Genomic DNA, 47,063 nt, shown 5'->3' on the forward strand with positions numbered 1-47,063 from the left:
CTCTGTTCCACCTCCACCTTGCGTTAATTCCTATTTGCCGCTACGATAAACAATAGGATTACGTAGGAGTGAGAACATGTCATATACTGACGCTTTAAAAGCAATCAAGAAAAAGGATTTTTCACCTATATACTTACTATATGGCACCGAGTCCTATTTCATGCAGGATATAAAGGAAAAAATAGAGAAACAATTCGCCCTTTCCGATGGAACGAATGTTTCCGTCTACGATTTGGAGGAAACCCCAATCCAGGAAGTTATTGCGGATGCAGAGGAATACCCTTTTTTCAGCGAACAAAAATTAATTCTCGCTTACAACCCTTTCTTCCTGAAAGCGAAGTCGGATAAGTCGGCAGTGGATCATCGTTTGGAAAGCCTGGAACAGTATGTAGAGAATCCAGCAGCTTGGACGACACTCGTTTTATTAGCTCCATATGAGAAGGTGGATGAGCGGAAGAAAATCATCAAGAGCATCAAAAAGACAGGGCAAGCTGTGGCTTGTCTGCCGGTCAAAGAGTGGGATTTGTCGGATTGGATTGTCACGTTAAGCAAAGAGCATCAAATTGTACTGGAGGATGCAGTTGCTGATTTGCTCATCCAGGAGGCTGGAACAGATCTATCTATGCTGCGCGGAGAGATCGAAAAGCTCGCACTTTATGCAGGTGAGGGAAGTACGGTAACCTTGGAGATGGCAGAATCACTTGTTTCCCATCAGCAGACAAGCTCTGGATTAAAGCTGGTTGACAGCTTGATGGCAGGTGACTTAGCAAAGGCGGTTTACATCTTTCATGATCTGATCAAGCTTAAGGAAGAGCCGATTGCATTGATAGCGTTGCTTGCATCCCAATTCCGGACAATTTTACATGTCAAGCTTCTCAAGCATAAAGGATACAACCAAGCAAAGATGGCAGAAGTAACGAAGGTTCATCCATTCGTGATCAAGCTTGCACTGAAGCGGGAAGCAAACTTCTCGGAAGAAGAATTGAAACATATTCTGTTCTTAGCCGCTGAAACGGATGCAGATTTGAAGCAGGGACGTATGGAGAAGAACCTTGCCTTTGAACTGCTGCTTCAGCAGATAGTAACAATACGAAAAAAAGCCCGGATGGTTTAATAAACCGCCGGGCTTTTTTCTATTAAAAAACGATTCCCTTAAGGAATCGTTCTTCTAAAGCATATTATGCGCCAAGAGCGTTAACTTTTTTAGTCAAGTTAGACTTCTGACGGTTAGCTTTGTTGCGGTGGATGACACCACTTTGTGCAGCTTTATCAATTTTGCTTGAAGCTGTTAGAAGAGCTGTTTTAGCAGTAGCAGCATCGTTGTTGGAAACAGCAGTTTCCACGTGTTTCACTGCAGTACGCAAATCGCTTTTCAAAGCTTGGTTTCTTAGACGAGCATCGTTGTTTACACGAACGCGTTTAATCGCTGATTTAATATTTGCCATGTTTGATTCACCTCCGGCACATTTCATCTTACAACAAAAGCCATTGTACCAAAGCAGAGCGATGTTTTCAACAATTCTTTTCACTGATGGTGTCACTTTTCGTATGATTTGCTGTTAATCTGCTTATGCTAATGCTGACATTTGTGAAAAGTGGAGGGATGATTTTGATCAAGCAGCTGCAAGTACGGACGGATTTGGCTATCGAAGCAAAGGATCTTTATACATCGAGTGAACAGAAGCAGGGGACAGCAGCGGGTATTTCGGTAACAGAGAAAAAGACAGAAGGTATCACCGTCAATTATGTACAAGTAAATGAAGAAGGCGCAAAGCAGATCGGAAAGAAACCAGGCATCTATATTACGATTCATACCGAGGCAGTAAAGAATCAGGATACGAAACAGGAAGAGGAGACAGCACTTGTACTTGCGAAAGAACTGGAACAAATGCTGACTGAAAACAATATTCCTACCAATGCGACAGGTTTAATTGTCGGACTTGGAAACTGGAATGTGACACCGGATGCTTTGGGACCTGAAGTGATTGAGAAAATCATGGTCACCAACCATTTATTCAAGCTGCAGCCTGAATCAGTGGAGGAAGGCTATCGGCCGGTCAGTGCGGTATCACCTGGTGTGATGGGAACTACTGGTATTGAGACTAGCACCCTTATCCACGGAATAATTGAAAAAACGAAGCCGGACTTCGTCATAGCAGTAGATGCTTTGGCGGCTCGTTCGGTCAGTCGTGTGAATAGCACAATCCAATTATCCGACACAGGTATCCATCCAGGCTCAGGTGTTGGGAACAAAAGGAAAGAACTGAGCAAAGATACGCTTGGTATTCCTGTTTTCAGTATTGGCGTTCCAACCGTCGTCGATGCGGTCACCATTACGAGTGACACAATCGATTATCTCTTCAAGCATTTTGGGAGAGAATGGAAGGAAAAAGACAAGCCGTCAAAAGCACTTGTGCCGGCAGGAATGCGTTTTGGAAAAAAGGAACTTACAGAAGAAGATTTACCAAGTGAGGAACAGCGTCAGGCAGTCTTCGGTATGGTTGGCGGTCTCAGTGAAGGGGAGAAGCGTCAGTTGATCCATGAAGTGCTGACTCCTCTTGGGCATAATCTTATGGTAACACCAAAGGAAGTCGATGGGTTTATTGCCGATATGGCCCATGTCATAGCAGCTGGCATTAATGGCGCCCTGCACGAAAAGGTCAATCCGGCGAATCTCTCGGATTACACACGCTGATTTCTTTCAGAGGTTCTACTTCGAGCTTCTCTCTCATAGATTCTAGTAGAGTTCAACTAGATTCAAAAAGAGAGGAGCTTCTTTCTTGGGAAAAAAGAAGAACAGCTTTAAGCGAAAGCGTTCAGGCGTACTGTTCATATATAAGCGGACACTTATCCTTGTCGGCTCCATCCTTTTTCTATTGACCGGTATAGCGGCGCTTACTTCTGCTGGGCCGGCGTACCGGCTGTCCTCACAAGCCATTACAGATTGGACAAGACAGCTAGACAGCAGCATATATTTGCATATACTCGGAAACGAAAATAAGGTTTTCGAAAGTGTTAGACCAGAAGAAGCTCCATCTATACAGATATCCGCCATTCTTATGCAAATGCTGACAACCATTAAACCGGATGATCCGAGGACTCTGCTCGGCTCCGAAATACCAGGGTTCTCATTATATGAAAACCAGATTGTCATTGCTGGTGAAGGGACAAACTATACGAACCTTCCGATTGAGTCGGCGCAGCCGGATCATATTATCGAAGAAGAGCCAGCACAAGAGAAGGAAGAAGAGGTGCCGCCAGAGAAAGAGGAGCAAAACCCGACGGAAGATAGTCAGGAACAAAAAGACGAGGAACCTGCACCTTCCACAGGGGAAAAAGATGTTGTTTATATCTATCATACACATAATCAGGAGTCCTATCTGCCTTCTTTGGATGCACAGCAGGAAGATAACGCTTATAACAAAAATTCTAACGTTACCGATGCTGGAGAGGCAATGGCAAAACGGCTGGAAGAGCTGGGTATCGGGGCAATAGCTGACCAGACAGATATAGGAGCTATTTTGAATGAAAATGGCATGGCTTATCATCAATCCTACGAAGCCTCAAGAGGAGTGGTGGAAGCTGCTGTAGCAGAAAACAAGGATGTTTCTTTCGTTTTCGATATTCATCGGGACAGCTTGAAACGGAAAGACACGACCAAGGAAATCGAAGGTAAAACATATGCAAAAGTCGTCTTCGTCGTCGGCGCAGAGAATAAGGAATTTGAAAAGAACTTGAAGCTGGCAACGGATCTGCACAAGAAGATTGAAGCCGAATACCCAGGCTTGAGTCGTGGTGTCATCACGAAACAAGGCGCTGGAGTCGACGGTGTTTATAATCAGGATGTATCTGACAAAGCAGCTCTCCTGGAAATAGGGGGGGCGGAGAATACACTGGAGGAAGCGACGCGGACGGCGGAACTTTTTGCCGAGATATTTGCGGATTATTACTGGGAAGCGGAAAAAGTTCAAGGAGGCCAAGCAGGATGAAATATGTAGTAATTGTTCTCACGATGCTGACGTTGTTTTTTGGCGGTATATTGATAGGAATGGAAAAAGAGGATGTACAGCAAATAGAACAGCCCCCTGCTGCAGAACTGCAGGAGGGAAAGCTGACTGCATCTGCTTCATTTGAGGGTACGAAAGAAGAGCCTGTGTACGAAAATACTGCACCAGTTTCAGATGAAGGGGCAGACAGCTCCATCGTACAGCAGCTGGCAAGCGGTCTTGGAAGTCTGTTCACAGGTATCTGTTCGGTTATCATCACAGCGATCGAACAGCTTTCCAACGCTTTGTTCGGCTGAAGCAAAAGCGCTTAAAAACATTGAATAAACAGGGCGCAATTGCTATAATCAATGCTAGTTATTGTTACGGCTGCTTCTTGTGGAGGCAGCTTCGGACAATTTAGGAGTGATTTTGATTGGTAGAGACAAACAGACGAAATCAGCAGCATGTGCGGAATTTCTCGATCATTGCCCACATCGATCACGGGAAGTCTACACTGGCTGACCGTATTCTCGAGAAGACGAAGGCTCTTACTGCGCGTGAAATGAAGGCGCAGTATTTGGATGCAATGGATCTGGAAAGGGAGCGCGGCATCACTATCAAGCTGAATGCAGTGCAACTTGAATACGAACGGGAAAATGGCGAGAAATATATTTTCCATTTGATAGATACACCGGGACATGTCGATTTTACATATGAGGTATCCCGGAGTTTGGCAGCCTGTGAAGGTGCCATCCTCGTAGTGGATGCAGCTCAGGGTATCGAAGCCCAAACATTGGCCAATGTATACTTGGCTATGGATAATGACTTGGAAATCATTCCGGTTATCAATAAAATCGATCTACCGAGTGCCGACCCGGAAAGGGTTAAACAGGAAATCGAGGATGTCATTGGCATTGATGCGAGTGATGCTATTCTGGCATCCGCTAAAGCAGGAATTGGTATAGAAGAGATTTTAGAAGCGATTGTAGACCGGATCCCGCCGCCGAAAGGGAATGAGGATGCGCCGTTAAAAGGTCTGATCTTTGACTCTTTGTATGATTCCTATCGCGGTGTTGTCGCGTATACGTGTATCAAAGAGGGTTCTGTAAAAGTAGGCGACAAAATCCATATGATGGCTACAGGCAAGGAATTTGAAGTCAATGAGGTCGGTGTTTTTAATCCGGCGCCAGTTAAAAAGGACGAGCTAGTCGTTGGTGACGTTGGTTATTTAACTGCCTCTATTAAAAATGTAAGTGATACGCGAGTAGGGGATACCATTACATTAGCCAATAATCCAGCCAGTGAGGCACTGCCCGGCTATCGCCGCTTGAATCCGATGGTTTATTGCGGATTGTTCCCGGTTGATGCGAGCAACTACAATGATTTGCGTGAAGCACTGGAAAGACTGGAGCTGAACGATAGTTCCCTGCAATATGAAGCGGAGACTTCCCAGGCGCTAGGTTTCGGATTCCGTTGTGGCTTCCTTGGTCTATTGCACATGGAGATCATCCAGGAACGTATCGAACGAGAGTTCAATATTGATTTGATCACGACAGCACCAAGTGTTATCTACAATGTCGTCATGAATGATGGCAGCGAAGTGCGTGTCGACAACCCGGCTGCTTTGCCAGATGCACAATCACGTACGGAAGTGCAAGAGCCATACGTAAAAGCGACAATCATGGTACCGAATGATTACGTTGGTACAGTCATGGAGCTATGCCAGAAAAAACGCGGTGATTTCCAGGACATGCAATACTTGGACGATGTCCGTGTAAATGTAGTTTATGAAATCCCGCTTTCTGAAATCGTGTATGACTTCTTCGATCAGCTGAAATCCCAAACAAAAGGGTATGCAAGCTTCGATTATGAACTCGTAGGTTACAAGGCATCCGATCTGCAGAAGATGGATATTCTTTTGAATGGCGATACGATAGATGCTCTATCCTTCATCGTACACCGTGATTTTGCCTTCGACCGTGGTAAAGCAATAGTAGAAAAGCTGAAGGCGTTAATCCCGCGTCAGCAGTTCGAGGTACCAGTCCAGGCTGCAATCGGGAACAAGATTGTTGCCCGTTCCAATATTAAAGCGATGCGTAAGAATGTCTTGTCCAAGTGTTATGGAGGAGATATATCACGTAAACGTAAATTACTTGAAAAGCAAAAAGAAGGTAAGAAACGGATGAAGATGGTCGGTTCCGTGGAGGTTCCTCAGGAAGCGTTCATGGCCATCCTGCAGATGGAAGACGAATAAAAAACAGACAACCCTTGTCCTTATCAGACAAGGGTTTGTCATTGCGGAAGGAGGCAGCATGATGAACGAAGTGAAATCCGCTTATATCCATATACCTTTCTGTGAACAGCTTTGTCATTACTGCGACTTCACGAAGTTTTTCTATCGGGAAGATAGTGCAGATGAATATGTAGAAGCATTACGGAAGGAAATGGAGCATTACATTCCGAACAGACAGCAGATGAACACGATCTTTGTAGGTGGCGGAACACCAACCGCTTTGAATATGCAGCAGCTGGAGCATGTGCTGAAGAGTGTTGACAGCGCATTTGATGTTCACGCAGCCAGAGAATATACATTTGAAGCAAATCCCGGGGATCTATCCTTAGAGAAGGCAAAGCTGCTTAAGCATTACGGTGTAGATCGAATCTCCCTTGGCGTTCAAGTGTTTGATGATAAACTTCTCGAAGCGATCGGTCGTGTTCACCGCGTCAAGCATGTATATGAAAGTCTTGATCTATTGAAACAGGCTGGCTTCGACAATATCAGCATCGACTTGATTTATGCGCTGCCGGGACAAACATTGGAGCAGTTTGGGCATACTGTGGAAGAAGCCTTGCAGTTCGATCTGCCGCATTATTCTTCTTATTCGCTTCAGATTGAGCCTAAGACGGTCTTTTATCAGCGGTATAAAAAGGGTACATTGAAAAAGGCGCCGGAAGAATTGGAAGCTAATATGTACAATCTGCTGCGCGATCAAATGAAGGCACATGGCAGAGAACAATATGAAGTGAGCAATTTTGCCCTTCCGGGTAAGGAAAGCCAGCATAATCTTGCATACTGGAATAATGATTTCTACTATGGACTTGGTGCAGGGGCACATGGGTACTTGCCAGGGCGCCGCGTAATCAATATCCGTCCGCTTCCTGCTTATCTGAAGCAAGCGAATGAAAATGGTATACCGGTTCTGCATGAGGAGCCGATTGGCCGTAAAGAGCGTATCGAGGAAGAGCTTTTCCTTGGTCTTCGCAAGAAATCAGGAGTGAACAAAGCGAGCTTCCGTGACAAATTCGGTATCGAGCTTACTGAGGTTTACCGTAAGCCTCTGGATCTGCTGATCAGTAAAGGATGGCTCATTGAAGATGCTGAACACGTTGCTATGACTGAAGATGGATTTTTGTTCGGAAACGATGTATTCCAAGAGTTCCTTTTAGAAGAAGAACCGACAAGAGTTTCGAATTGACAATTTTTCTAGGCTTTGTTACCTTATATGTATATTTAGCACTCCCTGTTAACGAGTGCTAATCGAGGTGATGATCATGCTGACAGAAAGACAGCTGCGTATCCTTCAGGTCATAGTCGATGATTTCATTGAAACGGCGCAGCCGATTGGTTCGCGTGCTATCTCCAATAAGCAGGACGTTGCCTATAGTGCCGCAACGATTCGCAATGATATGGCTGAGTTGGAGCAGCTTGGCTTGATCGAGAAGACGCATACCTCATCCGGAAGAATACCTTCCGAAAGGGGCTATCGCTTCTACGTGGATCATCTACTGACACCGTTTCATTTGACGCGGCAGGATACGTCAGCAATCAAACAGACATTTTCGACGAACATACGTCAGATGGAAGAAGTCGTACAGCAATCCGCAGCACTGCTTTCAGAGCTTACCAACTACACAAGTATCATATTGGGACCGGAAATGCTGGAGACGAAGCTCAAGCATATTCAGATTCTTACTTTGTCCGATTTTAGTGCTGTCATGATTCTGGTGACAGACACAGGGCATGTAGAGCATAAATCTTTCCGGATACCAGATGGGATGGATCATGCTGAGATGGAAAAGGTAGTGAATATCCTGAATGACCGTTTAGCTGGTGTACCGCTTATGATGGTGCCTGGCAGACTGAAGTCTGAAGTGCAGGAGCTGCTCAAGCAGCATACCGTCCATTTTGATACGATGTTCGCTTATCTGCGCTCCTTCATGGAAACGGAACAGCCGCTCAAGCTCTATTTCGGCGGTAAGACAAACATATTGATGCAGCCCGATTTTCAGGACTTGAATAAGCTGCGAAGCCTTTATACGATGATTGAAGAAGAAGGCGAGACGATTGCGCGTCTTCTCAAAGGAGAGCAAAATGGTCTGCATGTATCCATCGGCACAGAGAACAAGCTGGATGCGATGCAGGATTGCAGCTTTGTCACTGCGAGTTACACAGCGGATGGCTTACACATGGGAACCGTCGCCTTGCTGGGTCCGACCAGAATGGAGTATTCCCGGGTAATGTCGTTGATGAATGTTTTATCTAGCAAACTGACCAGCGCCTATCAGGACTGGCAGAAATGAGTTGAATATGGCTTGCTATACAGCAAGCCTTTCATATAAGCAATGCTTTTCAGGAGGTGACCATCATGGCAAATGAAAAAGAAATAGTGAATGAAACCGAAGAGCAGGAAGCTGTTGAAACAGAAGTGGTTGATGCAGCCCCAGCTGAGGAATCCGAAACTAACGATGAAGGCAGCGAGCAACTAGCACAGCTCGAACAAGAAAAAAACGAGATGTACGACCGTCTGCTGCGCTTGCAGGCTGAGTATGACAATTTCCGCAAGCGTACACAGAAGGAAAAGGAAGCTGCCAGCAAATATAGATCTCAGGATTTGGCGGAAGCCTTGCTCCCTGTCGTCGACAACCTGGATCGCGCCCTTCAGACTGTTCAGGACGAAGAAGCGAACAAAGGTTTTGTCGATGGTATCCGCATGGTGCATCGTCAATTATTAGATGCATTCGACAAGCAAGGTATCGAGACGATTGAAACTGTAGGACAGCCATTCGATCCTCATCTGCACCAAGCCGTCATGCAGGTGGAAAATGATGAATACGAACCAAATACTGTCGTACAGGAATTGCAAAAGGGCTATAAGCTGAAAGACCGTGTCATTCGACCGGCTATGGTCCAAGTGAATCAATAAAGCACTACATATGCTGTAGAGGAGGAAAAATACAAAATGGGTAAAATCATTGGTATTGACTTAGGTACAACAAACTCTTGTGTGTCCGTAATGGAAGGTGGAGAAGCTCGCGTTATCCCGAACCCGGAAGGTAACCGCACAACTCCATCCGTTGTAGCATTCAAAAATGGAGAAAGACAAATCGGTGAAGTGGCGAAGCGTCAAGCGATCACGAACCCGAATACAATCCAATCCATCAAACGTCATATGGGTACGGATTACAAAGTGGAAATCGAAGGTAAGTCTTACACGCCTCAAGAAATTTCTGCTATCATCCTGCAGTACATTAAATCTTTCGCTGAAGATTATCTAGGTGAAACGGTGGATAAAGCTGTTATCACAGTTCCAGCATACTTCAACGATGCAGAACGCCAAGCAACGAAAGATGCTGGTAAAATTGCAGGTCTTGAAGTCGAGCGTATCATCAACGAACCGACAGCAGCTGCGCTTGCTTATGGTATCAATACAGAAGAAGATCAAACAATCCTTGTTTATGACCTTGGCGGCGGTACATTCGACGTTTCCATCCTTGATATCGGCGATGGCACATTCGAAGTAGTTTCCACTGCGGGTGATAACCGTCTTGGCGGTGACGATTTCGACCAAGTGATCATCGATCATCTTGTAGCGGAATTCAAAAAAGAGAACGGCATCGATCTTTCCAAAGATAAAATGGCAATGCAGCGTTTGAAAGATGCAGCTGAAAAAGCGAAAAAAGATCTTTCAGGTGTTACACAAACACAAATCTCACTTCCATTCATCACGGCTGGTGCAGAAGGTCCGCTTCACTTGGAGCTTTCTCTATCACGTGCGAAATTCGATGAGCTTTCTGCTGATCTGGTTGAGCGAACAATGGGACCTACTCGTCAAGCTCTTCGCGATGCTGATCTTTCTGCAAGCGAAATTGATAAAGTTATCCTAGTCGGTGGTTCTACACGTATTCCGGCTGTAGTGGAAGCAATCAAAAAGGAAACTGGCAAAGATCCTTCCAAAGGCGTTAACCCGGATGAAGTAGTTGCACTCGGTGCAGCAATCCAGGGTGGTGTCCTTCAAGGTGATGTGAAAGACGTCGTACTTCTTGACGTTACTCCACTTTCCCTTGGTATTGAAACAATGGGCGGCGTGTTCACCAAATTGATCGAGCGCAATACGACAATTCCGACAAGCGCATCCCAAACATTCTCTACAGCAGCGGACAACCAGCCTTCTGTAGATATACATGTACTTCAAGGTGAACGTGAGATGGCAGCTTACAACAAGACGCTTGGTCGTTTCCAACTGTCGGATATCCCGCCAGCACCACGCGGTGTGCCGCAAATCGAAGTTACCTTTGATATCGACTCAAATGGTATCGTTAATGTTCGTGCGAAAGATCTTGGCACAAACAAAGAACAATCCATTACAATCAAATCTTCTTCAGGTCTTTCTGATGAAGAAGTAGAAAAAATGGTGAAAGAAGCGGAAGAGAACGCGGAGGAAGATAAAAAACGCCGTGAAGAAGTAGATCTTCGAAATGAAGCGGATCAGCTAGTCTTCCAAACGGACAAAACGTTGAAAGATCTTGCTGAAAATGTTTCTGAAGAAGATAAACAAAAAGCAGAAGCAGCGAAAGAAGAACTGAAGAAAGCATTGGAAGGTACTGATATTGAAGATATCAGAACTAAAAAAGATGCGCTTTCCGAGCAGGTTCAAGCATTGTCTGTCAAATTGTATGAGCAAGCAGCACAGGCTCAGCAAGCGCAAGGCGGAGAAAAAGCAGACGATGATGTCGTAGATGCTGATTTCGAAGAAGTAAACGACGACAAAGACAATAAGTAAAAACTAGTATCACCCGACAAGTCAAAGCCGCTTTCCGAGCAGCTTTGACTTGTTACATGTTTACAGTGTTTGCTGCCTATAGGGCTTAATGGTATGATAAAATTTATGTATAAGAGAGAGTCGGGAGAGTGATTGTCAGTGAGTAAGCGGGATTACTACGATGTGCTTGGCGTCGGGAAAGATGCCTCGAAGGAAGAAATTAAAAAAGCATATCGCAAACTTGCGCGCCAATACCACCCAGATGTGAATAAGGCGGAAGATGCAGCCGATAAGTTCAAAGAGGCAAAAGAAGCCTATGAAGTACTCGGCAATGAACAAAAGCGTACCCAGTATGATCAATTTGGCCACGCAGGCCCGCAGAGCCAAGGCTTCGGGGGAGCTGGAGCCCAAGATTTTGGCGGTTTTGGCGACATTTTCGATATGTTCTTTGGCGGCGGCGGACGCCGCAGTGATCCGAACGCACCACGTCAAGGCGCAGATTTGCAATACAGTATGACGCTCAGCTTCGAGGAAGCTATTTTTGGTAAGGAAACAGATATTGAGATACCGAAAGAAGAGGAATGTGATACTTGTCACGGTTCAGGAGCCAAACCAGGCACCAAGCCGAAGACTTGTACGCATTGTAACGGAAGCGGACAGCTTAATGTCGAACAAAATACACCATTTGGCCGTGTTGTGAACCGTCGCGTATGTAATACATGTAATGGAACAGGTAAGATCATTCCAGATAAATGTAAGACTTGCAGTGGTTCCGGCCGTGTGCGTAAACGCAACAAAATCCATATCAAAGTCCCTGCGGGAATTGACGATGGCCAGCAAATCCGTGTATCCGGTAAAGGAGAAGCAGGTGTCAATGGAGGACCTCCAGGAGATCTTTATGTTGTCATTCAAGTACGCAGCCATGAGTTCTTTGACCGTGAAGGCGATAATATTTATTGTGAAATGCCGATTACATTTGCTCAAGCAGCACTTGGTGATGAAATTGAAGTGCCGACGGTTCATGGCGCAGTGAATCTTAAAGTTCCAGCAGGTACGCAAACAGGACGTACATTCCGTTTGAAAGGCAAAGGATCACCGAATGTGCGCGGGTATGGTCAAGGGGACCAACATGTGAAAATTCGTGTTGTAACACCTACGAATTTATCGGATCGTCAGAAGGAGCTATTGCGTGAGCTCAACGATATAAGCGGTAATGACCCAACCGACGAACAGCATGACAATATTTTCACACGTATGAGACGTGCGTTCAAAGGTGAGTCTTAATAAAAGGAGTGACGTGTACGTGAAATGGGCGGAGCTGTGTATCCATACTACGAATGAAGCGATTGAGCCAATTTCGAATATCCTGCATGAAGCAGGTGCCAGTGGTGTTGTAATCCAGGACCCAGAGGACTTGGTCAAAGATCATAAAACGACGTTCGGTGAAATCTATGCGTTGGATCCAAAAGATTATCCAGCAGAAGGCATCTTTGTGAAAGCATATTTGCCTCTTAACAGCTTTTTGAATGAATCGGTGAATGAGATCAAAGCAGCGATCACAAATCTGAAAGAATATCAGATTGATATTGGTGCAAATGATGTGACAGTCAGTGAAGTAGATGAAGAGGATTGGTCTACCGCTTGGAAGAAATATTACAAACCGGTGAAGATCTCCGAAAAGTTCACCATCATACCTACATGGGAAGAGTACACACCGGTAGCAAGTGATGAAGTGATCATGGAACTTGATCCTGGCATGGCTTTTGGTACAGGAACTCACCCGACGACGGTACTTAGTGTACAGGCAATCGAACGTTATATAACGAAAGGCGACATTGTCATTGATGTTGGTTCTGGTTCTGGTGTACTGAGCATCGCTGCCGTACTGCTCGGTGCTGAGCATGTACATGCATTCGACCTCGATGATGTGGCGGTAAACAGTACCAAGGTCAATGCAGAGCTGAATCAAGCAGCTGACCGCATTACGGCCAGTGCGAATAATTTGCTCGAAGGCGTTGAGGTGGAAGCGGACGTTATTGTATCGAATATCCTTGCTGAAATCATTTTGAAATTCACAGATGACGCGTATAAATTGATCAAACCAGGTGGTCTGTTCATTACGAGCGGCATTATCAGCCAGAAGAAAGGCGACGTAAAAGAAGCCTTGATAAAAACTGGTTTCGATATTGTTGAAGTCAATGAAATGGAAGATTGGGTTGCCATCATTGCAAAGAAGAATTAAGGCAGAGGTGAGCATATGCAGCGCTATTTCGTAGAAGCTGCCAATTGGCAGGATAACCGGATTACGTTGAATGGACAGGACGCTCATCATATCAATCGGGTGATGCGGATGAAAACAGGCGATAATATCATCTGTGTCCATCCGGATGGGCATGCCGCAAAATGTGAGATTGACGAATTGGTGTCAGATCATGTTACTGTCTCCGTAGTTGAAAAAGTCGATATGAATACTGAAATGCCAGTATCAGTAACGATTGCCCAAGGGCTTCCCAAGGGTGACAAACTGGAATGGATCGTGCAGAAAGGAACGGAATTGGGTGCAGCTGCATTTGCTCCTTTCCAAGCTGCTCGTTCCGTTGTAAAATGGGACGAGAAAAAGAAGGACAAAAAACGGCAGCGCCTTGAAAAGATTGCCAAAGAAGCTGCCGAGCAGTCCAGCCGTTTGATAATACCGGCAATAAAGGATGTGCAAACCTTCCAAATGCTGCTTGATAGCAGCGATACATACAAGCACAAATTGTTCGCTTATGAAGAAGCGGCAAAAGGATTGAAGGCAGAACCGCTTCGATCTGTTTTCCAGCACATTTCCCCATCAGACAATGTGCTTGTCGTAATCGGACCAGAGGGCGGCTTCAGTGAATCAGAAGCTGATGCGCTTCAAAATGCGGGTTTTGCACCTATCAGGCTCGGACCTCGAATTTTGCGCACAGAGACCGCTCCACTGTATATGTTGGCTAGTCTATCGTACCATTTTGAAGAATGAGGTGTTTTACCATGCCTACAGTGGCATTCCACACATTAGGTTGTAAAGTGAACCATTATGAGACAGAAGGTATTTGGCAGAAGTTCAAAGCCCAAGGCTATGAAAGGGTGGATTTTGATCACCAGTCAGACGTGTACGTTATCAACACTTGCACGGTTACGAATACTGGAGATAAAAAAAGCCGCCAAGTCATTCGCCGGGCAGTACGTAAAAATCCTGAGGGCGTCATTTGTGTAACCGGATGTTATGCGCAAACGTCCCCTGGTGAAATCATGGAGATTCCGGGAGTGGACATCGTAGTTGGCACGCAGGGCCGGGACAAGATGATTGAGCATATCGAGGAATTCAAGGTGAAGAAGGAACCGATCAACGGCGTTTCGAACATCATGAAAAACCGTGTCTTCGAGGAAATGGATGTACCAGCCTTCACCGACCGTACGCGTGCATCGCTGAAAATCCAGGAAGGCTGCAATAACTTCTGCACTTTCTGTATCATTCCTTGGTCCCGCGGATTGCTGCGTTCCCGTAACCCTGAGGACGTCATGAAGCAGGCTCAGCAGCTTGTGGACGCTGGCTACAAGGAAATCGTCCTTACAGGGATTCATACAGCAGGATACGGCGAGGATATGCAGGATTACAATTTTGCTAAATTGCTGCGGGAATTGGAGGCGAATGTACGTGGATTGAAACGAATCCGTATTTCCTCCATTGAGGCAAGCCAGATTACGGATGAGGTCATTCAGGTACTGGATGAGTCTGAGAAAATCGTGCGTCATTTGCATATCCCGCTTCAATCTGGATCTGATTCCGTTTTAAAACGCATGCGCCGCAAGTATTCTTCAGACTTTTACCGCAGTAAAATCGATAAAGTGAAGAAAGCTTTGCCTAACCTTGCCATTACGAGTGATGTGATTGTCGGCTTCCCAGGTGAGACAGAAGAGGAATTCATGGAAACATATCGTTTCATTCAAGAAATCGGTTATAGCGAGCTCCATGTGTTCCCTTATTCCAAGCGTACAGGAACACCTGCTGCACGTATGGCAGACCAAGTGGACGACGAGACAAAGAATGAGCGTGTCCACCGTCTGATTACACTTTCGGATCAGCAAGCGAAAGAATATGCTTCTCAATTCGAAAATGAAGTATTGGAAGTCATTCCAGAAGAGCTTTTTGACGAAAACGAATCCGACACATTATATGTCGGCTATACAGATAACTATTTGAAAGTGAAATTCGAGGCAACACCGGACATGATCGGTAAGATTGTCCGTGTTAAGCTGACTAAGGCTGGCTATCCGTATAATGAAGGCCAATTCGTCCGGGTAATGGATGATGAGGAAGCAAGTGTAACTATCTAACTTGACTATAAAAGGAGTTATTTCTCTTGGAAAATATCGCTGGATATATTGATCACACACTTTTAAAGCCTGATGCTACAAAGGAACAAATCGATGTAATTGTTGAGGAAGCGGCAACCCATAAATTCGCTTCTGTTTGTGTAAATCCGTATTGGGTTTCTCATTGTGCAGATCAGCTTAAAGGTACAGATGTGAAAGTATGTACTGTTATCGGATTCCCTCTTGGCGCTTCGACTAGCGCGGTAAAAGCTTTGGAAACTAAGGACGCTATTGAAAAAGGTGCTGGTGAGATCGATATGGTCATCAATGTCGGTGCTTTGAAATCAGGCGATTTAGAGACTGTTGAGTCTGACATTCGTGCAGTTGTGGAAGCAGCAGCAGGTGTACTGACGAAAGTGATTATCGAGACTTCATTATTGACTGATGAAGAAAAAGTAACAGCTTGTGAGCTTGCTGTAAAAGCTGGAGCTGATTTCGTCAAAACTTCCACTGGTTTTTCCGGCGGTGGTGCAACAGTGGAAGATATCAAATTGATGCGTAAGACAGTCGGTCCGGACATCGGTGTAAAGGCCTCCGGCGGTGTGCGTGACCGCGAAGCTACACTGGCTATGATCGAAGCAGGTGCTACTCGCATCGGTGCCAGCGCAGGTGTTCAGATCATCGCAGGCGTTGCTGGAAGCAGCGATTATTAAGAAGTAATTATGAAATGTGCGTGATTATGCACCTTTCTATTGACCAGGATTTAGCATTATATTATAATGAGCAAAGACATATGCAGCAGTGCATATGAGTTAGCACATTGTTGTATGCTTCGGAGGGAGGGAAATTAGCATGTCAAACACTACTCGCGTTCGCAAAAACGAGTCTCTTGAAGATGCTCTTCGTCGCTTTAAGCGCACTGTTTCTAAAAGCGGTACTCTATCTGAATACCGTAAGCGTGAATTTTACGAAAAACCTAGTGTACGTCGCAAGAAAAAATCTGAGGCGGCTAGAAAGCGTAAGTAAGCAAAGAGGGTGCAAAGAGATATGTCATTAACAGAACGTCTGAACCAGGATATGAAGACTGCCATGAAAGCAAGGGATAAAGAAACGCTCAGCGTAATCCGTATGGTGAAAGCTGCCCTGCAGAATGAAGCAATTCGTACTGGAAATGACACGCTGTCAGAAGATGAAGAACTTACCGTTTTATCTCGTGAGGTAAAACAACGAAAAGATTCCCTCCAAGAATTCCAAGAAGCTGGACGCGATGATCTTGCCCAGAAGCTTGAAGCGGAGCTTCAAGTCTTGAAAGATTATATGCCCGAACAGCTTTCGGAAGAAGAACTTGAAGACATTATTAAACAGACCATCACGGAGGTAGGAGCTACTTCCAAGAAAGACATGGGCTCAGTCATGAGCGCTGTTATGCCGAAAGTTAAAGGCAAAACCGATGGTTCTTTAGTTAATAAAATCGTGAATAAGCACTTGTCTTAACTGATAGTTATATGAATATCTAAAAGGAAAACCCAATCATGAATGATTGGGTTTTCTGCTTTTTTACGAAAGTTTATCTACATATGAAACCTTTTCTTTATCCAAGCGTATAAGTTAACGTACATAACAACTGTAAACGAAACCAGTCGGGGTCAGGAGGATTTCTATGCTGCAATATATCACACTTCCAAGTCTTCAAACAGCGATGCACAGCTTCGGCGAAACAATGCAGACGTGGATCACTTCTCCGGTTCTTGTGACAATCCTGCTTTCCATAGCTTTTGCTGGATTGGCTGTCGAGATGTTCACACCCGGCTTTGGAGCGGGTGGGATACTTGGAATCATTGCTGGAGGAATGTTTCTTTACGGTCACATTGCGGCAGGACTAGCAACCAATACGGATATTCTGCTTTTGACTGCAGCCATCATTTTACTTGTCTTGGAATTATTCGTACCTGGAGGCATAATGGGCATACTTGGTATGATCGGGTTACTATGGGCGCTTTTTTCTATGGCGGCAGATAGAACCGATATGATGATGAGTGTAAGTATTGCATTCGTGGTCACCGTTTTGGCTGTTGTATATGTCATTCGCATTGTCGGATTTGAAAAAGGGATGTTCAAGCCGATGATACTCCAGGAAACACTCAAGCCGGATACGCTTCCTAGCTTGACAGTCCTGATTGGTAAACGTGGTGTAGCGAAAACACCCTTGCGCCCGTCAGGTACAGCCGATATTGATGGCAGGGTAATGGATGTCATCACTGAAGGCAGGTATGTTGCCAAAGGATCGGGAATAGTTGTTATCCGTACAGAAGGCACGAAAATCATCGTCAGTCCTCTGACGAACAAGGAGGAAACAGAATGAATCAAGATATACTAGTACCGATCATTATTGCTGCAGTCATTTTGATTGCATTGATTATTTTATTCACTTTCGTACCAGTTGCATTATGGATCAGTGCCCTGGCAGCAGGTGTCCGTATCAGCATCTTCACATTGGTAGGGATGCGTTTAAGACGTGTTATCCCATCACGTGTCATCAATCCATTGATTAAAGCCCATAAAGCAGGCTTGAAGGTTGATACAAACCAGCTGGAGAGTCATTATCTGGCAGGAGGTAATGTCGACCGCGTCGTCAATGCACTTATTGCAGCTCACCGTGCGAATATCGAATTACCATTTGAACGCTCAGCAGCAATTGATCTAGCTGGTCGTGATGTATTGGAAGCTGTGCAAATGAGTGTCAATCCGAAAGTGATTGAAACACCGTTCATTTCAGGTGTGGCGATTGATGGTATCGAAGTGAAGGCGAAAGCTCGTATCACAGTGCGTGCCAATATTGACCGACTTGTGGGTGGTGCCGGAGAGGATACCATCATCGCGCGTGTAGGGGAAGGAATTGTCAGTACCATCGGTAGCTCGACCAACCATAAGAATGTATTGGAAAACCCGGATAAAATCTCACACAATGTGTTAGAGCGCGGTTTGGATTCCGGTACGGCATTTGAAATTCTGTCCATTGATATCGCAGACATTGATATCGGTAAAAACATTGGAGCGATGCTTCAAACGGATCAGGCAGAGGCAGATAAGAATATCGCCCAAGCCAAAGCTGAAGAACGTCGTGCGATGGCTGTAGCACAGGAGCAGGAAAACTTAGCCCGCGTACAAGAAATGCGTGCCAAGGTAGTAGAAGCAGAAGCGGATGTTCCGCTTGCTCTTGCTGAAGCACTGCGTTCAGGTAACATGGGCGTGATGGATTATATGAACTACCAGAACATCAATGCAGATACAACAATGCGAGACAGCATTGGTGACTTGTCAAATAATGACGAGGAAGAACGTTAAGTTTTAGAAAGGTGGCAGGTGCATGTTTGACATTTTGCAATTTCTCGTGCCGTTAGCAATTGCTGCCATTGCTTTCTTTTTTAACTCCGCAGGTAAAAAAGGAGATCATGATAACGATCCCCGACGCACGCAGCCTCCGGTCAAGAACTGGCAGGAGAAGCAGCCTCATGCAAGCAGAGAAGATCGTCAGCAGAAACAGAGGCCAGTTAAAGCACCAGAACTGATTCAAGCCGAGCAGAAAGCAGAGGAATATAGAAAACAGACGACAGAGGCAATTCAGCAAGCTTTGGAAGTGCGCAGTGCCTCCTCTGTCCGTCGTCAGGATGATAAAGACCAACCTCTAGCTAAGCCAATCAAGCTGAAACGTCCTACTAGCAGACAATTAGCAGAACAGGTTCTCTGGTCTGAGATACTCGGAGAACCACGTGCGAAAAAACCGCATCGCGCTTTCAACAAGCGAGTCCAATAATGGGCTCGCTTTTTTCGTGCATCAGACTGTTCTCACTTGCCTCTTAGCAACATAGAATGTGCAGAGGGGAGCTGATGGAAATGAAAAAATGGCAGCAGCGGATCGGAAATTGGTTCACCGAGCATTTGGATATGCCTGCTGATGTGGTGCTTGAACTCCCTCGCATTACGACAATCGGCCATTTTCATGCATATATCGAAAATCACAGAGGGCTTGTGCTTTTTTCTGATAACGAACTTAGGCTGCGTCTCAACACAGGTTTCCTCCGGATAACAGGGGAATCATTCGTACTGAAAGTCATGCTTCCAGAGGAAATCCTGCTCGAAGGCAAAATGAAGGAATTCAAATTCATTGAATCATAAGGCAAGCGGATCGGGGAGGTACGTATGAAGAAGCACACACAGGATATTTATTTTACTGGATATGTGACCGTACTGATAAAAGGGGACAGACCGGAGCTATTTTTTAATCAGCTTGTACAGGAGAAGGTTCTTGTCTGGGATATCATCAAAACAGACAGTCAGACATGTGAAGCGAAGATAAGGAAACAGGATATAAGCAAGCTTCGCATGCAGCGAAGAGGGACAGGCTACAAAATTCAGTTCCGCAGCAAGCATGGGTTTCCTTTCCTCTTCACTGCATTGCTGCATAAGAAACCGTTGCTGCTCGGTATAGCCATCAGCATCCTGTCTATTTTCTTTCTCTCAAATACAGTCTGGAAAATTGAAGTGAAAGGCGTAAGCCCGGAGTTAGAGCATCAAATCGAAACACAGCTGGATGAGTACGGCGTGCGTTTAGGTGCCTTCAAGCTGACGCTTGGCGCCCCAGTTGATATCCAGCAGCGTTTGTTACAAGATATTCCGGATCTTCTGTGGATAGGAGTGCAAGAGAAAGGGACAACCTATGCATTGGAAGGTGTACCGAAAACAATCGTTAAAGAAGAAGCACAACCAGGACCTCGGCACCTTGTGGCAAAGAAAAAAGGTGTTATCGTCGACATGTTTGTATCAGAAGGAGTGCCGCAAGTGGGGGTGCATGATTACGTAGAGCCTGGAGATGTGCTCGTTTCCGGTTTGATCGGGAATGAACCTCCTCCTATTGACAAGGATCAAAAGGATAAGACAAAGCAGAAAGATACACGTAAGCATGTTGCAGCGACTGGTAAAGTCATCGCACGGACGTGGTATAATGTGTCTGCAGCAGTTCCGCTAGAAGAAACATATACTGTTCTTAGCGGTAAACAGGAAAATAAATATGCAATTCGGATTGGAGACAATTTCCAGTTTCCGGTTTGGGGGTTCGGGGAAACTGAGTTCAAGGATTCCCAGGAACAGACTGCTGTACGCCATCTCCGGTTCCTCCGCTGGGAGCTGCCGATCGGGATGAGTAAAACGACGGAATACGAACGGGTCACGAAACAAGTGAACCGGACAAAAGAGGAAGCGAGTAAACAGGCTGAAAAATTAGCCAAACAGAATTTACAGCTCCAAGTTGGTGCTGATGCTGACATTATTTCTCAAAAAATTTTACATGAGACTGTCGAGAATGGTAAAGTTAGATTAATCTTATACTTTCAAGTAAATGAAGATATTGCAACATCTCAACCTATATCTCAAGGAGATTGATTATGCCCGAAGACGTAAAACGTGTGAATTTGCAATTAAAAGATACTAATGAAACATTAGCTCTGTTCGGCACGGAGGATCGCCATCTGAAGCAGATCGAAGAACATTTCCGTGTTTCCATTGTCACGCGTGGGGAAGAAGTTCGCGTAACTGGACCAGAAGAAGAAGTCCGCACGACAGAGGAGCTGCTGCAAGCGTTGGCTGCTGTCATTAGGCGCGGCATTCCAATTGGAGAACGCGATGTGGTGTACGCTATTGAGTTAGCCAAAAAAGATAAACTGGATCAATTCGAAACATTATTTGATGATGAAATAACGAAAAATGCAAAAGGCAAGTCAATTCGTGTCAAAACACTCGGCCAGCGGAATTATATCAATGGTATCAAGTCCAATGACTTGGTCTTTGGTATTGGACCTGCCGGTACTGGTAAAACCTATTTGGCAGTTGTAATGGCCGTCAATGCTTTGAAAAAAGGTATCGTAAAGCGTATCATTTTGACACGGCCGGCAGTGGAAGCAGGCGAAAGCTTAGGATTCCTTCCAGGTGACTTGAAGGAAAAGGTAGATCCGTATTTGCGCCCGTTGTACGATGCCTTGCATGATGTACTCGGCTTAGAACAGACGACTCGTCTGATTGAGCGTGGAACGATCGAAATTGCTCCGCTTGCTTATATGCGCGGACGTACACTGGATGATGCTTTCGTTATCCTGGATGAAGCCCAAAACACAACAAACGCTCAGATGAAGATGTTCCTCACAAGACTCGGTTTCGGGTCCAAGATGGTCATCACAGGCGATTTGACTCAGATCGACTTGCCGAAAGGTGCTCTATCTGGTCTGCGTTCTATCGAGACAAAGCTCAGTAATGTAAAAGGTATCTATTTTACCTACTTAAAGCAGACAGACGTAGTGCGTCACCCGCTTGTGCAACGAATTATCGAAGCTTACGAATCAGAATAAAAAGGAAAGAGGCCCGGCTTCGGGTCTTTTTCGGTTTAAGCGGATAGGAGGGCAGAGTGTGGCTAGAAAGAGGTTCAGGGAACTGTTTAGAAGGAAATCACAAGCTGGTGAACGTGCATTCATTTTGATTGGAGCAATATTGCTCGGATGCTTCTTCTTTGTTACGACAGCTTCCAATGTGACAACGAAGAATTATGACGTCCAGATTTATGATGCAGCAAAAGAAACGATACGTTCACCGATTACCATCGAGAATGAAGCCGAGACGGAAAGACAAAGACAGGAAGCGAGCCAGCAAATAGATGACCGCTATACTGTATCCTCTGAAATAACAGAAGCGAAAACAGATGCGGTTGAAGAGATTTTCTCTGCAATCGGTCAAGCAGATGAAGCCGACCAGCCTATCGACCAAAGAGTCGAGTCAGTCAAGGATCTGCTTTCCGAATCTGTTAAGGAAGATTTGACGGACAGACAGCTGGAACAGCTGCTCCAAATACCGTCAGACGAAAGAGAAATCAGTGAAAAAGTATTCGTCGACACGATGACTGGATATCTTGAAGATGGGGTAAAACGCGATGAAGTACAGCAGACGAAGGAAGAGATGGGAGAAAGAATCGGTTATGCAGATGTGTCTTCTGGCGCTAAGCAAGCACTCCGTTCGCTGACTAGCTTTGCTATTGTACAGAATGCATCCTTTGACGCACAGGATACAGCCTCAGCAAGAGCAGAAGCCCAGCAGAGCGTAGCTCCTGTCATGATTCGTGCAGGCCAGATCATCGTCCAGGAAGGACAGACGATCACGAACGATGTTTATGAAGAACTGAAGCTCGTAGGTCTATTGAACAATACTAGGAATGTCCTGCCGCTTGTCGGTCTGGTACTATTCGTGGCTCTTTTAACCGGTGTTCTGGCATATGAAACAATACATACATTAAAAAAACGGACTAGACCGAGTAAGTCTGTCCTTTTGTTTTCGTTTTTGCTTATTTGTATGTCTGCCCTACTGTTGAAGTTGGTCAGTGCTCTTGGAACAACTGATCAGCATTATTATTTACTGCTTCCTGCAGCGTTTGCGGCAGTTTTGTTCAGGCACTTACTGAGCGAACGGTTCGCTATCGGATATGCCATCGTGTACAGTATATTGGCTGGAATCATCTTGAACGATGAAATACCTGGATCCTTAAACATGGAGGCGACACTTTACTTCCTGTTCGCCCAGCTGGCAGCCGTTTATTCCATTCGAAATGTAAAGGATAAAGCAGCGATGGCAAAAGCACTTCTTTTGCTGGCAAGTGTGCAAGTGATTAGTGTATTGTTATTCTTATTCTTCGCATTTGAAAAATATGCTTGGGATGCGGTGCTGCTTTATGTTGGTTTTGCTGTTTTGTCAGCTATATTGACAGTCGTACTTGTAGCTGGTATTCTGCCGTTCGTCGAAGCCGGATTCGGTGTCCTTTCCGAAACGAAGCTTTTAGCATTATCGAAACCGAATCACCCATTACTGAAAAAGATCCTTACTGATGCTCCTGGGACATATCATCACAGCATCATGGTAGCCAATTTGTGTGAAGCTGCATGTGAAGCTATCGGAGCAGATGGCCTGCTAGCCCGAGTCGGTGCGTATTACCATGATCTTGGCAAAACACGACAGCCGCAGCTTTTCATTGAAAACCAAATGGGCCGAAAGAATCCACATGACAAGCTATCACCGCGGCAAAGTGCTGAAATTATCATTCGCCATCCACTTGATGGGGCACAAATGCTGCAAAACAACCATTTCCCAAAGGAAATTGTTGATATGGCCAAACAGCATCATGGGACATCGCTTTTGAAGTTTTTTTACTACAAGGAAAAGGAATATAATAAAGACGTAAAGGAAGAAACGTATCGCTATCCAGGTCCAAAGCCATCGACGAAAGAGACAGCGGTCCTATCGATTTGTGATTCTGTCGAAGCAGCAGTTCGATCCATGAAAGAGCCGACTCAGGAAAAAATCGGTACCTTAGTAGATAATATCATCAAGGATAAGCTAATGGATGGCCAACTGGATTGTGCGCCGTTGACTTTACAGGATTTGCAAGTAATCAAAGAAGCTATTTGTCAGGCGCTTACGGGAATATTTCATTCCCGGATCGAATACCCGGATGAAGAAAAAGTGAAGGAGGCAAACTAATGCATATTGATTTCCATGATAAAACGAATAGCGTGACAGCAGATTATGTAGATCTGATTGATCGGCTTATCCAATACGCAGCAGATGCAGAGAAAATAACAGAAGAAGCCGAGATGTCCATCACATTTGTGGACAATGCTGAAATACAGGTGATCAATCGAAATTATCGTCAAAAGGATGTACCGACAGACGTCATATCCTTTGCCATGCAAGAAGAAGGGGAAGGCGAACAGCAAATAATCGGAGAAGAAATCCCGATTGTTTACGGTGATATCATCATCTCTGTTGACAAAGCGAAAGAACAGGCAGAAGAGTATCAGCATAGTGTGGAGAGGGAACTTGGTTTTCTCGCTTTGCATGGCTTCCTGCATCTTTTAGGATATGATCATATGAATGAGGCAGATGAGAAGAAGATGTTCGGCCGACAAGAGGAGATTTTGAATGGCTTCGGACTCAAACGGGAAGAAAACTAAGTCTGGCATCGGATTCCGCTATGCGTGGAATGGGATACGCTGGACTTTCCTCGAGGAGAGGAATTTCCGTATTCATACAATCGCAGCAATCATCGCCCTGATAACAGGCATGATTCTCCGGATCGACCCAGCGGAATGGGCGGCTATCCTTTTAAGTATCGGTTTCGTCATTGTGACGGAAATGATTAATACAGTCGTCGAACTTATGATGGATCACCTATCGCCCGAACAAAGCAAGGCAGCAGGCCTCATCAAGGATATTGCAGCAGGTGCCGTCCTCATTGCGGCAATCACTGCCATTTGTGTCGGTCTTGTCGTTTTCGTTCCGGAAATCATTTCTGTATTGTGAGGAAAACCGTCCATGTAGATGGACGGTTTTTTACTCGCATTGGAGCGTCGTCTAGCTGCGAAGACCAGAAACTGCGTTGTAAGCGATAAGTCCCTGCGGAAGGACAGTTCACTCCCTCCGGGCCTTCTCACTTACCACTTCGTTTCTAACCGGTCTTCTCCGCTTTTGGTTTTTTTTAACCCCTTTTGTCGAATGGGTGAAGTGGCGGGGGATTTGTAGTAAGATAGAGATACAACATTTTTATAGTACTCGAGGTTTTTGTCGTACTAGTACTTGGAGGAATATAACAGCATGGAGAAAGAATTTCGCTCAGGTTTCATTTCCATCATCGGGAGACCCAATGTTGGGAAATCAACTTTATTGAATCGTTTTGTCGGTCAGAAGATCTCTATTATGAGTGATAAGCCGCAGACGACGCGCAACCGGATTCAAGGGGTGCTCACGCAGGATGATGCACAATTCATCTTTATTGATACGCCTGGTATCCACAAACCGAAGCATAAGCTCGGAGATTTTATGGTGAAGACAGCAGAGAACACAATGAATGAAGTGGACGCTGTCATGTTCATGGTCAATGCCGAGGAAGGCTATGGCAGAGGGGATCAATTCATCCTTGAACGACTGCAGAAAGTCAACAACCCAGTTTTCCTGGTACTGAATAAAATTGATAAGGTCCATCCGGATAAGCTGCTCGAACTTATCGAGCTGTATAAGGACAAGTTGGACTTCACAGAAATTGTCCCAATCAGTGCGCTGGAAGGCAATAATACGGCGCATTTACTTGAAACGTTAAAAGGTTATCTGCCAGAGGGGCCGCAGTATTACCCGGAAGACCAAGTGACGGATCACCCGGAGCGCTTCGTTATAAGTGAGCTCATTCGTGAGAAGGTACTGCATTTGACACGGGAGGAGATACCGCATTCGATCGCTGTTGTCATTGAAGCAATCGAGAATCGCCACAGCACGAAGGAGAAGGTATTTATCCAAGCTACGATCATCACGGAACGAAAATCCCAAAAAGGTATCATCATCGGAAAGCAGGGCAGTATGCTCAAACAAGTCGGTAAGCTGGCGCGTAGAGATATAGAGATGCTGCTTGGCAGTAAGGTATTTCTCGAGCTTTGGGTTAAAGTGCAGCCTGATTGGCGGAATAAGCAAGCGCAGCTCAATGATTACGGTTTCAGCCGTGAAGAATATTGATAGCTGGTAATATTTGAAGCACATGGATTGAGGAGAAGGTGTCATCCTAACTAGGAGAATGTTTTGTATATTCATTTCTTAAAAAAAGCATAGAAAGGTGGACTTCCTGTGATTGATTTCCATTGGCAAATCTTTAGCAAGACCGGGAGTATCGAAACCTACTTATTGATGAAAGAAATCGAAACAATGTACAATTCACTATTACCTCCGGAGCAAAATAACATCATTGAGCTCCCGACTTATAATCGGCTTCAATCTAAAATGTAAGCAATGGACTGGGGAGAGAGCGTTGCTCCAAAACGTAGAAGGAATCATCCTGCGCACACAGGATTATGGGGAAACACATAAAATCATTACCATATTCACAGAAGATCGCGGCAAGATCGCTGTGATGGCAAGAGGTGCAAAGAAACCGAAAAGCAGGATGGCTGCCATTGCGCAGCCATTCATCTTCGGGTCATTTCTAGTACAGCTTGGCTCGGGCATGGGAGCCATGCAGCAGGGAGAGCCTCTGCAAAGCTTCCGGGCGATCCGTGAAGATATCGTCAAAACAGCATATGCGTCTTATATAGCGGAAATGACAGACAAGCTGACAGATAATAATAAGCCTGATCCTGATTTATTCCGCCAGCTGCTGCAGGTGATGGAGTGGATCAATGACGGCAAGGATGCAGATGTTTTGCGAATCATCTATGAATTGAAGATGTTCCGCCGCGGTGGTTTTGCGCCGACAGTGCATCAATGCGTTAATTGCGGAAATACGGAGCTGCCTTTCCGGTTTTCCGTACCGGAAGGCGGTATGCTTTGCAGGCGCTGTATGCATCTTGACCCGGATGCATATGTATTATCAGAAAAAGTAACGAAGCTTCTGCAGCTATTTTCGAGTATCGATATTTCCAGGATTGGCAATATATCGGTGAAGCCAGAAACTAAACGGCTTTTAAACGAGCTGCTTGATACTTATTATGATCGGTACGGTGGTTATTTCCTGAAAAGCAAGAAGTTCCTTGCACAATTAGATAAACTTCAATAATGGTTTGTTGACAATTAGTGCTGCCTTTTAGTATGATAGTAACAAAATCGACGGCTTGCGTTGAAGAAGAGTAGTATCCGTCCGGTTCTTTGCATAGCGAATCTGGGATAGTGGGAGCCAGAACAAAGACAGACGGAGAAGGCGCTTTGGAGCAAAAGGAAAAAAGAGTGGCTTCCATTTGGGAGCAATTAGGGTGGAACCGCGGTAATCCCGTCCCTATGCTGTTTATGCAGCATAAGGACGGGATTTTTCTTTGTCCATCCAGACGTTGATGAAAAGAAGATGGAGGGAATCCGATGAATATCCAAAATATGATTTTGACGTTACAAAAGCATTGGTCAGACCAGGGCTGTCTATTGATGCAGGCGTATGATGTAGAAAAAGGGGCAGGTACAATGAGCCCTATGACTTTATTGCGCAGCCTTGGACCTGAGCCGTGGAACGTAGCTTATGTGGAGCCTTCCCGACGCCCAGCTGATGGCCGATACGGGGAAAACCCGAACCGTTTATACCAGCATCATCAATTCCAGGTGATCATGAAGCCTTCACCAGACAATATCCAGGAACTATACTTGGACTCTCTTCGCAAGTTGGGCATCGATCCATTGAAGCATGACATCCGTTTTGTTGAGGATAACTGGGAGAACCCGACACTTGGTGCCGCTGGACTTGGCTGGGAGGTTTGGCTTGATGGTATGGAAATCACGCAGTTCACGTATTTCCAGCAAATCGGCGGCTTGGAAGCAAAACCCGTTTCCGTTGAGATTACATATGGTCTGGAACGACTTGCTTCTTACATTCAAGATAAAGAGAATGTTTTCGAGCTCGACTGGACAGATGGCGTTACAGTAGCTGATATCTTCAAGCAGCCGGAGTTTGAGCATAGCACATATACTTTTAAAGAATCTGATACAGACATGCTGTTCCAGCTGTTTGATATGTACGAAAAAGAAGCGAAGCGGATCATGGATCAAGGGCTTGTCTTCCCTGCGTATGATTACGTGTTGAAATGTTCCCACACATTCAACTTGCTCGATGCCAAAGGCGCCATCTCAGTGACAGAGCGAACTGGATATATCGGCAGAGTACGTAACTTGGCCAGATCCATTGCGAAGAGCTATGTAGCAGAACGGGAACGACTTGGCTTCCCAATGCTGAAAGAAGGAGCGGATGAGCATGCAAAGTAAGGATGTACTTTTCGAAATTGGCTTAGAGGAAATGCCAGCACGGTTTTTGCCTGGCACGATTGAGCAGTTAGAAAGCAAGACGACAGCATGGCTGAATGAGCTGGGTCTCTCCTTTGAAAAGGTACTTGTACAAGCAACACCGAGACGTGTGGCTGTTTCAATCCTAGCACTTTCCGATAAGCAGCCTGACATCGAAGAAGAAGTGAAAGGACCTGCACTTCGAATCGCAAAAGATGAAGCAGGACAATGGTCGAAGGCAGCACAAGGTTTCACGCGCGGTCAAGGCGCTTCGGTTGATGATATCTATACGAAAGACGTGGATGGAACAGAATATATCTTTGTGAAGAAGTTTGTCAAAGGTCAGCATGCTACAGACTTGCTGCCGGCTTTCAAAGATGTGCTGCTAAGTCTGCATTTCCCTAAGAATATGCGCTGGGGATCCGGCAGCTTGCGTTATGCACGACCAATTCGCTGGATCGTAGCACTGTATGGTGAAACGGTCATTCCAATGGAGATAGCGGGAACAGCATCATCAAATCTTACTTACGGTCATCGATTCCTTGGAAAAACAGCTACAATTGATAATCCTTCTGTTTATGCATCTGTACTGGAAGAGCAATTTGTTATTGTAGATCAGAAGAAGCGTCAACAGATGATCATCGATGGTATTCGTCAATTGGAAACTGCAAACGGCTGGCAAATTCCAATTGATGAAGATCTTTTGGAGGAAGTGCTGTATTTGGTGGAATACCCGACTGTATTCCATGGCGATTTTGCTGCCAGCTTCCTGGATTTGCCGCAAGAGGTGCTGATAACAAGCATGAAGGAACATCAGCGTTACTTCCCAGTTACAGACACGTCTGGGCAGCTGTTACCGCATTTCATCGGTGTACGTAACGGAAACAGCGATCATTTGGAGAACGTAGCACGCGGAAACGAAAAGGTGCTTCGTGCCAGACTTCAGGATGCCGAATTCTTCTATGCGGAGGATAAAGCGCAGCCGATTGAGAAAGCGCAAGAAAAGCTGTCTAAAATGGTGTATCAAGTGGAACTCGGTACCTTGCAGGATAAAGTGGACCGAGTGACGAAGATTGCGAAGATGATTAGTGAAGCTGCAGCTATCGATTCGGAAACGTCAGCTCGGGCAGAGCGCGCTGCAAGCATCGCCAAATTTGATCTTGTGACGAATATGGTGAACGAATTCACTGAACTTCAAGGTATCATGGGTGAGAAATATGCACGCCACTTCGGCGAAGCTGAAGAAGTGGCCCAAGCAATTCGCGAACAGTATATGCCGCTTTCCTCTCATGGAGAGCTTCCTGAGTCTGTGGAAGGTACGATTGTCAGCATTGCCGATAAATTGGACACAATCGTTGGAAGCATGGTAATCGGCAATGTTCCGACTGGTTCACAGGATCCTTATGGTTTACGCCGTCAAGCAATTGGTATCATCCAAATGCTGTTGAAGACAGACTGGCAGATCACAGTAGAAGCAATAGTCGATCGCACAGTGGAATTGTTTGAGCAGCAAGCTTTGCCGACTGTTGAAAAGGATACCTATACAGAAGATATTCGCAATTTCTTCTACCAGCGTGCTTCTCAATTGCTGAAAGAGGAAGGTATCTCTCATGATGTTGTGGAAGCCGTTCTTTCTGTACAAATCGGTAACTATCCGTACACACTTGCTAAAGCGAAAACATTGCAAGTATTGCGTCAGGATGAGAGCTTCAAACCAATTCAGGAAGCATTGGGACGCGTCATAAACCTTGCTAAAAAAGGTGCTGATCACGGGGTAGAGGAAGCGTTATTCGAAAATGAATACGAGAAGCAGCTCTACAGCAAGCTCGATGAGAACAAAAAAGCTTATATGGAAGCTGCAAGCAACCGTCAAGCGAAAGAAGCACTGGATACGCTGGCAGCGTTCGCTGACACTATCCATGCATTCTTCGACCATACCATGGTCATGGCAGAGGATGAAAAATTAAAAACGAACCGCTTATCATTATTGAACCAATTGGCTGCACTGATTCTCAGCTACGCAGATGTAACAAAAGTACAGTGGAAACAGGTCCAATGAGGGCAGTTCTTGGATAGAGGTGATGAACATGGATTTGTCTAAAAGACAGCAGCAGATTATCGCGATTGTGAAAGAAGCGGGTCCGATTACAGGGGAACAGATCGCGGAGCGGCTTAATCTGACACGGGCGACTTTGCGTCCAGATTTGGCGATCCTGACAATGGTAGGTTTCCTGGATGCAAGACCGCGTGTTGGTTACTTCTATACGGGTAAAACAGGTTCAGAAATCATCACAGAAAAACTGATGAAATACAAAGTAGAGACCTTCCAATCGATGCCGATTGTCGTCAAAGAGGATGATTCAGCTTATGACGCGATCAGTGCAATGTTCCTGAGTGATGTCGGAACGCTTTTTGCAGTCGATCAAGACAACAATCTCGTTGGAGTCGTTTCTCGTAAGGACCTGCTGCGAGCAAGTATCGGCAATCAGGTACTGCAGGAAATTCCGGTTCATATCATCATGACGAGGATGCCGAACGTAGCCGTTTGTTATCCGGATGAATTGCTGGTGGAAGCGGCCAATCGGTTGATTGATAAACAAATCGACAGTCTTCCGGTCATAGAAAGATCAACTGAGGCAGGTGCCAAAGTAGTTGGACGTATTACAAAGACAACGATCACAAAGGCTTTTGTGGAACTTGCTCGAAATGAACTTATGTAAATATTTCCAGGAGGGGAACCGATGGAGAAACCTATCGTCTATGTTGTATCAGATTCTGTAGGGGAAACTGCAGAGCTAGTCGTAAAAGCAGCATTAAGTCAGTTTAATTTGGAAGAGCCGTTTGCTTTGCAGCGAGTTCCCTACGTAGAGAACACATCCATATTGGAAGAAACGCTGAAACAAGCAAACGAACGTCCATCAATCATCGCCTTCACGATGGTCAATCCGGATTTCCGGGCTTTCCTTACTAGCGGAGCACAAAGGCACGGTATACCTTGCATCGACCTGATGGGGCCGCTTATGGATGCGATGGCTGATATGTTCCATCAGAAACCAAAGCTTCAGCCAGGCCTTGTCCATCGTCTTGATGAAGATTATTTCCGCAGAATTGAAGCGATCGAATTTGCGGTTCGTTATGACGATGGACGTGATCCACGTGGTATCGCAAGGGCTGATATCGTACTCATTGGTGTATCGCGCACTTCCAAAACACCATTATCACAGTATCTGGCGCATAAACGTCTGAAAGTCGCCAATGTACCGATTGTTCCGGAAGTAGATCCGCCTCGGGAACTTTTCCAAGTGGATCCTTCTAAATGTATCGGTCTACGCATAAGTCCAGAGAAGCTAAACGATATCCGCAAAGAACGTCTAAAAGCGCTCGGTCTGGGGGATCAAGCGAGCTATGCCAATATCGACAGAATCAATCATGAACTGGAACATTTTGATAAGATTGCCGAGCGTATCGGCTGTCGAGTAATTGATGTTTCCAATAAAGCAGTTGAAGAAACTGCCAATAGTATCTTGACTGTCCGCAACCAACAGGATTAAGTTAATACAAAGTTAGTGTTAAGATTCTGTTTATCATGTTGACGGTCCTCCGGTAAAATCTTTACGATAAAAACAGAAGAGGCAACGGCAGGCATCTGTTGTTGCCTCTTCTGTTTCGTAAATGACGTCTACAAGGAGACCTAACATGAAAAAACAACAGCAGATCCAATCGATCTATCTGATGAGACTCTTGGCAATGTCACTTGTCGTGCTCGTCCATGTGACAGGTGCTTATGCTACTGTTCTTCCATTTGCAGGCGATGCGTACGAGAAATATCATTTTTTGAATAGGATCATCCGGATAGAAGCAGGATTGTTTATAGCTATTACCGGTCTGGTTTTCTTTTATCAATACAAGCACAAAAAACTGACAAAGTCCTTATGGAAAGATTATTACAAGAAGCGAGTCAGCTTTATCCTGATTCCTTACATCATTTGGGCTCTTGTATACGAAGTGCATAAAGTGATTCTCGGCTTTGGAGATCTCCATCCAGCAACTATCGCCAAGCGGATACTCTTTGGAGAAAGCTACTATCAGCTGCACTTTATATTTCTCATTGTTCAAATATATGTCGTCTTGCCTTTGCTGATTTGGCTGGATCATAAAGTTGCTATCTTTAGAAAATATATGTTTGTGTTCGGCGGCTTGCTGCAATTAGGCTATATTGCCATGCAGACGTTCGTGCCATTGAGCCCTTTTCCATTATTTCTGCAATTAATGGGTACGTTATTGCTCGGAGGATGGATAGGCATACACTATGATAGGGAAAAAGCGAAAAGCAGACGCTGGACTACCTGGGGATGGCTGCTGATCAGTGGTATAGCAGGATCAGCCATAGCGGTTTATTATTATTTCTCTGAGACTCTCGGTGCCTTTGAATGGAACAACATTTTATATGAGAGTGTAAATTATGTTTTCCTTATAACAGGCTGTTACAGCATATTCCGGATTGCTGAATCTTTGGCAGACAAGCTTTCGACGTCAACATTAGCCAGATTACAGCAAATTGCGGGCTATTCCTTCGGTTACTATCTGCTGCATCCGCTCATTCTGGATTATGTAACAATAACAATCCCTGCATACAGCAACTATTTATTTCATATACAGATAATGCTCCGTTATTTCGCTGTAATGGGAGTTTGTTTTTTGATCATTTATCTTTGTCATCGCTTTGTGCCTTTTGCTTCGTTATTCTTTGGTAAATTACCAAGAAACAGCAGTCTGCCGAAGCAATCTAAGGCTTCCTGAAAGCCAGTTAAAATAATGGCTTTTTTAAATACTTTGTATTATAATTAGTTTTTGTGAAAAAATGTTGTTAGTATGAAAAAAGTTTTATTGGTAACCCTTGAGGTAAAAAGCTTTATAAAAATTTTACGAAAAAGGAAGGATTCCGCATTTTATTGTAGAATTAGTGAGACATGAAATCACATAACCCTATTGTCTATGTGGATGCAGATAGCTGTCCTGTCAAGAAGGAGATTGTTTCTGCATGTGCAGCCTATCACGTTCCTGTCCGATTCGTAACCACAATCAATCATCTGAGCAGTGATTCAGATGCCTCCTGGGTGGTTCTTGATCCAGTGGATCAGGCGGTGGATTGGTATATTTTGAACCATATAACGTCTGGAGCTTGTGTTGTAACGCAAGACCTAGCTTTGGCTACTTTGCTCACAGCCAAGGACGTAACAGTCATCACACCTCGCGGAGAGCTGATTACGGAGGACGATGCCGATGAGATCCTTCTAAGAAAGCATATGCGAATCCAAAATCAACGACAGGGCAAACGAATTAAGGGACCTTCCAAGCTGACAGCTGCCGACAGAAGAAGATTCCTTACTATTTTTTCGTCTTTTTGTCGAAAAATGCAGGAATCAGACGGAAGTTGTTGAATTATATAGGTTGGTGATGTGAAATGGCTGGTGCAATACCAGAAGAAATAGTCGAGGAAGTCCGCAAGTCAAATGATATCGTCGATGTGGTCGGCGAGCATGTCCAATTAAAAAAACAAGGCCGGAACTACTTCGGGCTTTGTCCATTCCATGGTGAAAAATCACCATCATTCTCCGTGACCCAGGAAAAGCAGATTTTTCATTGTTTCGGTTGTGGAAAAGGAGGAAATGTATTTACCTTTCTAATGGAATTAGAAGGCCTTTCCTTTTCCCAGGCTGTTCAAAAGCTTGCAGAGAGAAGCGGGACAGAGGTACCTGCTTCTGTAGCAGCACAGCAGGAACGCGGGCAATCCAGGGAAGAGCAGACTGCACTTGAGGCGAACGAATGGGTCGTCAAGCTCTACCATAACTTGCTGCGCAACACGAAAGAAGGTAAGACTGGTTATGAATATCTTCTCGGCCGCGGTTTGACTGATGAGACGATTGACACCTTCCAGCTGGGCTTTGCACCAAACAGCAGAGACTTTACTGTAAAATTCCTTGAAGGAAAAGGATACAAGCCGCAAGAACTGCTTCATACAGGTCTTTTTTCAACCGATAAAGAAAATAAGCCTCAGGATCGCTTCCGGGGGCGCGTTATTTTCCCGATACGGAACCATCTCGGTAAGACAGTAGGCTTCGGTGGCCGTACACTAGGTGGAGGTCAGGAACCGAAGTACTTGAACAGTTCCGAAAGTGAGCTTTTCCAAAAAGGAAGAATGCTGTTCAATTTCGACTTAGCCAGAAGTGAAATTCGTAAGACGGGTCAGGTCGTTGTTTTCGAGGGTTACAATGATGTGATTGCAGCGCATCAAGCAGGCGTCAGAAACGGGGTTGCAACGCTTGGGACATCTCTGACAGAGACCCAGGCAAGGCTTTTAAAGCGGTATGCAGAGCAGGTTGTCATTTGTTATGACGGCGATAAGGCAGGGTTTGAAGCGACTTACCGAGCTTTGCAAATACTGCAGAAAACTGGCAATCATGTGCGTGTTGCTATGCTTCGGGACGGTCTGGATCCAGATGACTACATCCGTGAGCATGGAGCAGAGAAGTTCAAACGATCCATCATCGATGCAGCACTGACGGCTATGTCCTTCATGATGCACTACTTGAAGCAGGACTTCAACCTTTCACTTGAAGGAGATCGCCTGCAGTATGTAGAAAAAGTATTGGATGAGATTGCGCAGATTGAAAGCTCTGTAGAACGGGAACACTATCTGCGGGAGCTGTCTAACGCAATGGACCTTTCCTTGGATACGCTTGTCACCGATCTTGAGCCCAGACTCCGTAAACGGGAAAGCAAGAGAGGGGCCAGCAATTCGGCTAAAGCACCGGCGCCAAAGCAGCAATCCCGTCGAAATTATGAAAAAAAAATACCAACTGCTTTTCAGACGGCAGAAAAACAGCTGCTGGCGCATATGCTTAGAACAGCGGCAATTGCGGATAAAGTGCAAGAAGAGTTAGGGGCTTCATTTATAACGGATCAGGTCCAGGTGATCGCCACCCATCTGTATGCTTTTTACGAAGAGGGCAATGATGCGGATGTGAGCCAGTTCGTATCATCGCTGGAGGATCCTTCCTTGCAGCAGCTGGTCATCCAGGCAGCAATGCTGCCGGTAGTCGAGGATATCAGTGATCAGGAGATCAGTGATTATATCCGCACCATTAAACGCGAGCAAGTGAATAAGACTGATATTAGCCAGCTGCTGGCCGAACAAAGGCGAGCCGAACAGGAAAATGATCCCATTCGGGCAGCACAGATAGCCATGAAAATCATGGAAATACGAAGAACTTTAAAAAGTTCTCTGTAACAATAGATAGCTTGATGTTTTGGAAGGAGGAGGACTTATGGCAGAGAATAAGCCAGCAGGTTCTAAAGTGAATGAGACTGAAATGACATTGGAGCAAGCAAAAGAACTCCTTGTTGAAATGGGTAAAAAGCGTGGAGTCCTTGCTTATGAAGAGGTAAGTGAGCGTCTTGCAAGCTTTGAATTGGATTCCGATCAGATGGATGAGATCTACGAGCACTTGAACGAACAAAATGTGGAAGTGATTGGTGAATCCGACCAGGACCCGAATATGAAACAAATTGCGAAAGAGGAAGAATTCGACTTGAATGACCTAAGTGTACCACTGGGCATCAAGATCAATGACCCTGTGCGCATGTACTTGAAAGAAATTGGCCGCGTCGATTTATTGTCAGCAAAAGAGGAAATTGCGCTGGCTGAACGTATTGAAGCTGGAGATGAAGTGGCAAAACGCCGATTGGCGGAAGCGAACTTACGCCTAGTAGTAAGTATTGCAAAACGTTATGTAGGACGCGGAATGCTGTTCTTGGATTTAATCCAGGAAGGTAACATGGGTCTCATTAAAGCAGTTGAAAAATTTGATTATCGTAAAGGTTTCAAATTCAGTACGTATGCTACTTGGTGGATCCGTCAGGCAATCACTCGTGCAATAGCTGACCAAGCGCGTACAATTCGTATTCCTGTGCATATGGTCGAAACGATCAATAAGTTGATCCGTGTGCAGCGCCAGCTCCTGCAGGATCTAGGGCGTGAGCCGTCTCCAGAAGAGATTGGTGAAGAGATGGAGCTTACACCGGAAAAAGTACGTGAAATCTTGAAAATTGCTCAAGAACCTGTATCCCTTGAAACACCAATTGGTGAGGAAGATGACTCCCATCTTGGGGACTTTATTGAGGATCAGGAAGCAACTTCTCCTTCTGACCATGCAGCATACGAATTGCTGAAAGAACAGTTGGAAGATGTACTTGATACATTAACTGACCGGGAAGAGAATGTGCTTCGTCTGCGTTTCGGACTTGATGACGGAAGAACAAGAACACTTGAAGAAGTCGGCCGGGTATTCGGCGTAACCAGAGAGCGTATCCGTCAAATCGAAGCTAAAGCATTGCGCAAGCTTCGCCATCCAAGCCGTAGCAAACGCTTGAAAGATTTCCTAGAATAAGAAGGCTTTCGCTCAGCTATCATGTGTGTAACCGCATGTGGCTGGGCTTTCTTATTGCCCTTAGGAATACATACATTTTACAAAAATTGAAAGCCGAATGCAAATTCTCTCAGCAAAAAGTGTGGGAGGATATTTTACAAAAAACACGTATATTTGACAAAGGAGTTGGATATAATGAACGTTTTATCATTGTCAGAGCGGCTTTCAGCAGTCGCGGCCCATTTGCCGAAATCTGCGCATTTTGTCGATGTTGGATCTGATCATGCCTATCTACCTTGCTATGTATGTTTGCAGGATCCATCCAGCAAAGCTGTAGCAGGAGAAATTAATGAGGGACCATATCGCAGTGCTCAGAAACAGGTGAAGCTTCAAGGCTTAACAGATCGAATAGATGTACGAAAAGGTGATGGACTTGCAGTTGTTCAGCCAGACGAGGTAAAACAAGTCGTTGTCGCAGGTATGGGCGGTCCCTTGATTGCATCAATCTTAGAACAAGGCAAAGAAAAGCTTGGTCGTGTAGAACAGCTTATTGTTCAGCCCAATATAGATGCCAGAGCTCTGCGTAAATGGTTCCAGAAAAATGGATTCATCCTGCAGAAGGAACAAATCTTAGAAGAAGCCGGCCATATTTATGAGGTTCTGGTAGCGGTTCGTGAGGGAAAGAGTATTTATCACGAGGATGCAGATGTACGTGAGAAGGAGCTTTTATTTGGTCCTATCTTATTGAAGGAAAAAAATGAAGCTTTCCAGGCAAAATGGCTGGACTACAAGCGGAAGCTGGAGCGCAATGTGGCGAACATGCAGCATGCTCAGCAAGTTGATGAAGCTAAGCTTGCATCCTTCAAAACAGAGCTTAGATGGCTGGAGGAGGAATTAAATGACTGATAAGCAGAAGCGTATAGCAGACGTGATTGCGTATTTCGAGTCATGGTGCCCGCCTTCGCTTGCAGAAAAGTGGGATAATGTCGGGTTGCAAGTTGGAACGCTTGATCAAGCTGTTTCTGGTGTGCTGACGACATTGGATGTAACCGAAGCCGTTGTAGACGAGGCTATCTTGCATAATGCCAATCTGATTATTGCACATCACCCATTATTATTTGCACCTCCAAAGAAATTGGATATCGACACGCCTAAAGGACGCGTCATTCAGAAGCTTTTGAAGCATGATATAACTGTGTATGCAGCGCATACGAACCTCGACATTGTCGAAGGTGGTGTCAATGATTTGATGGCAGATGCATTGGGGCTTGAACAAAAGCGCGTGTTCCTTCCTTCGGGGCATCAAATTTTCAAAAAATTGATTGTGTTCGTTCCGAAAACACATGAACAAAACGTGAAGGATGCATTGCATACGAACGGAGCCGGAAACGTAGGTAACTATGATAAGGTAAGTTTTGTTTCAGAAGGCAGCGGGTATTTTCAGCCGAATGCTGACGCCCAGCCATTCATCGGTAAAGCAGGAGAATTAGAACGTGTAGAAGAGGTTCGTATCGAAATGCTTGTGCCTGAAGAGAATGTAAGTAAGGCAGTAGCTGCTATGATAGAAGTACATCCTTATGAGGAAGTTGCTTACGATGTTTACCCTGTTGAAATGAAAGGGAAGGCTTATGGATTAGGAAGAACCGGTAAACTGCCTTCTCCCATGACCTTGCACGAATTGGCTCAACTGGTGAAACAGCGGTATGATGTCCAGCATGTACGAGTCACGGGTGATGCTTCTGCCTCAGTAGAAACAGTAGCTGTACTCGGAGGAAGCGGCCGGGATTATATTGATCAGGCAATGCAGCAAGCTGATGTATATATAACGGGTGATTTAACTTTTCATGAAACACAGGATGCAATGCTTGCTGGTCTTTGTCTCATTGATCCCGGTCATTATGCAGAGAAGATTATGAAGCAAAAAGTGGCAGATTATCTACAGCCTGCATTTTTAGATGTACCAGTACGTGTTTCGCTGGTAAACACAGATCCTTTCAAGGGCATATAAAAAACCGAGTCCAGCCGGACTCGGTTTTCTTACGCTTTCTTAACTTTTACCTTCGGAAGGATCTTCTTCGGATCAACATTGAATTCCAGCTTCACATCTTCCAGGTTCGCTGGATCAAATTTTTCGAGAAAGTTGATAACTTCCTTTGTCACAGGAGTAGGAGTAGAGGCACCAGCAGTAATAGCAACTGTTTCGACTCCCTCCAGCCATTCCAGCTTCAACTGGGAAAGATCTTCGATACGGTATGCTTTCGTACCAGCAATCTCTTGAGATACTTGTGCGAGGCGATTGGAGTTGTTGCTTCGCGGATCGCCGACAACCAGTGTCAGATCAGCATCTTTCGCCTGTTCGGCAACTGCTTCCTGGCGCACCTGTGTCGCCATGCAAATTTCTTGAATCATTTCTGTTTGCGGGAATTTCTCTTTCACAAGCTGCATGACATCGTAGACGTCCCACTGACTCATTGTCGTCTGATTGGTAACAATAAGTTTCGGTGCATCCAATTCAAGTGCTTGTACGTCTTCTTCGGTCTGGACAAGGTGAACTTTGCCAGGAGCGACGCCGATAGCACCTTCAGGTTCCGGGTGTCCTTTTTTACCGATATAGACGACTTCATAGCCATCTGCTACTTTTTCGCGGATCAGATCATGTGTACGTGTCACATCCGGGCATGTAGCATCAAGGACAGTCAGACCTTTTTCATGTGCGCGCTGTTTCACTTCAGGAGAGACACCGTGAGCGGTGAATACAACGGTACCGCTGTCTATTTGTTCTAAAAGCTCCATTCGGTCCGAACCATCGAGTGTGATGACACCTTCCGTTTCAAATGCATTGGTCACATGGGCATTATGCACGATCATGCCGAGAATATAGATCGGCCGGGGAAGATTCTCATCCCGTACGGCATTCTGCGCTATCACCATGGCATCTACCACACCGTAGCAGTAACCTCGTGGCGCTATTTTAATTACGTTCATTCGCTGTGTTTCCCCCTTCTCCGTTTGCACGGGACATCTATTTCTGGGTCTTCTCCATTATAAAGGCTATTAAGGAATATGACAAAGATTGTTTATTATCTTCGAGTAATCGTGCAAAATATGACAAAGTCCTCTATAATATAAAAGGAACAGAATGACCAAAAGGAGTTACACATGAAAAATCACCAATTTAAACAATACGCGCTTCAGCCAACAGTCAATGAAGCGATTGATAAACTAGGCTTTGCCAACCCAACACCGATCCAGGAAAAAGTCATCCCGGCAGTTCTGCGGGGCGAGAGTGTTATCGGCCAATCCCATACTGGATCTGGTAAGACACATTCTTATTTGATTCCGTTGTTCAGTAAATTGAAGGAAGCCGAGCAGCATGCACAATTCGTTGTCACAGCACCGACACGCGAACTTGCTATCCAGATTTATGATGAAGCCCGTCATTTCATAAAACTTGCCGGTAAAGAGAACGATTGGCATGCGAAGCTATTCATTGGCGGAACAGACAAGAAAAGATCAATCGAGAAATTGAAAACACAGCCGCAGATCGTCATCGGTACCCCAGGAAGAATCCTGGATCTGATGGAGGAGCAGGCACTCGACTTATATCCAGCTACCAGCTTTGTCCTTGATGAAGCAGATTTGATGCTTGATTTAGGCTTTATTAAAGAGGTTGATCAGATTTTGACACGTATGCGTCAGGATGTACAACTGCTTGTCTTCTCAGCGACAATTCCAGAGCGTTTGCAGCCGTTCTTGAAAAAGTACTTGGAAAATCCAAAGCACTTTGAAATTGGCGGTCATCTATCTCCGGAAACGATGGAGCATCGCTTAGTTCCGATGCGGCACCGTGATGAAGCAGAAATGATCATGAAAATAGCTAGTGTCATCCAGCCATACATGGCCATTATTTTCGTGAATGGAAAGGACGCAGCCAATGTCCTTGCAGCAGAGCTTACGGATAAAGGCTTGCAGGTCGGCCTTCTTCACGGTGGACTTACACCAAGGGAACGAAAACGCGTACTTCGCGATATTCAGGAACTGCGTTTCCAGTATCTTGTTGCGACGGATTTGGCAGCACGCGGCATCGACATCAAAGGTGTCAGCCATGTCATTAACGCCCAGCTTCCGAAAGAAGAACCATTCTATGTTCACCGTGTAGGAAGAACTGCACGTGCTGGTATGGAAGGGACTGCAATCAGTCTTTACAATGATTATGACTTAGAACTGATTCAGAAACTGGATAAGAAAGGTCTTGAATTTACGACCTATGACATTGCCAATGGAGAATGGAAAGAACTGAAAGCCTGGAACGAACGGGTTACACGTAAGAAAACTGAATCTGATAATGAATCCCAAGCTTGGAAGCAAGTACGTAAACCGAAGAAAGTAAAACCGGGCTACAAACGGAAAATGCAGTATCAGAAAAATAAAATCAAGAAGAAGCTGGACCGACAAGATCGTTTTAAGCGAAAGTAAGGAGAAAGTGGATTTATGATAATCGGATCACATGTTAGTATGAGTGGTAAGAAAATGCTCTTGGGATCAAGTGAAGAAGCTTATTCTTATGGCGCTAACGCCATGATGATTTACACAGGGGCACCGCAAAACACAAGAAGAAAAGCGATTGAGGAGCTTAACATAGAAGCTGGCCGGGCGCATATGAAAGAGCATGGCATTACAGATATCGTAGTACATGCTCCTTATATCATTAATGTCGGCAACTCGATCAAGCCGGAGACATTCGAATTGGGTGTGAACTTCCTCCGCAGTGAAATAGAACGGACAGAAGCTATTGGAGCGAAGCAGATTGTATTGCACCCAGGTGCACATGTCGGCGAAGGAGTCGCGGCGGGTATCCAAAAGATTATTGAGGGTCTGAATGAAGTGCTCGTTAAAGACCAGAATGTTCAGATTGCCTTAGAAACAATGGCCGGAAAAGGCTCTGAAGTAGGATCCAACTTTGAGGAATTGGCACGTATCATCGATGGCGTCACACATAATGACAAGCTTTCCATCTGCTTCGATACTTGCCATACGCATGATGCAGGCTACGATATCGTGAATGATTTCGATGGTGTATTGGATCAATTCGACAGAGTGATTGGTCTGGACAGGCTGAAAGTTATCCATGTCAACGACAGTAAAAATGAACGAGGCGCCAGAAAAGACCGCCATGAAAATATCGGATTTGGTCATATCGGCTTCGATGCTTTGCGGTATATCGTCCATCACGACCAGCTGCAGCAGCTGCCGAAGATACTGGAAACACCATTCGTTGGAGAAGATAAAAAGAACAAGAAAGCACCGTATGCGCATGAAATCGATATGCTCATGAACAACAGCTTCAACCCTAATTTAAAAGAAAATATCATGGCATAATGAAATACCCCGAAGCAGCATTTACTGCTTCGGGGTATTTTTTACAATTTGATGCCGTGCTCTTTTGCCAGCTGCAGAAAGATTTGGTGGGTTTTTTGGGCGGTTTGTGTGTCAGTGATCTGTGCGAGCGCTTTTAGCATCTGCAGTCGATCAGATTCCTTAAATGGATCTAACTTGTTCTGCCGCAAAAATTGAACAATCTGGGATGCTTGCAGGGGTGTAAGAGGCACTTGGTATTCTTGACTTTGCTCCAGGATTTCGTCAACGGTCAAATTTCGCAGCTTATTCAGCACCAGTTTATGAACAATGAAATTCATTTGAAACCTCCAGCTCTAAGATGTGGATGAAGCGAGCTAATTCCTTTATCTACCTGGTAAGTTTATGCCGGATCCACACAAAATAGAACCATACCTTACCCCAGATAAGGAGGTTTCACATGGATAAGGAACAATTTGATCAGGATGTAAACAGTAAACGTGATGTCGAGACGGCAGCAGAGATTTCTCCTTCTGAAGAACGTTATCGACGCACTGAAAAAGAAGGCGGTCAGCAAACGACTGATTCTGGAAAAATGTTTGGCTATATCGCCTTGATCTTATCTGTTGCGTCTTTCTTTTTTGCACCGATTCTTGTCGGAGCAGCGGGTATCGTCTTTGGCGTATTGGCAAAAAGAAAGGGCGCAGATGTATTAGGGAATATCGCCTTGATCATAAGTATCATAGCAATTGTCATCTCTTTATTTACAGCACCTTATGTATAAAAAAAGCTGACTCCTTCTGGAGTCAGCTTTTTCTTATGCTTCAGCTGCTTCTTTTTCTTTTGCTGCTTGTTCAGCGAAATATTCTTCAGCTAGCTTATCAATTTCAATTTTCAGTTCATCTACCATTGTTTCCTCAGGTACTTTACGGATGATTTCACCGTGGCGGAACAGAAGACCCTCTCCACGTGCACCAGCAATACCGATATCCGCTTCACGGGCCTCACCAGGACCGTTTACTGCACAACCGAGAACAGCTACTTTAATAGGTGCTTTAATAGTGCTGATGTACTCTTCGACTTCATTTGCAATACTGATCAAGTCAATCTCTATGCGGCCGCAAGTAGGGCAGGAGATTAGAGTGGCAGCATTGGATGAAAGGTTGAATATTTTAAGAAGCTCACGAGCTACTTTAACTTCTTCAACTGGATCTGCACTTAAGGAGATACGCATCGTACTTCCGATACCTTTGCTTAAGATAGCACCCAAACCGGCAGCACTTTTCACCGTACCGGCGAATAGTGTTCCGGATTCTGTAATACCAAGGTGCAGCGGGTAAGGAATTACTTCTGCCGCTTTTTCATATGCTTCGATAGCCAATGATACATCAGATGCCTTAAGGGAAACGATGATATCGTGGAAATCAAGCTCTTCGAGAATCTTAATATGATGCAATGCGCTTTCTACCATTCCATCAGCAGTTGGGTAGCCGTATTTTTCTAGGATATGACGCTCCAGGGAACCGGCGTTTACACCGATACGAATCGGGATACCTTTGGCTTTGGCTGCGTTTACGACAGCTTCGACTTTCTCCCGTTTTCCGATGTTACCAGGGTTGATCCTGATTTTGTCCGCTCCGCCCTCAATTGCTGCTAGAGCCAATTTATAGTTGAAATGAATATCTACAACTAGTGGGATATTGATGCGTTTTTTGATTTCGGGAATCGCATCAGCTGCACGCTGATCCGGACATGCTACCCGCACTACTTGGCAGCCTGCTTCCTCAAGACGCAGTATTTCCGCTACAGTAGCTTCCACATCATGCGTTTTTGTTGTTGTCATAGACTGGATGACAACCTCGTTTTTACCGCCGATCGTGATGTTGCCAACATTGACCTGACGGGTATCTTGTCTGTGTATTAATGCCATTTATATATCGCTCCTTTGATTATCGCGAGGAAAACAGGGATATATCCTTATATTTTCCCATTATAATGCTAATACTGCTAAATTAGAAGTAACTAGGCTCAACTTTAATAAAATCTTCATCTAAGATAATGGGGGAAATAATAGGCAGATCCTGCATCCAGTGCATACGGATCCTTCCCGGGATTCAATTCCTCGAAATCCACGATCACCTGTTCCATCGTAACGCGCAAGTCGTTATTGTTCAACTCATTTGCTACAGAAAGTAGTGTGTCTCCTTGTTTTACCTGCAGAAGCACTGGCTGAAACGTCTCTTGGTTCGATTCCTGCTTTTTATCTTGTACCGGCTCCTCCATGTTTGGTTCTGCTGGAGTGGCAGGTACCGGACTGCCTATTGTGAGATCCTTCCATATGCTCATGAATAACGCACAGCAAAACAGAAAAATACCGATCCGTTTCCACATATATTCTCCTCCGCTCTGGGTACTTGTATGTTAAGTATTAGGCATAGGAAGGAAAATACCTTTTGGATGAAACAAAAAGGATCTTTGCTCGTATATAGATAGTAGGAGAAAGGAGTATGTACATGCTTGACTATAATTGGATCCCGGTCTTCATGACTGGACTCGGTACGATGTTTCTTATAGGTGAAATTTTAGTGAAAACCAAAGGTATCCTCTTTTTATTAGGGGCAGGCTTTATCAGTACATTCTTTATAAGTTATTTGGATCCCTCCGCTATATGGTATATGCTTCCGTTGTATTTTATCGGGATGCTATTGATCGTGATCGACGGAAAGCTTTTGAATGACGGTACGCTCAGCGTCATCGGTTTACTGACGATGCTTTTAACAGTTGGATTCACAGCACCCAATTGGACAGCAGGTATCTATGCAATTATTGGAGTCATTGTCGGAGCAGTTGGTTCCTTCGTTTTCCTAAAGGCATTCCCAAAACGGGATATGTGGGGGAAAATAGCTTTGCTTGATACACTGAGTTCCGAAAAGGGATATAACTCGATGAATGAGACGTACGCTGCTCTTGTAGGACAAGAGGGAGAAGCGATAACCCCGATGCGTCCCTCGGGCACAGTGCGGGTGGACGGCCGGGAGTTTAGTGCTGTCACGGATGGAAAATGGCTTGATCGAGGAAGCAGAATCAAAGTGATAAATGTGAGCGGAGCGAGAATCATGGTAGAGAAAGTAGAAGATGATACGAAATAATTTACAAAAAGAGCTAAATAAATTGTAAATTTCCATACAAGACCTTTACAAGCCTTCTGACAAATTCAATAATTGAGTAGGAAACAATGTGAAGGGAAGGAATGCTTGCTTTGTCTAATTGGGAATTTATCATCTTTGAATTTATCGGCGGTTTGGGCTTGTTCCTTTTTTCTATCCGTTATCTTGGGGATGGGCTGCAGCGGGCTTATGGCAAACAGCTGCAGCTAGCCATGCACAGATTCACTGTCCATCCGCTTGTGGGAGTGCTGTCGGGCCTTGTCGTGACAGTTCTTATCCAAAGCAGCACTGCAACTAGCATATTAGTTGTCGGACTGGTCAACGCCGGTTATCTCACATTAAGACAGGCTGTTTCTGTCCTCATGGGAGCGAATATCGGAACGACTTTGACGGCGTTTTTCATCGGAATCGATTTGATTAAATTCGGCCTGCCGATCATGGCGGTTGGGGCGTTCCTGATTTATTTCTTTGTCAATCAGCGTACACAGCAAATTGGGAAAGTGTTATTTGGAGCCGGGGGTATATTCTACGGACTCACTTTGATAGGAGAGGGGCTGCATCCTGTCCTGGACATGGAAGCATTCCAGTCGTTAGCTGCAAGTATGCACTCGAATCCGATAACCGGAGTTGCGATCGGGACATTCACAACTATTGTAGTGCAAAGCAGTGGAGCTACAGTTGCGATCCTGCAGGAGCTCTATGCACAGAATGGAATCGATTTGAAGGGAGCTATGCCTGTTCTCCTCGGAGATAATCTGGGGACGACTCTAACGGCTATGCTTGCCGCGATTGGTGCCACAGTTCAGGCAAAACGGGCTGCGCTCAGTCATGTTATGTTCAATGCCATCGGTATGGTTGCTTTTCTCTTGATTTTGCCTTTATTTGTAGATATTGTAGCGTGGATGCAGCAGGCATTCGAACTGAATGATAAGCTGACAATCGCGAGCGCGCATGGATTCTATAACGTTGCGAGCACAGTACTTTTGCTCCCGTTACTCGGTTCATTCGTCTGGCTTATCACAAAAATAATTCCTGGTGAGGAAGAGAAGCCAATGGCATTGAATAACCATCTTGATCCGTTATTCATTCAGCAATCTCCTGTTCTTGCATTGGAGCAAGCGAAGCTGGAGGTGCTGCATATGGGCAGACTTGCAGTAGATGGATTGGAACAAGCAAGTACATATGCGAATAATCATGAAAGGCAGTTCGCTGATTTGGCTATGCAGCTGGAAAAGGAAGTGAACCGAAAGGATCGGGAGATCACCGATTATCTTTCGAAGATTTCCACTAATACGTTATCTGAGGAAGAGAGTATCATGCACGCAGCTCTCCTGGATGCAATTCGGGATATCGAACGTATCGGAGACCATTTTGAGAATGTTGTCGAGTTCGTCGATTTTCAAATTTCAAGTAACATTAAGCTGACGAGAGAAGCACAGCAAGAACTGAACAGCATGTTTGATTTAACGATCATGACAGTGAAACAGGCCCTCGAGGCATTGGACAAGCAGGATCGGGAAACAGCGCTGGCAGTCCTTCAAAAAGAAGATAAAATCGATAAAATGGAACGTGCTTACCGGAAGTCGCATCTTATTCGTCTGAATGAAGGGAAATGCGCCGGTTCCGCGGGAATAGTATTCGTAGATATTATCAGTAATCTGGAGCGGATCGGCGATCACTCTGTGAATATAGCCCAGCTGATTTTAGGTGAGTAGACAGGAGGAATAATCTCCTGTCTTTTATTTTTTGCTTGCACAAATATGAGCAGACATGCTATAGTATTCCTGTCAGTTAACAAGAACTAAAAAACATAATAAAAACTTATGTAAAAACAATTGACAAGTTTTTAAATGCATGATAAATTATATAACGTCGCTAATACATAAAGTTGTTGCGAATACATAACTTATCACA

The 47,063-nt window shown here is 45.0% G+C and carries 48 protein-coding genes; 43 read left to right on the forward strand and 5 right to left on the reverse strand.

What is annotated here, in order from left to right:
* Nucleotides 1–76 precede the first annotated feature (76 nt).
* Complete coding sequence (holA, locus tag CHH91_RS05510) at nt 77–1,114, forward strand: DNA polymerase III subunit delta (RefSeq protein WP_095222466.1); 1,038 nt, start codon at nt 77–79, stop codon at nt 1,112–1,114.
* A gap of 64 nt (nt 1,115–1,178) precedes the next feature.
* Here holA and rpsT read toward each other — a convergent pair whose 3' ends face one another.
* Nucleotides 1,179–1,445 (reverse strand): 30S ribosomal protein S20, encoded by a 267-nt coding sequence (rpsT, locus tag CHH91_RS05515; protein WP_095222467.1) that lies wholly within the window; start codon nt 1,443–1,445, stop codon nt 1,179–1,181.
* Nucleotides 1,446–1,603: 158 nt separating this feature from the next.
* Here rpsT and gpr point away from each other — a divergent pair, with 158 nt between their 5' ends.
* From gpr to CHH91_RS05700, 37 genes are all read left to right on the forward strand, one after another.
* A complete protein-coding gene (gpr, locus tag CHH91_RS05520; RefSeq protein WP_095222468.1) occupies nt 1,604–2,695 on the forward strand; it encodes a GPR endopeptidase in 1,092 nt (363 codons plus the stop codon).
* Nucleotides 2,696–2,780: 85 nt separating this feature from the next.
* The gene (gene spoIIP, locus CHH91_RS05525; protein WP_286160701.1) at nt 2,781–3,989 is read left to right on the forward strand and encodes a stage II sporulation protein P; all 1,209 of its coding nucleotides are present in this window, start codon (nt 2,781–2,783) and stop codon (nt 3,987–3,989) included.
* Nucleotides 3,986–4,303, forward strand: coding sequence for a hypothetical protein (locus tag CHH91_RS05530; protein ID WP_095222469.1), 318 nt, complete (start codon nt 3,986–3,988; stop codon nt 4,301–4,303). The genes spoIIP and CHH91_RS05530 overlap by 4 nt, the downstream gene beginning before the upstream one ends.
* 116 nt (nt 4,304–4,419) lie before the next feature.
* Complete coding sequence (gene lepA, locus CHH91_RS05535) at nt 4,420–6,240, forward strand: translation elongation factor 4 (RefSeq protein ID WP_095222470.1); 1,821 nt, start codon at nt 4,420–4,422, stop codon at nt 6,238–6,240.
* A gap of 61 nt (nt 6,241–6,301) precedes the next feature.
* Complete coding sequence (gene hemW, locus CHH91_RS05540) at nt 6,302–7,462, forward strand: radical SAM family heme chaperone HemW (RefSeq protein WP_095222471.1); 1,161 nt, start codon at nt 6,302–6,304, stop codon at nt 7,460–7,462.
* Between the two features lie 76 nt (nt 7,463–7,538).
* Entirely contained in the window at nt 7,539–8,567 is a 1,029-nt protein-coding gene (hrcA, locus tag CHH91_RS05545) for a heat-inducible transcriptional repressor HrcA (protein ID WP_095222472.1), read from the forward strand.
* Nucleotides 8,568–8,632: 65 nt separating this feature from the next.
* Nucleotides 8,633–9,190, forward strand: a complete 558-nt coding sequence (gene grpE / locus CHH91_RS05550; RefSeq protein WP_095222473.1) for a nucleotide exchange factor GrpE — start codon at nt 8,633–8,635, stop codon at nt 9,188–9,190.
* 36 nt (nt 9,191–9,226) lie between these two features.
* The gene (gene dnaK / locus CHH91_RS05555) at nt 9,227–11,047 is read left to right on the forward strand and encodes a molecular chaperone DnaK (protein ID WP_095222474.1); all 1,821 of its coding nucleotides are present in this window, start codon (nt 9,227–9,229) and stop codon (nt 11,045–11,047) included.
* Nucleotides 11,048–11,185: 138 nt separating this feature from the next.
* On the forward strand, nt 11,186–12,310 hold the full coding sequence (gene dnaJ / locus CHH91_RS05560) for a molecular chaperone DnaJ (protein ID WP_095222475.1): 1,125 nt from the start codon (nt 11,186–11,188) through the stop codon (nt 12,308–12,310).
* Between the two features lie 19 nt (nt 12,311–12,329).
* Complete coding sequence (gene prmA, locus CHH91_RS05565; protein ID WP_095222476.1) at nt 12,330–13,268, forward strand: 50S ribosomal protein L11 methyltransferase; 939 nt, start codon at nt 12,330–12,332, stop codon at nt 13,266–13,268.
* A 15-nt stretch (nt 13,269–13,283) separates the two neighbouring features.
* Nucleotides 13,284–14,030 carry a 16S rRNA (uracil(1498)-N(3))-methyltransferase gene (locus tag CHH91_RS05570; RefSeq protein ID WP_095222477.1) on the forward strand — a complete coding sequence of 249 codons (747 nt, stop codon included), beginning with the start codon at nt 13,284–13,286 and terminating at the stop codon, nt 14,028–14,030.
* 11 nt (nt 14,031–14,041) lie between these two features.
* Nucleotides 14,042–15,388, forward strand: coding sequence for a tRNA (N(6)-L-threonylcarbamoyladenosine(37)-C(2))-methylthiotransferase MtaB (gene mtaB / locus CHH91_RS05575; protein WP_095222478.1), 1,347 nt, complete (start codon nt 14,042–14,044; stop codon nt 15,386–15,388).
* A 26-nt stretch (nt 15,389–15,414) separates the two neighbouring features.
* Nucleotides 15,415–16,080, forward strand: a complete 666-nt coding sequence (gene deoC / locus CHH91_RS05580; RefSeq protein ID WP_095222479.1) for a deoxyribose-phosphate aldolase — start codon at nt 15,415–15,417, stop codon at nt 16,078–16,080.
* A 139-nt stretch (nt 16,081–16,219) separates the two neighbouring features.
* Nucleotides 16,220–16,393, forward strand: a complete 174-nt coding sequence (rpsU, locus tag CHH91_RS05585; RefSeq protein WP_077308578.1) for a 30S ribosomal protein S21 — start codon at nt 16,220–16,222, stop codon at nt 16,391–16,393.
* A gap of 21 nt (nt 16,394–16,414) precedes the next feature.
* Entirely contained in the window at nt 16,415–16,861 is a 447-nt protein-coding gene (locus CHH91_RS05590) for a GatB/YqeY domain-containing protein (protein ID WP_095222480.1), read from the forward strand.
* Between the two features lie 166 nt (nt 16,862–17,027).
* Nucleotides 17,028–17,729, forward strand: coding sequence for an NfeD family protein (locus tag CHH91_RS05595; protein WP_095222481.1), 702 nt, complete (start codon nt 17,028–17,030; stop codon nt 17,727–17,729).
* Nucleotides 17,726–18,712 carry a flotillin-like protein FloA gene (gene floA / locus CHH91_RS05600; protein ID WP_095222482.1) on the forward strand — a complete coding sequence of 329 codons (987 nt, stop codon included), beginning with the start codon at nt 17,726–17,728 and terminating at the stop codon, nt 18,710–18,712. Before CHH91_RS05595 ends, floA begins: the two co-directional genes overlap by 4 nt.
* Before the next feature lie 22 nt (nt 18,713–18,734).
* Nucleotides 18,735–19,181: a hypothetical protein gene (locus tag CHH91_RS05605; protein ID WP_095222483.1), complete on the forward strand. Its 447-nt coding sequence runs from the start codon at nt 18,735–18,737 to the stop codon at nt 19,179–19,181.
* An 80-nt stretch (nt 19,182–19,261) separates the two neighbouring features.
* The gene (yqfC, locus tag CHH91_RS05610; protein WP_176465689.1) at nt 19,262–19,543 is read left to right on the forward strand and encodes a sporulation protein YqfC; all 282 of its coding nucleotides are present in this window, start codon (nt 19,262–19,264) and stop codon (nt 19,541–19,543) included.
* Between the two features lie 24 nt (nt 19,544–19,567).
* On the forward strand, nt 19,568–20,806 hold the full coding sequence (gene yqfD / locus CHH91_RS05615; RefSeq protein WP_095222485.1) for a sporulation protein YqfD: 1,239 nt from the start codon (nt 19,568–19,570) through the stop codon (nt 20,804–20,806).
* 2 nt (nt 20,807–20,808) lie between these two features.
* Nucleotides 20,809–21,765, forward strand: a complete 957-nt coding sequence (locus CHH91_RS05620; protein ID WP_095222486.1) for a PhoH family protein — start codon at nt 20,809–20,811, stop codon at nt 21,763–21,765.
* A gap of 58 nt (nt 21,766–21,823) precedes the next feature.
* The gene (locus CHH91_RS05625) at nt 21,824–23,938 is read left to right on the forward strand and encodes an HD family phosphohydrolase (RefSeq protein ID WP_176465690.1); all 2,115 of its coding nucleotides are present in this window, start codon (nt 21,824–21,826) and stop codon (nt 23,936–23,938) included.
* Nucleotides 23,938–24,411: an rRNA maturation RNase YbeY gene (gene ybeY / locus CHH91_RS05630; RefSeq protein ID WP_095222488.1), complete on the forward strand. Its 474-nt coding sequence runs from the start codon at nt 23,938–23,940 to the stop codon at nt 24,409–24,411. Before CHH91_RS05625 ends, ybeY begins: the two co-directional genes overlap by 1 nt.
* On the forward strand, nt 24,380–24,760 hold the full coding sequence (locus CHH91_RS05635; RefSeq protein WP_095222489.1) for a diacylglycerol kinase family protein: 381 nt from the start codon (nt 24,380–24,382) through the stop codon (nt 24,758–24,760). Before ybeY ends, CHH91_RS05635 begins: the two co-directional genes overlap by 32 nt.
* Before the next feature lie 291 nt (nt 24,761–25,051).
* Nucleotides 25,052–25,960 (forward strand): GTPase Era, encoded by a 909-nt coding sequence (gene era / locus CHH91_RS05640; protein ID WP_095222490.1) that lies wholly within the window; start codon nt 25,052–25,054, stop codon nt 25,958–25,960.
* A gap of 108 nt (nt 25,961–26,068) precedes the next feature.
* A complete protein-coding gene (locus CHH91_RS21580) occupies nt 26,069–26,227 on the forward strand; it encodes a YqzL family protein (protein ID WP_095222491.1) in 159 nt (52 codons plus the stop codon).
* Nucleotides 26,228–26,249: 22 nt separating this feature from the next.
* Nucleotides 26,250–26,993, forward strand: coding sequence for a DNA repair protein RecO (gene recO, locus CHH91_RS05650; protein ID WP_095222492.1), 744 nt, complete (start codon nt 26,250–26,252; stop codon nt 26,991–26,993).
* Nucleotides 26,994–27,289: 296 nt separating this feature from the next.
* Complete coding sequence (gene glyQ / locus CHH91_RS05655) at nt 27,290–28,180, forward strand: glycine--tRNA ligase subunit alpha (RefSeq protein WP_095222493.1); 891 nt, start codon at nt 27,290–27,292, stop codon at nt 28,178–28,180.
* A complete protein-coding gene (glyS, locus tag CHH91_RS05660) occupies nt 28,170–30,257 on the forward strand; it encodes a glycine--tRNA ligase subunit beta (RefSeq protein ID WP_095222494.1) in 2,088 nt (695 codons plus the stop codon). The genes glyQ and glyS overlap by 11 nt, the downstream gene beginning before the upstream one ends.
* 28 nt (nt 30,258–30,285) lie before the next feature.
* Nucleotides 30,286–30,918, forward strand: coding sequence for a transcriptional regulator CcpN (gene ccpN, locus CHH91_RS05665; RefSeq protein ID WP_095222495.1), 633 nt, complete (start codon nt 30,286–30,288; stop codon nt 30,916–30,918).
* A 21-nt stretch (nt 30,919–30,939) separates the two neighbouring features.
* Nucleotides 30,940–31,749: a pyruvate, water dikinase regulatory protein gene (locus tag CHH91_RS05670; RefSeq protein ID WP_095222496.1), complete on the forward strand. Its 810-nt coding sequence runs from the start codon at nt 30,940–30,942 to the stop codon at nt 31,747–31,749.
* A gap of 145 nt (nt 31,750–31,894) precedes the next feature.
* Entirely contained in the window at nt 31,895–32,998 is a 1,104-nt protein-coding gene (locus tag CHH91_RS05675) for an acyltransferase (RefSeq protein WP_095222497.1), read from the forward strand.
* Nucleotides 32,999–33,168: 170 nt separating this feature from the next.
* A complete protein-coding gene (locus tag CHH91_RS05680; protein ID WP_095222498.1) occupies nt 33,169–33,639 on the forward strand; it encodes a YaiI/YqxD family protein in 471 nt (156 codons plus the stop codon).
* Nucleotides 33,640–33,662: 23 nt separating this feature from the next.
* Nucleotides 33,663–35,489, forward strand: a complete 1,827-nt coding sequence (dnaG, locus tag CHH91_RS05685; RefSeq protein WP_095222499.1) for a DNA primase — start codon at nt 33,663–33,665, stop codon at nt 35,487–35,489.
* Between the two features lie 37 nt (nt 35,490–35,526).
* Nucleotides 35,527–36,648 carry an RNA polymerase sigma factor RpoD gene (gene rpoD, locus CHH91_RS05690; protein ID WP_038561388.1) on the forward strand — a complete coding sequence of 374 codons (1,122 nt, stop codon included), beginning with the start codon at nt 35,527–35,529 and terminating at the stop codon, nt 36,646–36,648.
* 174 nt (nt 36,649–36,822) lie between these two features.
* The gene (locus CHH91_RS05695) at nt 36,823–37,533 is read left to right on the forward strand and encodes a tRNA (adenine(22)-N(1))-methyltransferase (RefSeq protein ID WP_095222500.1); all 711 of its coding nucleotides are present in this window, start codon (nt 36,823–36,825) and stop codon (nt 37,531–37,533) included.
* Complete coding sequence (locus CHH91_RS05700) at nt 37,526–38,635, forward strand: Nif3-like dinuclear metal center hexameric protein (protein WP_095222501.1); 1,110 nt, start codon at nt 37,526–37,528, stop codon at nt 38,633–38,635. Before CHH91_RS05695 ends, CHH91_RS05700 begins: the two co-directional genes overlap by 8 nt.
* A 29-nt stretch (nt 38,636–38,664) precedes the next feature.
* Here the strand turns inward: CHH91_RS05700 and CHH91_RS05705 are convergent, their stop codons facing one another.
* The gene (locus CHH91_RS05705) at nt 38,665–39,612 is read right to left on the reverse strand and encodes a 4-hydroxy-3-methylbut-2-enyl diphosphate reductase (RefSeq protein WP_095222502.1); all 948 of its coding nucleotides are present in this window, start codon (nt 39,610–39,612) and stop codon (nt 38,665–38,667) included.
* Nucleotides 39,613–39,786: 174 nt separating this feature from the next.
* On the opposite strand from CHH91_RS05705, the gene CHH91_RS05710 reads away from it, so the two are divergent.
* Nucleotides 39,787–41,103, forward strand: a complete 1,317-nt coding sequence (locus tag CHH91_RS05710; RefSeq protein WP_095222503.1) for a DEAD/DEAH box helicase — start codon at nt 39,787–39,789, stop codon at nt 41,101–41,103.
* Between the two features lie 15 nt (nt 41,104–41,118).
* Entirely contained in the window at nt 41,119–42,006 is an 888-nt protein-coding gene (locus CHH91_RS05715) for a deoxyribonuclease IV (RefSeq protein WP_095222504.1), read from the forward strand.
* A gap of 41 nt (nt 42,007–42,047) precedes the next feature.
* On the opposite strand, the gene CHH91_RS05720 is transcribed toward CHH91_RS05715, so the two are convergent.
* On the reverse strand, nt 42,048–42,323 hold the full coding sequence (locus CHH91_RS05720) for a DUF2624 domain-containing protein (protein ID WP_095222505.1): 276 nt from the start codon (nt 42,321–42,323) through the stop codon (nt 42,048–42,050).
* A gap of 119 nt (nt 42,324–42,442) precedes the next feature.
* Here CHH91_RS05720 and CHH91_RS05725 point away from each other — a divergent pair, with 119 nt between their 5' ends.
* Entirely contained in the window at nt 42,443–42,766 is a 324-nt protein-coding gene (locus tag CHH91_RS05725; RefSeq protein WP_095222506.1) for a hypothetical protein, read from the forward strand.
* A gap of 33 nt (nt 42,767–42,799) precedes the next feature.
* Here CHH91_RS05725 and ispG read toward each other — a convergent pair whose 3' ends face one another.
* Both ispG and CHH91_RS05735 read right to left on the reverse strand, forming a co-directional pair.
* On the reverse strand, nt 42,800–43,912 hold the full coding sequence (gene ispG, locus CHH91_RS05730) for a flavodoxin-dependent (E)-4-hydroxy-3-methylbut-2-enyl-diphosphate synthase (RefSeq protein WP_095222507.1): 1,113 nt from the start codon (nt 43,910–43,912) through the stop codon (nt 42,800–42,802).
* A 116-nt stretch (nt 43,913–44,028) separates the two neighbouring features.
* Entirely contained in the window at nt 44,029–44,373 is a 345-nt protein-coding gene (locus CHH91_RS05735) for a type IV pilus assembly protein FimV (protein WP_095222508.1), read from the reverse strand.
* A gap of 122 nt (nt 44,374–44,495) precedes the next feature.
* Here CHH91_RS05735 and CHH91_RS05740 point away from each other — a divergent pair, with 122 nt between their 5' ends.
* Entirely contained in the window at nt 44,496–45,131 is a 636-nt protein-coding gene (locus CHH91_RS05740) for an NfeD family protein (protein WP_353615312.1), read from the forward strand.
* Between the two features lie 101 nt (nt 45,132–45,232).
* Nucleotides 45,233–46,864 carry a Na/Pi cotransporter family protein gene (locus CHH91_RS05745; protein WP_095222510.1) on the forward strand — a complete coding sequence of 544 codons (1,632 nt, stop codon included), beginning with the start codon at nt 45,233–45,235 and terminating at the stop codon, nt 46,862–46,864.
* The last annotated feature ends 199 nt before the right edge of the window (nt 46,865–47,063 follow it).

This window comes from Virgibacillus sp. 7505 (assembly GCF_002272135.1).
Taxonomy (GTDB): domain Bacteria; phylum Bacillota; class Bacilli; order Bacillales; family Amphibacillaceae; genus Terribacillus.

What these genes read in the sequence shown, in the direction of transcription:
- CHH91_RS05745 (WP_095222510.1), top strand. Translation starts at nt 45,233, where the DNA reads ATGCTTGCTTTGTCTAATTGGGAATTTATCATCTTTGAATTTATCGGC.
- rpsT (WP_095222467.1), bottom strand. Translation starts at nt 1,445, where the DNA reads ATGGCAAATATTAAATCAGCGATTAAACGCGTTCGTGTAAACAACGAT.
- CHH91_RS05715 (WP_095222504.1), top strand. Translation starts at nt 41,119, where the DNA reads ATGATAATCGGATCACATGTTAGTATGAGTGGTAAGAAAATGCTCTTG.
- dnaG (WP_095222499.1), top strand. Translation starts at nt 33,663, where the DNA reads ATGGCTGGTGCAATACCAGAAGAAATAGTCGAGGAAGTCCGCAAGTCA.
- CHH91_RS05620 (WP_095222486.1), top strand. Translation starts at nt 20,809, where the DNA reads ATGCCCGAAGACGTAAAACGTGTGAATTTGCAATTAAAAGATACTAAT.
- CHH91_RS05710 (WP_095222503.1), top strand. Translation starts at nt 39,787, where the DNA reads ATGAAAAATCACCAATTTAAACAATACGCGCTTCAGCCAACAGTCAAT.
- era (WP_095222490.1), top strand. Translation starts at nt 25,052, where the DNA reads ATGGAGAAAGAATTTCGCTCAGGTTTCATTTCCATCATCGGGAGACCC.
- CHH91_RS05675 (WP_095222497.1), top strand. Translation starts at nt 31,895, where the DNA reads ATGAAAAAACAACAGCAGATCCAATCGATCTATCTGATGAGACTCTTG.
- rpsU (WP_077308578.1), top strand. Translation starts at nt 16,220, where the DNA reads ATGTCAAACACTACTCGCGTTCGCAAAAACGAGTCTCTTGAAGATGCT.
- glyS (WP_095222494.1), top strand. Translation starts at nt 28,170, where the DNA reads ATGCAAAGTAAGGATGTACTTTTCGAAATTGGCTTAGAGGAAATGCCA.
- CHH91_RS05530 (WP_095222469.1), top strand. Translation starts at nt 3,986, where the DNA reads ATGAAATATGTAGTAATTGTTCTCACGATGCTGACGTTGTTTTTTGGC.
- CHH91_RS05570 (WP_095222477.1), top strand. Translation starts at nt 13,284, where the DNA reads ATGCAGCGCTATTTCGTAGAAGCTGCCAATTGGCAGGATAACCGGATT.
- CHH91_RS05740 (WP_353615312.1), top strand. Translation starts at nt 44,496, where the DNA reads ATGCTTGACTATAATTGGATCCCGGTCTTCATGACTGGACTCGGTACG.
- CHH91_RS05680 (WP_095222498.1), top strand. Translation starts at nt 33,169, where the DNA reads ATGAAATCACATAACCCTATTGTCTATGTGGATGCAGATAGCTGTCCT.
- hrcA (WP_095222472.1), top strand. Translation starts at nt 7,539, where the DNA reads ATGCTGACAGAAAGACAGCTGCGTATCCTTCAGGTCATAGTCGATGAT.
- grpE (WP_095222473.1), top strand. Translation starts at nt 8,633, where the DNA reads ATGGCAAATGAAAAAGAAATAGTGAATGAAACCGAAGAGCAGGAAGCT.
- ybeY (WP_095222488.1), top strand. Translation starts at nt 23,938, where the DNA reads ATGCATATTGATTTCCATGATAAAACGAATAGCGTGACAGCAGATTAT.
- glyQ (WP_095222493.1), top strand. Translation starts at nt 27,290, where the DNA reads ATGAATATCCAAAATATGATTTTGACGTTACAAAAGCATTGGTCAGAC.
- CHH91_RS05720 (WP_095222505.1), bottom strand. Translation starts at nt 42,323, where the DNA reads ATGAATTTCATTGTTCATAAACTGGTGCTGAATAAGCTGCGAAATTTG.
- CHH91_RS05595 (WP_095222481.1), top strand. Translation starts at nt 17,028, where the DNA reads ATGCTGCAATATATCACACTTCCAAGTCTTCAAACAGCGATGCACAGC.
- hemW (WP_095222471.1), top strand. Translation starts at nt 6,302, where the DNA reads ATGAACGAAGTGAAATCCGCTTATATCCATATACCTTTCTGTGAACAG.
- ccpN (WP_095222495.1), top strand. Translation starts at nt 30,286, where the DNA reads ATGGATTTGTCTAAAAGACAGCAGCAGATTATCGCGATTGTGAAAGAA.
- CHH91_RS05605 (WP_095222483.1), top strand. Translation starts at nt 18,735, where the DNA reads ATGTTTGACATTTTGCAATTTCTCGTGCCGTTAGCAATTGCTGCCATT.
- mtaB (WP_095222478.1), top strand. Translation starts at nt 14,042, where the DNA reads ATGCCTACAGTGGCATTCCACACATTAGGTTGTAAAGTGAACCATTAT.
- ispG (WP_095222507.1), bottom strand. Translation starts at nt 43,912, where the DNA reads ATGGCATTAATACACAGACAAGATACCCGTCAGGTCAATGTTGGCAAC.
- CHH91_RS05705 (WP_095222502.1), bottom strand. Translation starts at nt 39,612, where the DNA reads ATGAACGTAATTAAAATAGCGCCACGAGGTTACTGCTACGGTGTGGTA.
- holA (WP_095222466.1), top strand. Translation starts at nt 77, where the DNA reads ATGTCATATACTGACGCTTTAAAAGCAATCAAGAAAAAGGATTTTTCA.
- rpoD (WP_038561388.1), top strand. Translation starts at nt 35,527, where the DNA reads ATGGCAGAGAATAAGCCAGCAGGTTCTAAAGTGAATGAGACTGAAATG.
- yqfD (WP_095222485.1), top strand. Translation starts at nt 19,568, where the DNA reads ATGAAGAAGCACACACAGGATATTTATTTTACTGGATATGTGACCGTA.
- CHH91_RS05635 (WP_095222489.1), top strand. Translation starts at nt 24,380, where the DNA reads ATGGCTTCGGACTCAAACGGGAAGAAAACTAAGTCTGGCATCGGATTC.
- yqfC (WP_176465689.1), top strand. Translation starts at nt 19,262, where the DNA reads ATGAAAAAATGGCAGCAGCGGATCGGAAATTGGTTCACCGAGCATTTG.
- CHH91_RS05725 (WP_095222506.1), top strand. Translation starts at nt 42,443, where the DNA reads ATGGATAAGGAACAATTTGATCAGGATGTAAACAGTAAACGTGATGTC.
- CHH91_RS05700 (WP_095222501.1), top strand. Translation starts at nt 37,526, where the DNA reads ATGACTGATAAGCAGAAGCGTATAGCAGACGTGATTGCGTATTTCGAG.
- CHH91_RS05670 (WP_095222496.1), top strand. Translation starts at nt 30,940, where the DNA reads ATGGAGAAACCTATCGTCTATGTTGTATCAGATTCTGTAGGGGAAACT.
- CHH91_RS05590 (WP_095222480.1), top strand. Translation starts at nt 16,415, where the DNA reads ATGTCATTAACAGAACGTCTGAACCAGGATATGAAGACTGCCATGAAA.
- CHH91_RS05695 (WP_095222500.1), top strand. Translation starts at nt 36,823, where the DNA reads ATGAACGTTTTATCATTGTCAGAGCGGCTTTCAGCAGTCGCGGCCCAT.
- floA (WP_095222482.1), top strand. Translation starts at nt 17,726, where the DNA reads ATGAATCAAGATATACTAGTACCGATCATTATTGCTGCAGTCATTTTG.
- CHH91_RS05735 (WP_095222508.1), bottom strand. Translation starts at nt 44,373, where the DNA reads ATGTGGAAACGGATCGGTATTTTTCTGTTTTGCTGTGCGTTATTCATG.
- gpr (WP_095222468.1), top strand. Translation starts at nt 1,604, where the DNA reads ATGATTTTGATCAAGCAGCTGCAAGTACGGACGGATTTGGCTATCGAA.
- dnaK (WP_095222474.1), top strand. Translation starts at nt 9,227, where the DNA reads ATGGGTAAAATCATTGGTATTGACTTAGGTACAACAAACTCTTGTGTG.